The organism is Vibrio sp. D404a (genome assembly GCF_030248535.1).
Taxonomy (GTDB): Bacteria; Pseudomonadota; Gammaproteobacteria; order Enterobacterales; family Vibrionaceae; genus Vibrio.
The window spans coordinates 172,726-230,396 of record NZ_JAHGAJ010000025.1; the positions used below are offsets into that span (position 1 = coordinate 172,726).

A 57,671-nucleotide genomic window follows, 5' to 3' on the forward strand; every position below is an offset into this window, starting at 1 on the left:
AAGTGTAGCGACTGGCGGCGCTTTCCTTAGCCGCCAACATTGATGAGTCGGGTGTCAGAACGCTATTTTTTATGGGGGAGGCTATTACTTTATGTCTGGGCTATTGCTCTGTAAAAGTGACTGACACTGCTTGGCGATGAGTTTCGCCAATAGCTCCACACCCTTTCTCCAATCTTTGGTCTCTTCTAAATTTGCGACACTGAATCTCACGCAGTGTTTGTATCGGTCATGTGTACCAAACACGGTACCCGGCAAGACCCCTAATTTATGTTGGTTACAATCGAGATAGAGTTGATAGCTATCGAAGGTTTCCGGCAGTGTTAGCCACACAAGAAACGCCCCTTCACTTCGAGACAAGTGATAACGGCCTCTCAGCTCTGAATATTGGTTGAGCGATTCGGTCAGGGCGTTGTAAAACTGCTTTTGATTGGTTTGGTATAGGCGTTTCATTTTGGCGATGTGGCTACGGTATCGGCCCGTCGTGAGAAATTGCCCAACCGCCGATTGCATCAAATTCGAGCTGCCCATGTTGTCGCACAGTAAGAACTTTTCTATTTGCTGTTGGTACTGTCCAGACAGTAGCCATCCGACACGCAAACGTGAGTCGAGGGTCTTGGATAATGAGTTTACATAGATGACTCGACCTTGGTTATCAAGCTCTTTCAAGCTCGGTAAAGGAGCATCATAGGCAAGGCTACCAAACACATCATCCTCAATGATCGGCAGTGATCCGGTTGCCTCTAAGAGTGATTTTCTATTCGCCAAAGGCATGCGAGAACCAGTAGGGTTAGCAAAGTTTGGTGTCATCACTAACGCTTTAACGGGCCACTGATCCAAGGCCTCTTTTAAAGCTTCAATATCAATGCCCGATTGCACGCTACCCGGAATTTCAAGCACCTTTAATCCCAATGACTCAAGCAACAGCAGATTACCGAAATAGCAGGGAGACTCTACAACCACTATGTCTCCCGGTTGAGTGAGGGCTCTTAGGGCTAGGCTGATCGCTTGTTGGGCGCCATGAGTAACCGCGATTTCATTGGCGCTTGCAGGAACGCCGAGATCATGAGAGATTTTAAGGAGCTGTTTGACGAGTTGGTCGTTACCGGGTGGTAACTGATAGTAACCCGGTAATTGGGTTTGCAGACGGCTATGGCGACCTATCTCAGCATACAGACTGCGAACCGCCGCGTTGTTGATGCTGGGGTGTGCCGATCCTGTCAGGAGTTTGAGCTTTTCAGCAGGGCGAGACAGCACCGAGCGTGTCACAGAAAGCAGGTCAACGCTTTTGGGTTGGCTTCTGTTTTCTTTGGCTCCGGTCTCCGGCTGTTTTACACGATATCCCGACTTAGGGACTGAATAGATTAGCCCAGTCGCTTCTAACTCTTGATAGGCGCGTATCACGGTATTTTTGCTCATACTTAATTGAATACTGAGTTGTCGAATGGAGGGCAGGCGATCATCAACGTGCAAAATTCCGTGCTCGATCTGACTCTTGATATGTTGCTCTACCGCTAGGTATTTATTTACGCCCACTGCCTACCCCTCATCAATCGCTCATCTCGATCTAAATCTGTAACCATTCAAAACAATCTAACTGTATCTTTTAACTTAATCTGTACCCAATTAAGGTAACAGCATTGTTGAATAGTTGACCAGGGATTTGTCATGTTGATTAAATTTATTCCCTTTGTATTTGTGATTTTGTGGTCTTCGGGTTTTGTTGGAGCGAGGTTCGGTTTGCAATACGCGGAGTCTGCAACCTTACTATCGTTGCGCATGGTGGCCAATGTAGTCTTGTTTATACTGCTTATTGCGTTTTTAAAACGAAGAGTACCCAAAGGTGCTGCGTTTTTTCATAGCTGTGTGGTTGGCATTTTGATTCACGGCTTTTATCTCGGTGGGACGTACCTTGCGATTGATATGGGTATGCCTGCTGGGTTGAGTGCGTTATTGGTTGGATTACAACCGATTCTAACTGCTGTGATGATAGTGACCTTTACTGTGGAGCGATTTAACTGGTCTCAATGGCTTGGCTTAGTACTTGGGTTTAGCGGAATCAGCTTAGTCTTAATGGGTAATATAGAGTGGCAGTCTGATGCACATAAAACCGAAGCGGTGCTGCTGTGTTTTCTCGCTCTGATCGGTATTACGTTTGGAACCCTGTATCAGAAGCGTTTCTGTAAAGGCGTCGATATGGTGGGCAGTGCGATGGTTCAGTACTTCGCAGCGGCACTGTTGTTCCTTCCATACGCAATGAGCTTTGAGACGATGCAGGTCGATTGGACGTTAGAGTTCTCGTTAACCATGGTATGGCTGGTCGTCGTGTTGTCGTGTGTCGCGATCTTATTGCTGCTCTATATGGTGGAACATGGCGCAGCATCGAGCGTGGCGTCTGTCTTTTATCTTGTACCGCCAACGACTGCCATTCAGGCTTGGCTAATGTTTGGTGAGTCGTTTGATGTTTATGGTGCGTTGGGTTTTGCGCTGGCCGCGGTTGCTGTCTATTTAGTGATGAAGAAGCCTAAGTTGTCACAGGGTGTTAAGTGGAAGGCCCAAGTGAGATCCGAAGGGTGACACCATCGATTGATATTTCTTAATTCCAATAAAAAAGAGCCTATTTCGGGCTCTTTCATCTTTTAAGCGACCTTGCGATTACGCTTTGTTCATCAAGCACGCATAAGCGGTTGTGAATGGTGCTTCTTGGTACTGTTTTAGACCAGTCTCTTTGAACTTCATCATCAGTGGATTGTGTTTTAGGCTCTCTTTGATTGCCGCAGGTGTCACCACTTCAACATCAAGACCATCAATCAATTGGATCGCAGCTTCCAGTTTGAAGCCGTGGCCGCCGCCTGCGAATTTACCCTTGGTTTGACGCTGGCGAATCACTACTTTCTCGACTTGGTAGTCTTCCATTAGCTTAGCGAAAGAGAATTGGAAGTCCTTCATGTTTTGCGTGTCATTTGCGTCGCGGATTGCGACCTTAGAAACGCGGCAGTCAGGGATGTTGAATACGCCATCTGAAAGAGAAAGTAGACAAATGATCGCATCATTACCCTTGATTTCAACGCCACAAATTTTCATGTTTTTACCTATCGATTTAACAGCCGTACATTATGGTTCTATTTGCTCGCTATCGCCAGTCTATCGAGCAAAATCTATAAGATAAAATGGTTCTCAATTTTCTAGGTTGCTTAAATTTTCATCGAACAAATTTGCGGTAACGTTTGCTATGAGAGCGACCTCACAAATTCATAGCGTTGATTATTCCGCATACGATATATTATATGAATAACATTAAATATCGTACGGTTAAAGAGGACCAATGAGCATCAACAACCTTTCCATCCGCAGCAAGATAGCTATCCCATTATTGGTGATTGTGATTGTCTTCTCTACGGTGACTATCATGAACGTGATTAAGTCGAACCAACAGGCCGCGATCAATCACGAACTGAATAATGTCGTGCAACCTGTGCTAGAAAACCTAGAGGATGGCTATCGTGATATCTATCAAGTGATCGCGTCCGCTCAAGGCTTACTGCTTGCTGATGATCAGGCGGCAATCGAGTATCAGATTTTTGAATTCAAAGACAACGCATATAAAGCAGTACCTCGTTTTGAAAGCGTGCAGCAACTGTACGATGCAGGGGTACTTGATCGTTCGTCGCGTGGGGAGCTGACCAAGCTTGTTTCTGCAATGAGTCGTTGGGTGAAACTGCACGAACCGATGTTTGCTGATCCAGCCAATGCGCATGCTTACAACAATGAGTACACACCTGCACTAGATGCGGAATTCGATACAATTCGCAACCAACTTTGGTCTATTCGATCTCTAATTGAAGAAAAACAGAGCCAGTTACGTCAGCAGGCGGATGACTCTATTGAATCCAGCAAGATCGTGATTGAAGTGGGTATGGGGGTTGCGATCCTTGCGGCATGTTTCGCACTTTGGTTGTCGAATCGATTCATCGTTAAGCCTATCCAAGACGTTGAGAAAGCGATGAGCGAAATCGCATCAGGCGATGGTGACTTGTCACAACGTATGAAAGTACAAGGTAACGATGAGATTGCTCGCCTAAGTGAGGCGTTCAATGAGTTTGTTGGCAAGATCCATGTGACAGTCGAGCAAGTTATCTTTGCTTCGAATGCAGTGCGCTCGGAAATGGAGAATATCAAATCTCTGACGCAAAGCGTGGCAGAATTCTCAGCCAACCAGCAGCAAGAGAGTGAAGTCGTTGCTGCAGCGGTACATGAAATGCAAGCAACCAGTGCTGCGGTAAGTGGCAACGCGGTGGATGCGGCAACAGCAAGTAACACAGCGACACGCGAAGTTGAGTCAGCGAACAGCACATTGGCTCTAACGGTGGGTTCAATCGAACGCTTAGCAAGTGACATTGAAAACGCGAGCGGTGTGGTTCACAACCTAGATGCTGATGTGAAGAGCATCGCCTCTATTCTGGGTGTGATTAAAGGCATTGCTGAACAGACGAATCTGCTCGCACTAAACGCAGCGATTGAAGCGGCGCGTGCAGGTGAACAAGGTCGTGGATTTGCCGTAGTCGCTGATGAAGTCCGTGCCCTTGCGAGCAAAACTCAAGATAGCACAGGTGAAATCGAATCCATGATTGAGCGTTTAGAGCAGGGGGCGAAGCAAGCGGTCAATGTGATGAACGAGAGCAAAGATAGCGGCGAGAAAACCATTACTCAAGCAGAAACAGCGGCGACATCACTTGCAGAGATTCGCAGCTCAATCGGCATGATGAATGAGATGAATACGCAGATCGCAACGGCAGCATCTCAGCAGTCTCATGTGTCTGAAGAAGTGAACCAGAACGTTCAACGCATTGCAGAAAGCACCATGCAAATGGTTGAGATGGCAAGCAGCGCAGAAAATGCATGCATGGCGTTGGCTGAGCAGTGTGAATCACTCGATCGACTGGTGTCTCAGTTTGAAGTGTAGTGAGAGTTCTCTTACTTTAAGACCTGTTGAATAGACCCATTGGTTTTATTCATTGAAGAGATCGAAAAGCCCGCGCTTGATTCAAGTGCGGGCTTTCTATTGAAGGTTTGCATATGAGCTAGCTGGAGTGATCATTCAATCTGGCTCGCTTTATATATGAACGTGAATCAAGATGACTTAAATACGTTATTTCAATAGACTTAACGACAAGTATTAGTAAATGGGTAATCGTATGGCGAATTGGGAAGGGGTGAGTGAATTTGTTGCGGTAGCGGAGCGTGAGAGCTTCACTGGTGCGGCAGCTAAGCTATCAACCTCTGTTGCGCAGATAAGCCGCCGTGTCGCTAGTTTAGAAGAGAGACTGGCGGTTAAGTTGTTCAACCGAACCACTCGTAAAGTCTCACTGACTGAAGCTGGACAACTTTATTACCAACAATGTAAGCAGCTAGTGGAAGGGTTAGAGCTGGCAGAACTCGCGGTGACTCAGATGCAGTCAACACCAAAGGGTTTGCTCAAGGTGACCGCGCCAGTGACCTACGGAGAGCGCCAACTTGCCCCGTTGTTGCACCAGTTTTTGGCTCTCTATCCTCAGGTTGAACTCGAACTTATGCTCACCAACCAGAAGCTCGATCTGATTGATTCTGGTGTTGATGTTGCAATTCGTTTGGGCCGACTGGAGGATTCTAGTTTAGTGGCGAAGCGTTTGTCACAGCGCCAGCTTTATGTCTGTGCGAGCCCTGAATATATTGAACGTTACGGTGAGCCGCATACCTTGTCTGAACTCAGTAACCATCAATGTTTAGTTGGCGGCTTTGAGCATTGGCGATTCAAAGAAAATGGTCAGCCACGCTCTGTACGTGTGAATGGGCGTATCAAATGTAACAGTGGTTTAGCGCTGTTAGATGCCGCAAAGCAGAGCATTGGTTTAGTGCAGCTACCTGAATACTATGTCAGCGATGATCTAGAATCGGGAGAGTTAATGGAAGTGCTGTCAGATTTCCGAGATGACAAAGAGGGGATCTGGGCGCTCTATCCTCAAAACCGTAACCTCTCTTCTAAAGTTCGTCTGCTGGTGGACTTTCTCGCTGAGAATTTAGATTAATGAAAGCTAGCCAAGTGACGGAACAAGACTCTAGACTCATTCGAGATGTGTTTCGTGGTCTTGAAGAGCACTATGGTTGGTTTGATTGGTGGCCGACCAGCGATCCTTATCAGATCATGATGGGAGCGATTCTGGTACAAAACACCAATTGGAAGAATGCCGAAAAAGCGCTAGATAACTTAGGTAAAACCATCACGCCACAACAGGTTGCCAGCATGGATATCGACGAATTGGCACAAGCGATTCGCTCCAGTGGTTACTACAATCAAAAAGCTCTAAAACTGAAGGCTATGACGCAGTGGTTTGCTCAATATGACTATGAGATAGACGCAGTACGCTCTGAAGAGCTAGAAAAACTTAGGCGTGAGCTGCTTGCGGTGCGAGGGATTGGTGGTGAAACGGCCGATGCGATATTGGTTTATGCGATAGGCAAGCCATCGTTTGTAATTGATGCCTACGCAAGAAGGATCTTCGAGCGAGTAGGGCTAGACGTCCCTAAGTCCTATGAGACGTTTCATGATCTTATGCATAGAGTGCTAGAGCCGGACACACGGCGTTATGGCTATTATCACGGGGTATTGGTCGAGCATGGACAACAGTTTTGTCATCCACGTCCTAAATGTGAATCTTGCCCTTTGTTGAGTCGATGCCAAGAGGGACTATCTAAAACTCATGTCTAACAGTGGAACAATTGCTTCGCGTTGATTTTAGGTCTTAGGGTTATGGTTCAATTTCACCAATTGAGTATAAGACCAGCTCTTCGGGGTTATTCCCTTCGCCTAATGACTGAATATCTTCCCCTTCTTCTTTCAACTGCTGTATATACTTCATCGCTTTGCCTTGCTCGACGCCGATGATGGTCATCATCTCAGATGCAGAAACCCCATACTTGGTGGCAATCAAAAGCTCTTTTACCTTTTTCTTATCAGAATTGAACATAGATGATTCCTTACATGGTAAAACGCCCCTACTAAAGAGTAAGGGCGTTATTTAATGGATCTTGCTTAATAGTACGACTAAACAGTGAATCTATCGACTAAGTGGTACAACTCATTCGCGCGATCGTTCAAGTTCTGGCTGCCAGCACGGTTTTCATTGGCTAGCGTTGCTGATTGAGAGCTTGAGTCAGAGATAACCACCACGCGCTGAGAGATCTCTTGGCCAACAATGTTCTGCTCTTCGGTCGCAGTTGCGATCAGAGAGTTCATGTCCATGATGGTATCAATCGACTCTTGAATTCTAGCTAGTGCTTCCGCCGCAGCATTGGCTTCTTCTACCGTTTGCGCGCTGCGATTTTGGCTAGAATCCATCGCTTTCACTGCAGCATCCGAGGCCGCTTTCAATTGTTCGATCATGGTGTGGATTTCACCGGTACTCTCCTGAGTACGGCTTGCAAGCTTACGTACTTCATCAGCAACCACAGCAAAGCCTCGACCTTGTTCACCCGCTCGTGCAGCCTCAATCGCCGCGTTCAGCGCCAGTAGGTTGGTTTGTTCTGCAATATCTTGAATAACCACCAGTGAAGATGAGATGTTCTGTACGTCACCTTCAAGTTGAGACACGACTGTGTTTGCTTCTGATACCTCAGAGGCCAAGCCTGCTACCGATTCCGCTGCCGCATTCACAATCTCTTGTGCTTCACGAGCATTGGTTTCCGCTTGTTTTGCTGAGTTGGCTGCTTGGCTTGCGTTGCTTGATATCTCTTGTGCCGTGGTTGTCATTTCTGTCATGGCAGTTGCGACTTGTTCTGTCTCTTCACGTTGACCGTTTGCCAGTTCATCAACTTGAGCCGCGCGAGCGGACATACTATTGGTTTCATTAACAACTTGCTGACCAACATCGCTAACGCTGCGGATAATAGTTTGAAGGCTAGCAACAAAAGCGTTGAAGTTATCGCTGAGTCTCGCAAATTCAGGGGCCTTGAATGGTTCCATACGAGCTGTAAGGTCTGCTTCACCACTTGCAAACGAACTGATCGAGCTATCTAGCTGCTCGATAGGCTTCATGATGGTTCGGTTAATACCTACAGCGAAGACTGCAACGATCGCAGCGATCAGGCCACAGAACAAACTGATCGCTGTGATCGTGCCCTGAAGTGCTTGGTTAGAACTCGCTTCCATTTCTGCAATCACAGCATCAATGTCATCGGTGTAAAAACCTGTGCCAAGCATTAAGTCCCACTGAGGGATAAAGACGGAGTAGCTCAGCTTCGGTAGTGCTTCGGTCTCGCCCAACTTAGGGAAGTAATAAGTGGTAAATTGCCCGCTCTTGGAGTTTCTGATCAGGTCTTGAATTAGGTAATTACCTTTTTTGTCCTGCAGATTGAAGTAGTTTTTCCCAATACCATCAGTACTTTGTCCAACCACAACTCGCACACCTTTCGAGTCGTAACCAAAGATGTAACCTGACTCTCCGTACTCAAGCTGACGTAGAGTCGGTAGGGCTTCTTCTAGAGTCGCCCCTCGTTGTAAGAAGGGTGCGATCGATGATTCCGCCATTTGCAGATAAGACTTCAGCTCTTTCTGCTTCATTTCCATCATATTAGTGCGAGTAGAGTTGACCTGCTCAGCGGTGAGTTCGGTTGTCTTTAGATAGCTTACATAGAGCATCCCTAGCGTCATAAAGAGGAGAGGGATAAAAGACAAAATATAGAGGCGGTTTTTGATGGTTAGACTCATAAAGACTTCCTACTGCAGAGATATTGTTTTTTACTTGGTTCTAAGACCCTTTGGTGACTTTACTTTGCGAGTTATCGCTCAAAATAAATACACATCGGTTTACAGTATTTGTCTGTTCAAAAAATGTAAATGCGCCATTGGTCTAAACGTTAGGTTTACATAGTTTTGTTCTATAAATTTGACAGCGGTTAACTTTTTGCTGAATGTGTGAGCAACATATCGCAAGAAATTGTGGGAGGTGAGGGAAAAAATGAAGGCTGCTGGTGGAGCTTTTATGAGTGGATAAGCATATTTACATGCGTATACTTATAGCAATAGAGTTGATATGGATTCGGTGAAGGAGAAATTGAGGGAATTATATTGAATAAGGTAATTAAATGACCTTTTTCACTGTAGTTAAAATGATAGATAAAAATAATAAGAGCCAATAACTATTATCGACTCTTAATTTATCCAACTGACGTTGTCGTCTAATTATAGTAAGCCAGTTTTAGTTTCAGTGCTTTGTTCACTATAAGTGTAATCTGAAACTTTACCTTTCTTATCTAAGGTGATGTAAAGAACCTGAGTTTCTGAATCAACACCTGAGAATAGGAACCCTACAAACGGGATGAAAGATGCTGGGTTGCTAGATGCACTTGAATATGTGTAAGTCAACTGCTTAGAGCCATCTGAAGAGAAACCTGTAGATGTTGGTTCACCTAGCATCGTGATTAGCTGCTGTTCAGTCGTTTGACCTTTCTCAACCTTGCTGATGGTCTCGTTGTCCATCTTAGTACCTTGTGAAGCACACGCTGTTAGCATAACAGTTAGTAAAAGTGCAGAAGCTTTTTTAATCATAAATACCTCTCTGTGAATGTTTCGGGTACTGTCTTAAAAAACGAAAATTGCTTCAAGATACGAGAAATACCGAATAATCCACAAAATAATTCAATACAATATTTTTATTATTACTTTAGCTTTTCATTTTATTTTTGAGTTTTCATGCTTATGACTTGAATGGTCAATCTTTAATCATCTTTGGTTTAATAATTGCTCTTTATTAATTTATCTATTATTTATTGTATAAGATCTAAAAATGCTTGTTTTTAATCAAATAGATAGAGGGAATGATTTGGCTTATGTAATTAAATTTAATCAGTAAACTGTTTGTTGTTTATTTGACCATTTACCATCAATGCGACAAGGCTAAGAATGGCTTTTGATAGAGGTTGCGCTTTGCTAGAATGCGGCGCTCTGTGACAATCCAGTCACGCCGTTATTGATTTAAGTGAGTAGATTCATGAAGAAAAGCCAGGTGACGATTGGTTTAACGAATCCTAAAAGCCCAACCAATGTTGGCGCTGTGATGCGAGCTGCAGGCTGTTATCAAGTGGATGAAGTTAAATACACTGGTCAACGTTATGAAAAAGCAGCCAAATTTCATACTGATACCAAGAGTGCAACTCGCAATATTCCACTGATCGGGGTTGATTCATTTCTCGATGACCTTGACCCAGAGACAAAGATTGTGTGTGTTGAACTAGCAGAAGGCGCGACGCCACTACCAAGGTTCCAACACCCAGAAAACGCTATCTACATCTTTGGTCCAGAAGACGGTTCGATTTCTCAAGACGTTGCAGATCGCGCTGATCATGTTGTGTATGTACCGACGGTTGGTTGTATGAACTTAGCGGCAACGGTGAATGTACTTCTTTACGATAGATTGGCTAAGTCTGATGATATGGACGAAAGCAACGAACTTATTAAAAAGAGCCGAGATAACCGCAATCACCTTCTAGTGAAAGAAAAATAGCAACAACTCGAGCTGTTGTTGATTCATGTGTTATCTAAGTGATTTCTTAGCGGGTATGATGTGGTCAAACTCTTCTCCGATGAAAGGCTAGATAACACATGGAAGATGATCAACTTCTTACGGCTTTAAAAAAACAACCTGTCCTTGACCTCTATTCGCTCTATCAATCCCTCGAGCACAGAGGGACCTTATACTCATTGCTTGAAAAGCTTGCATCACTCAAAGACCAACACGCACTCGATACTCAGTTAAGCCCTTTGAAACCGCATATTGAAAAGGTTTTGGCGCAGTTTGACGACCAAACACCTGATGCTGTGATCTTGGAAGCCGTGATCAGACAATCTGAAATTCAACAGCGAGGACACAGCATGAGCCGCTATGTACTGACGTCGGATAACCACCGTCATTTTGCACCCCAAGCGGATTTGGTGGTATTTGGAGACTCGATTACTGAGTGGGCACCTTGGGCTGATATCTTCCGAGACATATCTATGGTGAATCGAGGTTTAGCCGGAGATACAACCGCTGGCATGCTAAGACGAATAGACACGACCTTGAACGTGAATCCCAAGCTGATCTGCTTTATGGCGGGTATCAACGACCTTGCTCAAGGCTACTCTGTCGATCAAGTTTTCACAAACTATGTCGAGATCGTAGACACATGGCTCAAGCAAGGGATTAAGGTCGTTGTTCAATCAACGCTTTTTGTTGGAGAAAGCCTTCAAGGTTTGAATACTCAAGTTGAAGAACTGAACAGTCTGCTGAAAAGCTATTGTCATGAGAATGGGGTTCAGTTCTTAGATGTGAATGAAGTTTTGGCGCTCAATGGTGTGCTATTGGATGATTTCAGCTGCGATGACCTGCACCTGAATGCCAAAGCTTATCAACAATGGTCGAGCCTACTCTTACCCGTTGTGCATCAATCATTATCCAGCGATTAAACAGAAACCTTATTTGTTAGCACATAAAAAATCGGCTAACTCATGATGGCGGGGAACCATATTTGAGTTAGCCGATTCGTTTAATCAGCGTTGCTAGCCAGTGATTAGCCAGCTAAATAGGCGCTAATACGTGTCGTCGATGCTGTTGTTGAGACTAGGGACACTTTGAAGCCATAACTTGCAGTGGCTTACCTGCATCGTCAAACTTCAAGCTCCAAACATACTTCCCGCCGTCACGGATGGTAACAGCGGTATCTTTACCATAACCGCCTTTGGTTAGCGCAGCCTCTTGACCGAGTTTGATGCTTAGCCCATCAGCCGTGTATTGCGGAGACCAAGACTTAGACGCATATTGCATGCGGTAGCTGCCCGGTTTCTCGTTAGTCACAACTTGATAGGTGTTGTCACCACGGTAGGTAAAGGCTCTGCCTTCTTTGTGTTTCCAGCCAGAGTCAGCGAAGTTGCCTACGACGTATAGCTTACTGTTTACTGGGCCCGCTTCAGATACGACAGGGTTATCACACTGAGCCATAAAGCCTTGGCCAGAGACTGGCGCGCTCGCCATCGCCGCAGCGACAGGTCCTGCAGCACTTGGTTTATCTACGCTCAAGAATCGACCTTCAAATGGTGCTAGCTCAATTTGGTAGCTGTCACCGAATGCGGCGATTTTGTCTTGAGTGAGCAGGTCGCTCAGTCCAGCGTCAGAGCCAGATTGTTTCTTAGTGAGCTCTAGCGTGTAAGCTTTGTCAGTGACGTTAATGGCGTAGATGATCGCTTCGTTGTCGCCGCCTTTGTGGTCGACGTAAACGGATTCGTTAGCAAGTAGGTGAGTTCGCTTACCTTGAGACAGTGCCGGGTGGTCTTGGCGAAGTGTCATCAGAGTTGTCACATACTGCTTGAGATCTTGCTCGCGAGCATTGAGCTCAGCGGTTACCCCTTCCACTTTACCGCTGGTACGCGCCACGTGGTCGTCACACAGCCCAGGAATGGCACAGTCGTCCCACACTTTGTCAGCAAATCCATCTAACTGGTCACCAATCTCATCACCATAGTAAGTGGTGATTGGGCCTGTGTAAGCGGCTTGGAATGAGAACGCCGCTTTGTAACGTTGCCAATATTCATCGTCTTCCGGTGAAGCAATATCACCACGTTGCAGCAAGTCTCCAAAACGCACCAGGTCGTGGTTACCAATCATAAGGTTTGGTTTTGCGTGGTCTGGGTAGAGTGAGTGCAATGACATGCCTTCCGCTAGCCACTCACCACCTTTACCGCCAACACCGGCTTCGTTTACAGCAAGGGTTTCCGTTAAGCGGTAACGCACAGGGAAGTCAAACGCAGAGCAGAGTGCCGGAGAGCTATTAGTACCATAGCCTGTTTCGATAATGCGGTTTTCTCCCGCCCAAATCTCAGCAACCATGTAGCCAAGCGGATTAACGGTTTCACCCTCTGAGTTTACGTATTCAACTTCTGCAGAAGCGACATCAACACTCTCACGAATTTCTGCCCATGCGTCTTTTGGTACTTGATACGCTTGGTCAAGACGCCAGCCATCAATCTTAAGTTCTTTGATCCAGTAAGTCGCGACCTCTTTGTAGAACTCTAAACTCTCTGGGTAAGCGACAGGGTTGTTCTCGCCTTGTGGTAGTTTACCAGTAGGTGAAGGCGCAACATTACCTTTGTGGTGACCGAATACGCCATCAAAGAATACGTATAAGCCGCGAGCGTGCGCCTCTTCTACTAGCTGTTTAGCTTGCTCTAACGTACCGAATCGTGGGTCGATACTGAAATAGTCAGTGGCGAAGTAGCCCGTTGCATCGAGTCTATCTGCCCAGTGGTCTTGTCCTGCAACAGGCTCAGAATTGAAGATAGGTGTTAGCCAAATACCATTCATTCCCAGCGATTGAATGTAATCGAGTGAGTCGATGATGCCCTGAATATCGCCTTTATGGTGGCTAGTGCCGTAACCGGTACCGTGACCGATAGAGTCATCGCCATTCACAAAGCTTTCGACCATTACTTGGTAGATACGCAGGTCGTTGATTTCTGCGCTGTGTGTGGTTTGACATTGGTAGGCATTGAGGTCGACCTGCTCAGAGGTCTCGGTTGTAGACTGGCATCCAGCTAAGAGTGCGAAAGAAACCGCTAAAGCCGTCGTAGTTAGGGTGCGTTTCACGTTCAAGTCCTTATTATTGTGTTTTGCTTCATTATTGACCAAGTGAAACAGAGGCAAATCATCCATAAATCAAAGGGCTGAGGATGAGAAAAAGGGCTGAGAGATCTCAGTCACAATAAATTTACATTTCACTGCCCGGAATATGATTTGGTGCAAAATTATTCACCGATAAAAGGTATGCAGTTGAGTAAAAATAGTTTGTTGGAACGCTTTTCCAATAACCCTCGGCCTAACACAATTTTGGTTCTGTCTACGAGGTCACTTTCTGTTATCGCAAAATGCACAGTCAGCACTTTATAAAAGAATTGTTATGGTGTTTTATGTGAAATGTTAATGGTTGTGGGCGATTTCATTGTTTCTCTAAAACAATACGCTTGGTTGGCGTGGCTTATTTAACATCCTAACTCTTTGAATCATTGACGCTTACTGTGAATTGTTCGATAAGAAAGAGTAAAGAATGTGAGTAGTGATTCTTCCCAATTTGTAGACGATGAATATCGCTTTGAGCCCACGTTGCGGGCGAAGTTTTCACGTCGAAGGTGGTTCAATTGGAAAGGCATTGAACTGCGTTTGGTGTTGGCTTTAGCGATGCTGTCGATGACGACGATCTTTCTTTCGGTCTTTTCTAGTTTCACTTTTGATATTCTCAATCAGCGCCTTGTTGAGCTGAAAGAGCAAGAGATCCCCGCGCTCGACAATGCGGCTCGCCTGAACGACAGAGTCAGAGAAGTCATCACAACCTCTTCCCAACTCAGTGGTGCTGAATCCAACCTAGAGCGCCAACAAGCGATGCTGCGAATTGAACAGGCCATTTCGGAGATGAAAGGCATCATGGTTCAATTTCCCGACTACCACTCTTACTTCAAGGATCTTATCTCACAAGTTCACAATAGCTTGAGCTTGCTCTATCAAAGTGAAATAGAGTCGCAGCAGCTCAACAAAGAGTTACGTAACCTGCTAGAAGGTTTCTATCCATTGCTCCAACAAGCCAGTGACGCACTCGATGATCTCCCTCAATCGAGTAAGCAGCAGATTGATTTTGCCCAACTAAAGGCACTGCTCTACTATCAACTGGGTTTGGTCGAGAAGCTCTACAACGATTCTAGCTTCAATGAACTCGATTACACTGGATACCGTCTAGAGCAGGTCGGTGAAGAGTGGTGGGGCATTTGGGCGAGTGGAGATTTAAGGAGTGAATTTCCTGAGTTAGATGAACAGTTGATGGTGATCTATAGCCTGGCGTCTAGTACAAGCACTCTGTACGAGTTAAAAAATAAGGCGCTCGATCACCGTTATCAAGAGATGTACTTTCTACAAAATAGCCGAGAGCACCTCAACCAGCTCACGGTTCAAATTGAAAGCCACACCAGCAAGGTGAATGGCAATATCGATCAATCCATTCAGCAAGCCCAGCAGTCTCTGCTTTCAAATCAGCGACTGTCTCTGTTTCTCTCCCTGTTTAGCGTATTAGCCGCAGCGGCGATATCTTGGTTCTATGTACGAAAGAGTGTTTTAGAGCGCCTCTTGCAGCTAAAAGACAATATGTTCGCTATCTCTACTGGGCATCTGGATACCGAAGTCGCGATTCGTGGTCGCGATGAAGTGACGCAAATGGCTAAGTATTTAAGGGTATTCCAAACTACCGCTAAGGTCGTGAAACAGACCAATCGTAAGCTCGAAGCTGAGGTTATCGAGCGCACTATTGCTGAAGAGAAATTGCGCGTGACCCAAGATGAGCTGATTCAAGCAGGTAAGCTTGCGGCTTTGGGGCAGTTGAGTGTCGGCATTACACATGAAATTAACCAGCCTCTTACCGCGGTGAATAGCCATGTTCGCAGTGCACAGTTGTGGTTGGAAAAAGAACGTCCGGATAAGGCGGCGAACAACCTGCAGAAGATCGAGATATTACTAGAGAAAGTCGCAGCGATTACCCGTCACCTGAAAGCATTTTCGCGTAAGAGCGATGGCAAGCTAACCAGTGTTGTATTGAACGATGTGATTAGCGATGCGATTGACTTGTTTGAAACTCGCCAAAGCGGAGTCAACATTGAGTATTTACCGAATCGGGCACTGTTGGTTCGAGCCAATAGCATCCGCTTAGAACAAGTATTGGTGAATCTAATTAGCAATGCGTTAGATGCTATCGAGCACAAAGAACAACCTAAGTTAATCATTTCTACCTCTGAGCACTCAGAGACCATCGAAGTATCAGTCAAAGACAACGGTTTAGGTATTCCTCAAGAGGATCTCCCGCACTTGTTTGACCCATTTTATTCACGAAAAAGCTCTGGAAAAGGGCTCGGACTTGGTTTGTCCATTGCTTACAACATCATAAAAGACTTTGGTGGTTCGATTCATGTGGAATCTCAAGAACACCAAGGCACAACTTTCATCGTCACTCTACCAAAAGGCACACACTCATGACCCAAGACAACCACATTATTTTGATTGATGACGAACTGGACGTTGTCGAAGCGGTGAGTGAAATGCTTGAGCTCGAGGGATTCAACGTCACCAGTTACACCGACCCTAATTTGGCACTCAAGTCGTTGAAGGGAAGCAGCCAGTCTGTGGTGTTGAGTGATGTTCGAATGCCGAAAATCGATGGGTTGAGTTTGGTTAGCGCGATTCAACACCGAGCACCGAACGTACAAGTGTTATTGATGAGTGGTCACGGTGACATACCTATGGCGATTGAAGCGATGAAGCTGGGTGCGTTTGATTTCTTAGAAAAACCATTGGATACCGGTGAGTTGGTAGAGAAGCTCAATCTCGCACTAGCGCAATGTCAGAGCAGCAGCTCTCAAACCTCTGGTGAGAGTGAAGAGAGTGACCTACCAATCGAGTCTGTCGTTATCGGTCAATCAAAGGGCATGGAGAGTATTCGCAAACAGGTTCTCGCTTTAGCACACACAGGTGTGGATACCATAATTAATGGTGAAACGGGTACTGGTAAAGAGGTGATAGCAAGGGCGCTTCATCAATTTAGCCGACGAAAAGCCAAACCGTTTGTAGCGATTAACTGTGGCGGTATGACAGAGAGCATCATTGAGAGTGAACTGTTTGGCCACGAGGCAGGGTCGTTCACCAGTGCCAATAAAAAACGCATTGGCAAAATAGAGCAGGCGAGTGGTGGAACCCTATTCCTTGATGAAATCGAAAGTATGCCTATCGCGGTGCAAATCAAATTACTGCGAGTGATTCAGGAGCGAACCATTGAGCGTGTTGGCGGGAATGAACTGATCCCTGTTGATATTGTTGTGGTTGCGGCAAGCAAAGCCGATCTCGCTAGCCTGAGTGAGTCGGGTGAGTTTAGAGCCGATCTTTTCTATCGCTTGAATATCGCTAGTCTGAATCTGCCGGCTCTACGCCATCGTAAAGAGGACATTCAACTGTTGTTTCGACACTTTGTTGTTCAAGCTAGCCACAAATACAAGACTCGTCCATCGACAATTTACCCTGAGCAGATCCAGCAGTTGTGTCGACATGAGTGGCCGGGCAACGTGCGTGAGCTCCGTAATGTCGCAGACCGTTTTGTGTTGGGTATTGTGGGTGATGGTTTCGATCTGCAATCGCCAAGCTGTGAGTCGACCAGTGGTGAATTTGCATTTGAGAAACAGATGGAGCAGTACGAGCGTAACGTGTTAACAGAAGCTTTGATAGAGAGCGCTGGCAACATCAACGATGTGTCTAACAAGCTTAACTTACCCCGTAAAACCTTGTACCGAAAAATGAAAAAGCATCAGCTTGATAAAGAGAGTTTCAAAATATAGTCGTTCAAAACATAGTTCGTTCCAAACATAGTCAGGGTGAAAAGGATAAAACTGATAAGACAGTAATGACCCATTTAATTAATCAATAAATTAATATCCACTTCAAGTGTTTGTAATATAAGGTTTTTAATATTTGGCACAATGCCTGCACTTCACTATTGCGGCTTAAAGCCATTGCTGCGTATAAGCATTGTGGTTTAAGCCGCAGGCAGGCTATCAGTCTCCGTATTGCATCCGTATCTTTTATTGATGAGCGGAAGCGTTAAGGTGGAGACTGAATGGCCAAATTAAGGAAAGTAAAAATAATTGCTTGTTGCAAGGAGATACAAACATGAAGCAAATTCTGAAAGGTTCAATTGCTTTAATACTCGGCGTGAGTTCGATGACAGCATGGGCAGCACAAGAGTCTGCCAACCTTGGACCTCGTCCCCTCTTTTTAATCAACAATATGGACGAAGGACCGCTGAAAACTAAGCTATTGAGTTGTAGTGAAGGGCCTTTCCAGCGCAGTGACTTCTCGATTGGTCACCGTGGTGCGCCAATGCAGTTCCCGGAACATACTAAAGAGTCTTATCTCGCTGCGATTCAAATGGGTGCTGGCATCTTGGAATGTGATGTGACCTTTACCAAAGACAAAGAGCTTGTCTGCCGTCACTCACAAAACGATCTGCACACCACGACGGACGTGTTGGCTCATCCAGAGCTTGCGAAGAAATGTACGGTTCCATTTAAACCAGCTAACCCTGCAACGGGTGAAGACGCTCAGGTGGAGTGTCGCACTACAGACTTTACCTTGGCGGAGTTTAAGACTCTTAAAGGGAAAATGGACGGTGCGAACCCTAAAGCCACCACGGTTGAAGAGTACATGAATGGCACGCCTGGCTGGAGAACTGATCTTTATAGCCAAAGCGGTACCTTGATGACCCATGCTGAGAGTGCAGCGCTGTTCAAGCAACATGGCGTGAAGGTGACACCGGAGCTGAAATCAGCAGCGGTAGAGATGCCATTCAATGGCTTTAGCCAAGAGATGTATGCTCAAAAGCTGGTGGATGAAGTCAAGGCTGCTGGTTTTGATGCGTCTGAAGCCTACCTACAGTCATTCAACCTGGATGACGTTAAATACTGGATCAAAGAGAACCCTAAGTTTGGTGAACAAGCGGTGTATCTGGACGATCGTGTGTATGAACAAGCGGACTTCGTCGCTTCGATTGAGAACATGAAAGAGCTACAAAAAGCAGGTGTAAACATCATCGCACCGCCGTTGTTTGCTCTAGTTGAGCTTGATAAAGATAACCAAATCGTTGCGTCTGACTACGCTAAACTGGCGAAGCAAGCTGACTTAGACATCATTGCTTGGACACTTGAGCGTTCAGGTCCACTGGCACAAGGTGGTGGTTGGTATTACCAAAGCGTCAAGCAAGGCATCAACAACGATGGCGATATGATGAAGATGCTAGACGTACTCGCGCAAGACGTTGAAGTGTTGGGTGTATTCAGTGACTGGCCTGCAACGACGACTTATTACGCTAACTGCATGGCACCAAAAGCCTAAGTGAGCTGGTGAGATGGGCGGTATGAAGTGAGCTGCCTGTCTCTATGATTGGACAATCTCAATCTATTTTTTAAGAGCCTTCGGGCTCTTTTTTTGGCTTGATAAGTGTGGGACAAAAGTGACCCAAATTCATATTAATAGCTTGGACAAAAATGACTCAAATCTAATCACCTAAAATGAGATTTGTTTTAAGTGGTTGAAAATAAATAAAATAATAGTTGGCACAAAGGGTGCAATAAGAGGTTCGACCCTCAACAAAAAGTAAAAGTAAGGTTTGAATATGAAAATCAGTGTTAAAGGACTGTTAATCGCTAGCTCCCTACTACTTCCTTCAATGGCTATGGCAAACGACTGCTCTAGCCGTGGTGTGTTAGACGATCGATACTGTGATGAAAACCAAGATTTAGTGGCAGACTCGCCTAAAAATCCAGATGAGTGGAATGACCCGAGTACGCTCGTGTTTACCTACACTCCTGTAGAAGACCCAGCCTTGTATAAAGATGCATTTGCGGATTTCCAAGCGCACCTAAGTAAGATCACAGGTAAGCGCGTGATTTACTACACAGTGCACTCAAACTCTGCACAAGTGGAAGCGATGCGTTCTGGTCGTCTGCACGTTGCAGGTTTCTCGACAGGTCCAACGGGCTATGCGGTTAACCTAGCGGGTTATGTACCAATCGCGGTGAAAGGTGATGAGTCAGGCTTCCAAGGTTACAACCTAATCACTATCGTGCGTAAAGACAGCGGCATCAAGACGATGGCTGATCTGAAAGGTAAAAAGGTTGCGCATACTTCTGCGTCATCAAACTCTGGCAACCTTGCACCACGTGCACTTTTCCCTGCAAAAGGCTTAGTACCAGACCAAGACTACAAGGTGCTTTACTCGGGTAAGCATGATCAATCTATTTTGGGTGTATACAACGGAGACTACGATGCAGCACCTGTCGCCTCTGATGTTTACGACCGCATGGTTGCAGCAGGACGCGTAGATGCATCTGAGCTTAAAATCATCTACCGCAGCCCACGTTTCCCAACATCAGCATTTGGCTACGCTTACAACCTTAAACCAGAGCTTGTTGATAAGATCAACGAAGCCTTCTTTAGCTACCGCTTTACACCAGAAATGAGCGCAGCATTCAAAGGCGCTGACCGTTTCTCTCCTATCTCTTACAAAGAAGAGTGGGGCGTGATTCGTGATATCGCTCATGCAACCGGTACTGCTTACACCAAAGCGGGTCTGAAAAAGCTTGCGGAAAAAGATGCGGCGAAACGCGCGAAGAAAAAAGCAGCTGAGCTCGCGAAACAAGCAAACAGTCAGTAACTCCTCTCTAATACCATTTTCACTTATTCACTGAATAAGTTGTTTTAAGTCGATGCCCTCACGGGTAGGGCATCGCTCATTCTAAATTTGCACAAGGAAACGCAGTATGGCCGTAGCTAGCTATGACGGAATTAAGATCAACGACCTGTATCACGAATACGTAGCAGGAAAGCCGATCCTTAAAGGAATTAATATTGATATCGATGAACCAGGGATCATCGCCATCATTGGCCCATCAGGTACGGGTAAAAGTACACTGCTTCGTTGCATCAACCGTCTAAATGATCCAAGTAAGGGTGAGATTATCTTTGATGGTTCTGACCTGACAAAACTGCAGGGACAAGCGCTGCGTAAACAGCGTCGTCACATTGGTATGGTTTTTCAAGAGTACAACCTAGTAGAGCGATTGACTGTTATTGAGAACGTGCTGAGTGGCCGCTTAGGCTACATGACGGCTTGGAATGCGTGGCGTCGTAACTACTCTTCACAAGACCTTGCAAAAGCCTTCGAACTACTAGAATTTGTTGGCCTTCAAGACTTCGCTAATCAGCGTGCAGACAGCTTATCTGGCGGTCAAAGACAGCGTGTGGGTATTGCTCGTGCTGTTATGCAAGACCCATACATCTTATTGGCTGATGAACCAACGTCATCTCTTGACCCTAAAACAGCGGTAGAAATCATGGAGTTGATGGAAACCTTCGCACAGCAGAAAAATATCCCGGTACTAGTCAACATTCACGATGTGAGCCTAGCGAAGCGTTATGCGAAACGCATCATAGGTATGTGTAACGGTAAGGTGCATTACGATGGCAGCCCTGAAGGTATCTCAGAAGATGACCTTAAGATCATCTACGGAGGTGAGTCATGGCTGGATTAACCACAAACTCATCGACATCGCAGACTCAATATCAGAATCCGTTTAAGGCATCGTGGACAAACCGTGCGATTGTGGTGGCGATCGTCGCTTACCTTTTCTATAGCTTTTCGACCTTGGGTTTGACCTTTGACCGACTAATTATCGGTTTTGGCGAAAGTGAGCGTTTACTATCGCGCATGTTTCCGCCCGATTTTTCACGCACAAACTTACTGTTAAGTGGTTTGGCGGAGAGCTTGCAGATCGCGATTATTTCGAGCTTCTTCGGCATCGTTATCTCTCTGTTCTTGGGCTTATTAGCAGCAAGAAACATGATGCCATCGATTGTATCAACGCCAATTCGAGGCTTTATCGCGCTATGTCGCTCTTTTCACCCAGTAATCATTGCGATTCTATTCGTAAAAGCCGTGGGCTTCGGCGCATTGGCGGGGATCCTGACTCTCGTGTTCGCTTCAATTGGCTTCATTGCCAAGTTGTTTGCAGAAGCGATTGAAGAGATCTCTTTCAAACCAGTCGAAGCTATTAAAGCGACTGGGGCAAGCTTTGTGAGTGTGATTCTGTATGCGGTAATGCCGCAAGTGTTCACTCGCTTTATTGGCTTTGCTAGCTACCAACTCGACTCGAACCTACGTAACTCGACCATGGTTGGTATCGTTGGTGCGGGTGGTCTGGGTGGGACACTGTTCTCGGCATTCCAGCGCTTCGATTACGATTTTGTAGCGGCGATTTTGATCACCATTATCGCTTTGATTCTTGTAGGTGAGTTTCTTTCCAACATCGTTAGGAGAATTTTCTGATGACAACAGCATCTATTGATAGAGAGTGGCAGCGATTTACTCCTAATGAACGCATCGCTCGATTCGCCATTTATCTGAGTTTGGTGAGCGCGATTGTGTGGTCTTGGCAAACAGTGGAAGTGATTCCTGAGTTTCTGTATGACGCGCCTGCGCAGTTCGCGGATATGTTTCAACGCATGCTACCGATGGATTATGGGTTTTATCCAACGACCATTCATGATGCGATGATCGAGACGCTGCACATCGCAACGCTCGGCACACTGTTTACTCTTATTTTTGCGATACCTTTAGCGCTGTTGAATGCGCCAAATATTACGCCAAACAAAAGCTTGAATTGGATTGCTCAGTTCTTTCTAGTGTCTTCACGCTCAGTGAACTCATTAGTTTGGGCCCTGCTATTCATCGCCCTGTTTGGCCCCGGTGTTCTTGCAGGCATTATGGCAATTGCCGTCCGCAGTGTAGGCTTTGTAGGGAAGCTGTTAGCGGAAGCCATTGCCGAAGTGAACATGGGGCCAATTGAAGCCTTACGTGCAACTGGCGCGTCTTGGATGAGTGTTCTACTAAAAGGTTATTGGCCACAAGTCATGCCCGCTTTCTACTCGATTGTTCTGTTCCGTTGGGATATTAACGTTCGTGAATCCGCCGTGCTTGGCTTAGTAGGTGCAGGTGGTATAGGTGTGGTACTGAATGATGCTCAAAACTTGTTTGAGTGGCAGAAGGTATCAATGGTACTGGTGAGTATTTTTGCGGTCGTGATCATCGCGGAAGCCGTCGTGATTCATATTCGTAACAAACTGATCTAATTACGTATTCCCTAACGTAAAACTGTGTGATTGAGAGCTTTTATCTAGCATTTTAAGCTCAAACGACCCTAGGAGTCTCGGTCTTCTTAGGGTCGTTTTTTTAGATTGATTCTCAGCAGTTCAGCTCTGAAAGCTATAATCGAGCCGATAAGCTTTACTGTAAGCAGTCAGCTTGAGGTATCGGATTAGAATACGCAGTGCTTAGCAAAATCACCGGCTTCATTGGCTGTCCAATCGCCTTTAGGTTTCTCTTTCATATCCGTACACCAAGCTTCACTGCCGACTTCAGTACAGGCCATGAGTTGGCTTGCCAAGAAAAGTACAAGTGCGATCTTTTTCATAATAAACATCCTTTTTTTGCATTGTTCCATAACGATAGTGGATTCCATACTACTTGCTATGTGTGATATCGACAACACTTTGTATGGTTTAATCGACGGAGCACGTTTTATTGCAAGATCAAAAAAGCCAGCACGTTGGCTGGCTCTTAATATTCTGTTTTCCTTATCCATTCACCTTATAAGATGAAAGAGTGCCGAGTTAAACTAGCTTCATCTCTTGAATGATGTCAGACGCGATTTCTGGCTTAGTGCTGGTCGGTTTAGCGTGAAGATCGGCTTTCAATTGCCCTTTTCTGTTACTCAGACCTGCTTCAAGTTTCTTGATTGCTGCGGTTACGGCAGGATACATAATATCGTCTGTCGCTTTGGCTGTTACACGCACACCTTCGTAATTTGTGAATACCTCAACTTGATGTTGGTTGTGCTCTTTAGTGATGATGATGTCGCAGCTGATCAGTGATGGAAAGTGGTTAGCAATCTTATCGAACTTGCCTTCGATGTCTTTGCGTGAGTCGTCGTTAATTGATACGTGATGTGTTTGAACGTTTACTTTCATAAATCATACCTTTCCAATGACTGTGTCATTTAAACGTAGCAAACATCCGTTAGATTAACCAACAGCGGAAACACACATGTGTGATTGAGTTCAGTGTTATCAAATAATCTGTTGTTTGGCTCTTGAAACTCACCAAAACCGTGCGCATATTATGTCTCGTGATTTTGATACATGTTTAATTTTGCATCATGCCTGATGAATTACTCTAATTTGTTTCTCTGCCGCAGTAATTTATCCCTTCAAGCTAATTACTCTCAATATTAGTCACTTTTTATACAACTGCTTACTTTCCTCTTATTTCGAGCTCGAAAACCTTTAATCAATATCACAGCTCTTGATATTTCCCTCAGCAATCTGTTGACTCGTACTTTATGCGGTTTATCGTAGGCGCACTGTTCATTAAGGATCTTCTGACTATGTCTATGCCGTTAAAACTTGCTGCACTTGCAGCTTCTATGTCCGTGTCATTTAATCTGTTTGCTGCCCCAGTAGAATTTCAAGCAATCCCTGAAATCATGCAAAAGTTTGATACTGCTGAGTTGTACGTGAAAAAATCAGTCACCCTAGGTCGCTTACCTGCGGAGTCCGAAATCGGCGCGGATTTCCCGACCTATGTTTCAGACGGTAAGGGCGGTTATAGCTTAGAAACCAATAACGTAATGACAGACAATGTGGTAATTGCAAGCATGCCTAAGCCGATTGTGGACGACGTTTATAATCAATGGTTAGTGCCAAAAGAGACTTGGGTAAGCAGTTATGGTGAACTGCCAACGTCAACCACAGAGTTCAAACCGTTTAAGCGTATTAAAACCATCAAAGCGATTAAAATTGATGCCGAGATGCTAAAGCTAATGGGAAGCGAAGATGGCGAAACAGCGATCATTAAAGTGAGCTGGGATGATAAAGGAATGAAAGTTTACAAAGATGGATTCTTAGCGGATTACGAGTACGGTATCGCACCACATGAGATGGCCGAGAACTACGAGCTTGCGCCGAAATAACAGAGCTACTCCAATTCGACTTAGGCCCCGTATTCGCGGGGCTTTTTAACATCTGTTCGCGGGGCTTTTTAACATCAGTTCGCAAGGCTTTTAAACACCCGGAGATAAAGTTAGATCAAAATCACACTTTTCGCCCTATTTACCGCTCGTTGTGCTATTATGCGCCGCTTGTCTTTGTAATTGATAAAATACGCATTACCTACGCGGTTAATTCCGCCTTTAAAGGTAATGTCCTCACTCAGTTTAGCTATCAGGTTGAACATCTGCATTCTGCTCGGACGCAAGAAAGTAGCTCAGACTACTTCATTCATGTGCATTGAGAGCGCCATCTATCAAAGACCTTTATTAAACATCCCGCATTAGCGCTAACTTTGTTGGCGTGAAGGGCTTTGTTTTTCCCAAAATCATCCTTGCTGCTAGGCGTTGCTAGTAGCTGACAAGTAAGGAGCTTATATGACAACTACGGTATCTTCATCCATACCTGAATCTGCGAATGAAAAAGAGGTAAACCACCCGTTTCTCTCTTTGGTGATCATGGTAATTGTTGCGGCTTTCGCAACCTACTTTATCCCCGCAGGTGAATTTGAAAGGGTAGTGATGAATGGTCGCACCGTTATCGACCCAGACAGCTATACATTGCTCGCGAGCAACCCAACAACATTAGCCTCATTTTTTGAATCATTTTTTAAGGGCTTTAAATCAGCCTCAGGCGTGATGGGCGTTGTGGTTTTTGTGGGTGGTGCATTTGGTATCATCAAACACATGGGGCTATTGGATGCATCGGTTGTTGCGTTAACCAGCAAACTGAAAAAGCAGGGACTGTACGTGATTGCGCCAGTGATCATGACGGCGATCTTTTTCAACGTAACCTTTACCGGGATGCGTGAGTTGGACGTTATCTTCATCTCTTTGATGATCCCTATCTGCATCAAGCTAGGCTACGACGCGATTACGGCACTGGGTGTGGTTCTTTTGGCGAGCTGTGCAGGTTTTGCTGCGGCTTTGGCTAACCCATTCTTTACCGGTATTGCTCATACGATTGCAGAGCTGCCAATGTACTCAGGCATGTGGTACCGCTTTATCGTTGGTATGTTTATGCTCTTAACAGGCGCTTGGTATGTTCTGAACTACGCGCGTAAAATCAAGCAAGATCCAACCAAAGGTTTGCTACATGGTACGGGTTACCACTACGAGTCGAACGTTGAAGCTAAGGCGCTCACCTCTCGTGAAAAGCTGGCGGGTATTGCGTTCCTAGGTGTGTTTGCCTACATGATTTACGGCACACTGACCATGGGCTTCGGTTTTACTGAAATCGCGGGTGCATTCGTAGCAATGGCGATCATTCCGGGTCTCGTGGCAGGACTGTCTCCAAACAAGATTTGTGAATACTGGACAAAGGGCGTGAGCGATGTTCTGGTCGCAGTGTTGATCATCTTCTTTGCTCGCTCGGTATTAACGATCATGGAAGACGCTAAAATTGTCGATTCTATTATCTACTACCTAGCGCAAATCATCTCTGGTAGCTCAAAGTTGGTGGCAGCTGCAGGTATCTACTTCTCGCAAGCCATCATCAACCTGTTTATCCCGTCGGGCAGTGGCCAAGCGGTGATTACGATGCCAATCATCATTCCACTGGCGGATATCGGTGAGGTTACGCGTCAGGTAGCGGCACTTGCGTCTCAATTGGGTGATGGTATCTCAAACTACATTTATCCAACCAACGGTGGTTTGCTGGCGGTGTTGGCAATTGCAAAAGTGCCTTACTCGAAATGGGTTCGCTTCTTCCTACCGCTATTTCTGTTCTGGTCGGCAGGTGCGCTTATCTCTGTGGTTATCGCTCAGATGATAGAACTGGGTCCTTTCTAAGCCATATGAATAGAAACATTAAAGGCAGCGAGTTACGCTGCCTTTTTTGTGTCCAAATGAATTCGGCTAATCAAATCGATATGAAGAAGGCACCACAATCACTCCTTCTTTTGATATGTGGAATCGCTTGGCGTCTTCTTTACTGTCAACACCAATCATAGTCCCTGCTGGTACTTTAACGTGCTTATCTATGATGCAGTTTTGAATGTGGCAGTTTTTACCAATCTCTACATTCTCAAAAAGGATGCTGTCGATAACAATTGCCGCATTCTCGACTTTTACTTTAGGGAAGAAGATGGAGTTTTGCGCTGAGCCGCCCTCAATCACCACGCCATTGGCGATCATCGAATTAATGAAAATCCCTTGGTTGCCTTCGACCGATGCGATGGTGCGAGCTGGTGGGAGCTGCTGATCGTAGGTACGAATCGCCCAGTCCGGTTGATAAAGGTCGATAGGGGAGACCGGTTTAAGCAAGTCCATGTTGGATTGATAGTAAGAGTCGATGGTACCGACATCTCTCCAGTAAGCGTCTTGCGTCACTCGTCCCTCTTCACTGCCAAATTTATACGCATACACACTTTGATTGTTCACCAGTTTAGGGATGACATCTTTGCCGAAGTCGTGGCTAGAGTTTGGATCTTCCGCATCGTCTAATAGGGCGCGGGTCAGTACTTCTTTGTCGAAAATGTAGATACCCATCGAGGCCATGCTTCTCGTTGGTCTACCCGGAACACACGCGGGGTAGCGTGGTTTCTCGGTGAAGTTTTGAATTTGGTGAGACTCGTCAATTTCCATCACACCAAACTCTTTGGCTTCATCAATCGACACTTCCATACACGCGACCGTGAGATCGGCCTCTGTCTGTTTGTGCTGCTTGAGCATCGGCGCGTAGTCCATGCGGTAGATGTGATCACCAGACAGCACCACGACGTGCTTTGCTTCACTGCGAGAGAGTAGGTACAAGTTCTGATAGATGGCATCAGCCGTGCCGCTGTACCAGCTGTCTCCGGTACGCATTTGAGGGGGAACATTGGTGATGAACTCGCCAAGCTCTGGGTTGAGTACCGACCAGCCATCACGCAGGTGTTTCTGTAAAGAGTGGGATTTGTACTGAGTCAACACCAGTATTTGTCGCAAACCAGAATGTAAACAGTTTGCTAACGTGAAGTCGATGATTCGATATTTGCCACCAAATGGGACGGCGGGCTTGGCGCGGTTGTCTGTAAGTGGGGAAAGCCGAGAACCTACGCCACCTGCGAGTACGATGGTTAGAGTGTCTTGCATGTCAGAACCTCAATGTATTTATGATTATGCCAAGACTACTGCAAGCTTTAAGCCATATGTAAGTTGTTGAATTATAGTGTTGAAAAGATGATAACAGGTACAGGTGCACCAAAATAGCACACGGGGTAAGTGTAAAGGAAATAATTGCACCGAACTGGTGCGCTGGGTGTGTTCAGTGTTTTGTTTAACAAAATGATGCACGGGAAAGTTGCATTACAAAAGTGTCAATAAATTGGGTGGATAGAGTGATCGAGGTTAAATAAATTTATATAAATACTCATAAGTTTTCACAAATTGATTTCCATCAATAATGTGGGGTTATTGTGTGCTACCTTGCACGCAAAATAAGAAATGATTACTGACTCATCAATAAGTAAGCCCTACAAAAGGAAATAATAATGAAAAAAACAGTATGTGGTATTGCGGTTCTTTCAGCCCTTATGTCTGCTAACGTTCTTGCTCACAGCGAAGGCGATTTCATCGTTCGTGTCGGTGCAGCAACGGTATCTCCAAATGACAGCAGTGGTGATGTTCTTGACACTGCTGGTGCTGAGTTCTCAGTAGATTCAAACACGCAGCTAGGTCTGACACTTGGCTACATGTTTACTGACAACATCAGCTTCGAAGTACTGGCCGCGACTCCATTTTCTCACAGCATTTCTACTAACTTTGGTGGCCTAGGAGAAATTGCTGATACCAAGCACCTTCCACCAACGTTTATGGTTCAATACTACTTCGGTGACTCGCAAAGTGATTTCCGCCCATACGTGGGTGCGGGTATCAACTACACCGTGTTCTTCGACGAGTCTCTGAATAGCAAAGCCAAAGCAGCAGGTCTAAGTGATTTATCGCTAGATGACTCTTGGGGCTTGGCAGCAAACGTTGGTATGGACTACATGATCAATGATGATTGGTTCTTAAACGCATCGGTTTGGTATGCAGATATCGGTACAACAGCAAAGTATAAGCACACAGCTGGTGTTACAACCACTCAATACTCAACTGACGTAGACATCGACCCATGGGTATTCATGATCGGCGGTGGTTACAACTTCTAAATAGATGATTATTCCCATCGTTCTAATTAATCAACTGCTTTAACTTTAAGCGCTCAAGCACCAGCCAGCTTGGGCGTTTTTTTGTATCTGGGCTTTTTATGCTTGTGCGTTTTTATGTTGATGTGTTTTCGGTAGACATAACAGTATCGTGATATATACAACACTGCTTTTATAAATATAATTCAAATCGATGGATGTAACTTTTTATTAACCAATTTGTAGGCGAGGTGTCATAGAACAGCTCTAGGATTGCGACTTTCGATCATGGAGGATATATGAAAAAGCACTCGCTAAAACTCAATGGATTTAACCTAAGCAAGACTCAACTTTTCACTTCAATTTCTGTCTCAATCGCTCTGATGGGTTGTTCACAATCGAGCACCAATCAAGAAAGCGAACTTGTGGCTGCTTTTTCTGCGCCGACTTTTTATGGTTATGAATGTCAAGCGCCAACACAACCAATGTCCTCTTCTAAAGAAGTCACGGGCATTCGCTTGGTTGGCACCTCGGTCGCTGACGCACCTTTTGATACGTCAGCTGCAGAGATCGTCAGCTACGATGTTTGCACCGATAAACTCTACGTTGTGAATGCTCAAGCAAAAAAAGTGGATGTGTTGTCGCTGGATGCTGATGGCAAGCCAAGTGCAGAAGGTTCAATCGATTTGCAGTCGGCAGCGAGTGCGTCTGGGATCAATATTGGTGCAGCTAACAGTGTTTCTACCCACAATGGGTTGGTGGCGGTCGCTATCGAGAATGCAGACAAACAGTCTAACGGTTTGATTGCGCTGTATCGTTCGGACACGCTAGAGCTGATTACCACTTTTAACGCAGGTGCACTGCCAGACATGGTGAGCTTTTCGAAAGACGGACGTTATATCGCTGCCGCTAACGAAGGTGAGCCGAACGCGGATTACACTATTGACCCAGAAGGCAGCGTGACCTTAATCGATTTATTACAAGGACCACAAGATGCTGTCGTTAAGCAAATCGACTTTAAGGCCTTTAATGCTGAGCAATCACGCCATAGCGAACTCAGCGACAAGGTTCGTATCTCTGCACCAAATGCAACTGTAGCTCAAGATCTAGAACCTGAGTACCTAACTTTCTCGGACAACGGTAAGCTTTATGTGGCCCTGCAAGAGAACAATGCCCTAGCAGCGATTGATGTCAAAACGGCTACGGTTGATGCGATCTTCGGTCTGGGCGGAAAGTCATGGGCTAACGCAGAGCTAGACGCGTCGAATAAAGACAAAAAACTGGGTAACTTCCAAAGCTATGACATGCTTGAAGGGCTTTATATGCCAGACAGCATCGCGAGCTATAGCGTCAATGGAGCTACCTACATCGTAACGGCCAATGAAGGTGATGGCCGAGAGTATGGTATTGACACTACTCAGAAAGCTTGTGATGAACTTGGTTACAAGTGGGATGGTGATGATTTCCAAGGCACGGCACAATACTCAACAGTAGAAGATTTCTGCATAGCGTATGTAGACGAAGTGCGCGGTAAAAAGTTGGATGTCGCGGACGATCACCCATTAGCAGAAGCCTTAAAAGACAACAAGCAGCTAGCTCGTCTAAAGGTGATTAAGCCTCAACAGACGTTGCAAGCGGATCAAAAAGTTCAAGCATTTGGTTCTCGATCGTTCTCTATTTGGGATGAATCAGGTGAGTTGGTCTTCGATAGTGGTGATGACTTCGCCAAGATTGTTTATCAACAGCAGCCAGAGCATTTCAATAGCACCAATGACAACAACATGAGTGGCGATGATCGCAGCGATGATAAAGGTGTTGAGCCAGAAGCTATTGAAGTGGCGATGATCAATGGTAAGCATTACGCGTTCATTGGCTTAGAGCGTCATGGTGGCATCATGGTTTATGACGTGACGGATCCAAAAGAGAGTCGTTTTATCAGTTACTTAAATAACCGCGACTTCTCACAACCAGTTTGCACAAAAGTGGATGAAGACGGCGATTGTGACAACGATACCTACAACCCGAAAGCGGGTGATTTAGGGCCTGAATCGATTAAATACTTTAGCCGTTCTGGTGAGCACTTTATTGCCGTTGGCAGTGAAGTGAGTGGCACGACATCGGTGTTTCGTATCGAATTCTAATACGGTTATGGAATATTGATTGAAACCATAAGGGTGAGCTTAGGCTTGCCCTTTTTTATTGATAAGTGATCAATTTAACACTTGTTTCACATTTGCATAGTATTTAATTGCACAATGTTCGGTCGCAGAGTAATGTTTTAAACGGTTCAAAAAACGATCAGTTAATGAAATCTGTAGCTAGGTTTACATCTAATTACGGTTTAATAATCAAGGAGATGATTGTGCTTAAACGTAATTTATTAGTGGCGTTATTCGCGATTCTACCAGCCATGGCAAGTGCTGAAAACTATTCAATTGGTACCGGTGGTCAGAGCGGTATTTACTATCCATTTGGTGGTGCTTTGGCAAAAGTCTGGTCTGAAAATGTGCCAGATGTGAATGCAAAAGCGGAAGTGACAGCAGCCTCAGTTGAGAACACGATTAAGGTCGTCCGCGGTGATATGATCGCAGGTATCGCAATGGGTAACGTTGTGTTGGATGCTTATAATGGCGAAGGCAAGTTCCCTAAAAAAATGCCAGTGAAGACGCTGTTTGCTCTCTATCCAAATCTGGTTCATACCCTAACTCTTAAAGATTCAGGTATCGATTCGCTAGCACAGCTTAAAGGCAAGCGTGTTTCTCTTGGTGCACCTGCAAGTGGTACAGCGGTAACATCGGCAGCGCTGCTAGAGTCGATGGGTATTGATGTGAAAAACGACATCGATGCGGTTTACCTAAACTACTCAGAAACAACAAATGCACTGGCGAATGGTCAAATCGATGCAGGTTTCATCGTGGGTGGTCAAGGTGTTGGTGCGGTAACGCAAATCGCCCTAACTCATGACATTAAAGTGCTCTCTATTTCAGAAGAAGAGAGTGCCAACTTCATGAAACAGTATCCAGCTTACAGTGCATACGATATTCCAGCAGGCGTTTATAACAAGGTTGAGCCAGTATCGACATTAAGCGTGTGGAACGTGCTAGTGGTTAATGCCAATATGAGTGATGACATGGCATTTAACCTAACAAAAGCGGCATTTGAGAACATTGGTGATATTCGTAAGGTCGTAAAAATGGCTGAGATGACGACACCAGAAAATGCATCTCGATTGCAAGGCGTACCGCTTCATGCGGGTGCTCAGAAGTATCTAGACTCGGTAAGCAAATAACATCTCTACCTCAGGGTAAGTGGCTCTCACTTACCCTTTTTATCAATTCGTTCTTATCCAGCAGGCATTAATATGGATATTACCCCTGATAATCAAAACGCGTCACCTCAGCATTTACCCTATGAAAAACTCGTTAAAACAATGGGCTACCTGACTTTAGTTGTCGCGGTAGCTTTGTCGGTTTTTCAAATATGGCAAGGTGTGAGTTCAACGATCTCAGCAACTTATTTTAGACCTATCCACCTGTGCTGGGTCTTGGTCTTGATCTTCCTTCACTATCCATTGATCGCCAATCGAGAAAATAAGCTTTTTGTGGTGGGCAAGCTGATCGATGTGATCTTGTGTGGCGTGGTGGTATTCGCAGGCTATCGTCTGTGGATCTTCGATTACAACGACATCAACCATCTATTTTACGGGCTGCAGTTTGCGGATATGTTCGCTGGCAGTGCTTTGTTGGTGCTGCTCTTGGAAGGGTGTCGACGTACCGTGGGCTGGGTGATGGTGTTCATTGCAGCGCTGTTCCTCGCTTATAGTGCGTTCGGTGACATGTTGCCAAGTGGCTTTGCAATCAAGGCTTATACATTACAAGAGTTGATTCAGTTCCAGATCTATTCAGCTAATGGTGTGTTTGGCTCTGCCTTGGGGATAGCGGCGACAACCGTGTTTATCTTTGTATTGTTTGGTGCATTCCTTGAGGTGACGGGGGCAGGTAAGTTCTTTATCGATCTCGCCTTCTCAATCGCAGGTAAATACCGTGGCGGACCAGCCAAAGCAGCGGTATTAGCTTCGGCCGGATTAGGTTCGATATCTGGTTCTGCGATTGCCAATACAGTGACGACGGGCTCGATCACTATCCCGATGATGAAAAAGCTTGGTTATAAGCCAGAGCAAGCCGCGGGTATTGAAGCCGCTGCCTCAACAGGTGGACAGATTATGCCACCGATCATGGGCGCAGGTGCGTTCGTGATGGCCCAGTTTACTGGCGTGCCTTATAGCGAAATCATGATCGCCTCGATTGCGCCGGCCATTCTCTACTTCTTCTGTACTCTGCTTTATGTCCACCTGATGGCGTGCAAGCTTAACCTTAAAGCGGTGAGCAAAACCGAAGCTGTGATTGCGGTGATGAAAGACGGTGCCCACCACTTGATTCCGTTGATTCTGATCACGGTACTCTTGATGATGGCTTACTCACCACTGTTAGTGGGTGTTGCGGGATGTACCGCGATTCTACTAACAGCGGCGCTGCGTAAACATAGCCGAATCGGGCTGACGAAGTTCATTGAAGGAATGAAAAACGGTGCGCTAATGGCACTGCCTATATCGGCCGCGTGTGGTGCTGCTGGTATCATTGTTGGTGTGGTTGGCCAAACAGGCATTGGCTTGCAGTTTACTCAGTTTGTGATGGATTTTTCTGGCGGGTGCATGCTTATCGCATTGGGCTTGATCAGCTTAGTGGCCTTGGTATTGGGTATGGGATTGCCAGTAACGGCTGCATATATCGTACTTGCGGTTATGGCGGTGCCAATGCTTAGTGATTTTGGCCTGCCACTGCTAACGGCTCACCTTATCGTATTCTGGTTGTCACAGACTTCTAACGTCACCCCTCCGATTGCACTAGCCGCCTTCGCTGGCGCAGGGGTTGCGAACGCCAATCCAATGAAGTCTTCGGTTGAAGCGTTCAAGTTAGCGGGCGGTCTGTTCATCATCCCAATCATGATGGCGTACACCAGTATTGTGAATCCGAATGATGGCATGCCAGCACTGCTGTTCTCTATCGTTCAGACACTCACAATCATCGTTGCGATAGCTATCGCGATTGAAGGTTATCTGATTCGCTCACTGAACATGGTTGAACGTTTGGTGGCATTGCTCGCTATCCCATTGTTGCTCCTTAATCCATTCGGCTTAGGTCCTCTGGGTATCGCGATCATTGTTGGTCTAATAGTCATCCAATGGCGCAGCCGTGAGGTTGCTCAACAAGCGTAACCTGTTTTGAAGTTATATAAATACGAGAAAGGGATCTGAATGTTCAGACCCCTTTTTGTTAACTAGATATTATACTTGCGATCTTTTCTTGTTTTGATGTTATCCGTGAAAATTTAATTAATTGTTTTATCGCTCGGGGCTACAGTACTGCTTCCATCACCGCTTTCTTAGCGCCTTTTTGTTCAATATTGATGTACGCCTGAGTAATAGCATCAATAACAGATTTCTGTTGAACAATGGATTGGTCGAAGATCGTTTCTTCACTCAAAAGAGCGTTAATTAGTGGCTCAATTGAGTCGTGTTTTTTACTGATTGACAATAAATGATCAGAGAGAGGGTCTACTACCTCAATCGGTTGATTGTTTTCATCAATACCTCTGATGTAGCGCATCCATGCCGCAGTACCTAATGCTAAAGCGGTAAAATCACGCTCGCCTTTGGCTAGAATGCCCATCGATTCAATAATACGTTGCGGTAGCTTTTGGCTGCCGTCCATAGCGATCTGATGCGTCTTATGCTTTAAATGTGGATTTGAAAATCGATTTAAGAGCAGCTCGGAATACTCGATGAGATTGATATTATCGAGCTCTTGTAGGGTTGGTTTTTGCTCATTGAGCATAAGACGACGAGTCATTTCTTTGAAGCTAGGGTTTTCCATCGTATCCGAAATATATTCATATCCGGATAAGTACCCTGTGTAAGCGAGAAAAGAGTGGCTACCATTGAGCATTCTAAGCTTCATTTCTTCATAAGGCTGCACATCTTTTACGAGTGATACACCATCAATTAGCTGCCATTCAGGGCGGCCAGAAACAAAGTTATCTTCAATAACCCATTGCAAAAAGGGTTCTGTGATCAGTCCACAAGGATCAAACTTGCCAGTTAATGATTCGATAGTTTTCAATGATTCGTCGGTCATTGCGGGAACAATTCTATCAACCATTGTGCTAGGGAAGCTGGTATGGATTGAAATCCATTCAGATAAACCCGGGTCTATGATGTTGGCATAAGCAATAATGGCGGCTTTCGTTACTTCCCCGTTATGGGGCATGTTGTCACAGGACATGACACTGAAGGCAGGTAGGTTTCGTTCTTTTCTCAAACTTAACGCAGCAACAATCACACCTAAGGCGGATTTTGGTGCTTTAGGATTAGCGATGTCTTGAGTAATCAACGGGTGTCCAGCATGAAATTGGCGAGTGTTCGGGTCTACACAATAGCCTTTTTCAGTAATCGTTAATGAAACGATCGATACTTGGGGCTCTGCCATTCTTTCTATAATCGAGTCAATTCCGTCTAGGATAGGGTGCATACTATCTATCACTGATTCGATAGTGTGAACATTGGTGGTGGTATGATCTTGTTCAACGACAGTGTAGCGATGGTCTTGCTCTCTCAACTCTTGAATAAAGGGCTTTCCACTAAACAAGCTTACGGTCGTATAGCCCCAATCACTAGGCGTTATTTGGTTGAGTTTTTCTAATACCAAAGCCTGGTGAGCACGGAAAAATGCACCACAACCAATATGAACGATTCGGTTTTTAAGTGACGAGCGATCATAGTTTGAATGTGATAATTGATCATATTCAGTTCGACTAGAAGCCATATAAATATCCTCAGATGTAAGCGAATTTGGGAGAGCGAATGAGCTATCGAAGTCTCCAAATGAGTATTGGAGACTTAATAAGTTGAACAAAACGTATATGGATTATTGCCAATACGAGCTGTTAGTGCATTTTTATCAATGCTTTACGTACTTTTTGTGGGTCGTTCTCTATAAGTGCAATAGCATCAGGAGCGGTATCGAGGGTGAACTCGTGACTGATTAAAAACTCGGTGTCGAGTTTTCCTTGAGCCATCCAGTCAATCACTTTCGGGAACATCTTGTTATTTAGACGAGAGCCTACAATGGTCAGCTCTTTCTTGATCACTTCTACTTGTTGAAGCGGACTATCTTCACTAGAGAAACCGAGCAAACAAACAGTTCCCGCAGGAGCTGCCAACCTCATAATTTCAGGAATAAGAGCAGGAATACATGCTGCGTCTGCGATCAGTGGTACACCTTGCCCATCTGTCAGCTCCATGACTCGCTGCTCAGTGTTTTCTTGTTTAGGGTTAATGGTATGAGTCGCCCCTAATTGCTTGGCGGTCTCTAACTTTTCATCAAGAAGATCGACAATTATAGATGGAATACCTAAAACATTAGCAATTTGTACAATGGTTAACCCAATAACGCCCGCACCGTAGATCAATATTGTGTCATCCGAAGAAGCGTCTAATCGGTTAAACACGTTAGCTGCGATACTGTAAGGTTCTATTAAGGTTGCATCTCTTAAGTTGATGCTGTCCGGTAGGGCAATAATATTGGCTGCAGGCACGGTTTGAAATTGTGTGAATCCGCCATCGGTGTGAACACCAATCACTTGAAGTTCAGTACACACATTCGATCGACCGATTTTGCATGGTCGGCATTGGCCACAGCTGATCACAGGATTCACGACCACTTTTGCTCCAACTTCCAGCCCAGTTACGCTGCTTCCGATTTTTTCGATAGTTCCTACAAACTCATGCCCAGTGATTCTAGGGTAAGTAGCAAATGGGTTTTGGCCGTGAATAATGTGCAGGTCAGAGCCACAAATCCCGGCGTACTCTACACGCACTAATACTTGGTCATCAGAGAAAGAAGGTACGTCTTGTTCGACGACTTGGTAGTCATTAATCCCATTAACAATAAATGATTTCATTTTTAGTTACTCAACTTATCTATCACGTTATCGATGTGCATGATCATTGCCGATTTAGCTTGTTCAGGATCTCCGGCTTTGATCGCATTGAAGATCGCTTGATGATCGTCAATCCAAATTCCTTTTGCAGTCGGTTCGTTAGCAATGACTTCCATGCGATCCCACATTTTGCCTTTCATATGTAGCGACATCAGATCTTGGTGGAAAATGGTTAATAGTGGGTTCTGGCAAGTGCTAGCGATTGCAAAGTGAAACTGTTGGTCAGCATCATGAGATGTTTGATGTCTCAACTCGATACTTGAGAAAAATTGAGAGGCAGTCATCATGTCAAGGCATTGTTGAAGTTCGTTTATTAGTTCAGGCGTATTGTTCAACGCTGCTTGTTCAGCAAACTCACCCTCAATAATTTTTCTAGCCGACAAAATATCATTTGGCGTAAATTCACTTAGTGCCGGGGAAGGCAGTTGAGGCTGACTTTGTAAGACGAAAACCCCTGCCCCTTTCTTGATTTCAGCAATGCCAGATAGTTCCAAATAAACCATAGCTTCACGTATGACGGTACGGCTCACATTGAGCTCTTCTGACAGCTTCCGTTCTGGTGGGATTTTGTCCCCTACGAGGTATTGCTTTGCGTTAATTCGGTTAATGATCTGATTGGCGACGGTTATGTACAGCCGGTCAGTTTTTATTGTCATGCTTCTACCTTGTTCATAATCGATTCTTTATGCCGCTAATGATTGGTTGTGCGCCCTTCTCTTTGCTCAGTCTATTTAATGGGATTAACCGTGAAAATAGCTTTGAGGAGATGTTGGCTCACTCTGCAGCATTGTTATGTACCAATTAAACCATCATTTATCTAAAAGTTATGTGACCAAGGGCATGTTAAAGTGAAAATATTGTACAGACCAATTTTGTTGTGTTGGTTTTTTGTGTGGCTAAATATATTTCTACATTGCGTTATATAGCTTCAACAATAGAGTTAATAAGTAGAGCTAAGTGGTGTGGTGTTCTTTTTATAGATTAGGAGGCGGTAAAACAGGAACTTGGTCAATGATTTACAGATTTTTAGTTAAAATCATACTTTATTGTTTTTGGAATATTGTGCTCCCAGTTTGGTTTAAATCGTATTTTGATGAGAGATAAAACAAAGATAAGTGGCCGATTCGCTTTTTGTTATGTTGGGTTTTGGTTTTAAGTTGTTGTTTTTAATCTATTTAATTTACCACCTGTTGAGTCGTGCAAATATAGCCAAGTTAAATATTCTTAAAGTGATGCGGAGTTTTCATCGTGGATTCAGCCCAAAACGAGGAAGGTAAAGCAAGTGGGACAAATAGAGTAATTCCCATAAAAATGACTATTCATTGATCGAGATATGGTTTTTTCTGGTTGCGAAAGCTGAGACTTTGCGCATAAAAATGCCATGCTAAGTAGGGTCTTTCTGTCACATTTATCACACTTAACGTTTTTAATAATTGTGAAATGTTAATCCGATGTTAGATTAAATTGGTCTGTACAATAAAGATAAAAATGGAGAACACGATGAAGCAAAAACTATTGAGCGTCGCTATATTAGCGTCTTCTCTTTTCACTGGAATTGCATCTGCTGCCGACTACACTTTGAAATTTGGCCATCTGGCAAACGATGACAATGTTTGGAACAAAGCTGCCCTACATTTCCAAAAAACGGTGGAAGAAAAATCTGAAGGACGAATTGAAGTTTTGGTGTATCCGAACTCTGAATTAGGGTCTGAGATGGATATCATTAACGGCATCCAACTAGGCACGGTTGACCTAACAATCTCGGGTGAGTCATTGCAAAACTGGGCACCGAAAGCAGCACTGCTTGCAATCCCATATGCAATCCGTGATAGCGAGCACTTAGCAGCAGTTGCCGATGGTGAGGTTGGTAAAGAAATTGAAGAACAAATCACTCAACGTTCAGGCCTAGTGCCACTAACTTGGTTCGAACGTGGTGCGCGCAACCTAACTTCGAATAAACCAATTACAACGCCAGAAGATCTTAACGGTACTATTCTACGTGTTCCAAACGTTCCAATTTTTGTAAAGGTGTGGGAGCAACTTGGTGCTAAACCGACTCCGATGGCATTCTCGGAAGTTTTTACTTCTTTACAACAAGGCACGATCAATTCCCAAGAAAACCCGCTATCACTGATCAACAGCGCATCGTTCTTTGAAGTTCAAGGTTATGTGAACAAAACAGAACACGTACGCAGCTGGATTTACGTTGTTATGGGTAAGCGTCAATTAGAAAAACTACCTAAAGACTTGCAAGTTGTGGTTAAAGAAGCCGCTGCCGAAACGCAGGCCTACGAACGAGATCTATTCCTAGAAGATGAAAGAAAGCTTGCAGAGTTATTGCAAGAAAGAGGGATGAAATTCGTCGATGTCGATCAAGAGGCATTCCGTGAAGCTGCGCTTCCGGCTGTTCGTAAAAGTTTGAATAAAGAGCAGTTACCGCTGTTTGAAGATATCCAAAAACTATAAGTAACCCTTGGGGAGGTGGAAGCCTCCCTATTTTCTCATGAGGGAAATTATGACGACAATCGTAAATGTGGCTGAAGAATCAAAAGAGTCACTCGTTTCGAGAGCCGTAAATCACATTGATCGACTTGCCACTCGCTTTTTTAGCTTTTTTACAATTTGTAGCTTGGTCGCTTTATGTGGCGTGGTTTTACTACAAGTATTTGCAAGAATGTTTTTAGAAAGTACCCCTGCTTGGACAGAAGAACTTTCTCGCTACTTCTTTATCTATACCGTTGCTTTTGGTTCTGGATTAGCTTTTAAGTCAAAAGAACTAGTGAGTGTCGATATTATAGTTTCTAGACTAAGCGAAAAATGGCAAAGTATATATCAACTAATTGTTAATATCGTTATTTCTGTTTTTATCTTTATTGCTTTACCAAATGCATTTCAATTTATGAGTATCGGTGAATGGCAAACATCACCAGTACTTGCAGTTCAAATGGACTACATCTTTTTTGCAAGTGTTCTTATCTTTGCAAACTTACAATTATTTATAGCACTAGACTCTATAAAAATAATTATTAAACATACAAGTCGGAGAGGATGATATGGAAGTCTATATATTATTTTCGGTTTTCTTTATTTTATTAATATTAGGCTTTCCTATTGCAATTACGCTTGGAATAGCATCAATGGCTTACTTATTGATAGCTGATATTTCATTAACTGTAATTCCACAAAAAATGTTTGCGGGCATTGATTCGTTTGTACTCCTTTGTATTGGCGGCTTCATACTCGCTGGAAATTTAATGAATCGGGGGAATATCACCGAACAGATTATTGGGCTAAGTAACGTGATGCTGGGGCATATTCGTGGTGGACTTGGGTTAGCGAATGTTAGTGGTTCAATGTTGTTTGGTGGCGTTTCAGGTACTGCGGTTGCAGATACAGCATCGATTGGTTCGGTCATGATCCCTGGTATGGCAAAAAGTGGTTACGACAAACCATTTGCAGCCGCGGTGACTGCTGCCTCTTCAACCATCGGGCCAATTATTCCTCCTAGCGTACCCATGATCATTGTCGGCACATTGACCAGTATCTCGGTTGGAAAACTGTTTCTAGCTGGTGCTGTACCGGGCTTGTTACTGGGTGTAGGGATGATGGCAACGACTTATTTCCTATCGGTAAAACGAGGCTACCCGAAAGAAAAGCGCGCGACGTTATCTGAAATTATCCTTCACTTACGTACAAGTTGTTGGGCGATTTCCCTGACATTTTTGATACTGATTGGCATTGTAGGTGGTTTCTTTACGCCGACCGAAGCCTCTGTAGTCGCGGCGCTTTATGCAATGATTATCGGTGTGTTCGTTTATAAGGGACTTTCGTTTAGAGATCTTCCGAAAATACTACTTTCGACTGCAGTAACCACTGCATCGTTAATGTTACTTGTTGGTTTAGCAAATGTGTTTGGGTGGATACTAACATCAGAAAAAATCCCACAGATGATAGCGTCTGCGATACTAACGATCAGTGAAAATCCAATCATTGTATTGCTAATCATCAACTTATTGTTGCTGTTGGTTGGCTCGTTCATGGAGACCATTGCGGCACTAATCATACTGTTTCCTACACTGTTAGGCGTAGCGACTGCTGTCGGTGTTGACCCAGTGCACTTTGGCATTATCGCCGTGCTTAACTTGATGATTGGTCTAACTACACCACCTGTTGGAGTTTGTTTGTTCGTTGCTGCGGGCATTGGTGGAATTCCGATGGAGAAAGTCGTGAAAGCAATCGTGCCTTTCCTATTGTGCAATTTAGCCGTGTTATTGATGGTCACATATATACCAGCGTTATCACTTTGGCTACCAAGCGTGTTCTTATAAACAATTAGAGTTGATGTAATGTTAGATGGTCGATACCCAGATTATTCTCGAATGAGAAAAAAAACAGAAAAGAATATTCCAAAGTTTATCTATGAATATTTGGAAGGAGGATGTTTTGATGATATTGGATTGGAGACAAACCGTTTAGCATTGCAGAGTTCTAAGTTAGCACCAAGGTATTTAGCGCCGTATTCAAAATGCGACTTAAAAACAACAATCCTTGGGAAAGAATATAGCGCTCCATTCGGCATTGCACCAATCGGTTTACAAGGTCTGATTTGGCCTAATTCTCCGGTAATTTTGGCGAAGGCAGCAAAGAAATACAATATTCCATATATCCTAAGCACCGTTTCATCTGAGTCGATAGAAGTAATCGCAGAGTTAGCTGAAGACAATGCATGGTTTCAACTCTACAACCCTGTGGATGAAACAATACAAGACTCAATATTGGGACGGTTGAAGAGTTGCGGCTATAAAAACTTGGTGGTCACGGTCGACATTCCGACGTTTGGGTTTAGGCCCAATGATATCGTGAATGGATTAACTATGCCCCCTAAGTACTCTGTTAAGAACTTCATTGATGTATGCAAAACGCCGCATTGGGCAACTCAAACCCTCAAATATGGGATTCCGAAGTTTAAGAATTTGGAACCGTACATGAGAGAGCATCGTCTCGATTTACCAGAAATGATGCGCTCGATGGCGATGGGGAAAGTGGATACGGAAGGCTTGAAAAGAATAAGAGACAAGTGGGAGGGGAATTTAATCGTAAAAGGCGTTTGTTCTAGTAGCGATCTCAAGTTACTTGAAGAAGTGAGTGCCGACGGGGTTATTTTATCTAACCATGGAGCTCGGCAGCTAGACGCCTGTGAATCCCCAATAGATCTTCTAAGAAAAATTGATCGAGATTCAGTGCCCTCAGGAACGACGATGATGATGGATAGCGGTATCCGATCGGGAGTGGATATTGCCACTTCCTTAGCATCCGGTGCCCAATTTACATTTTTGGGTCGCTTTTTCATGTACGCCGTGTCGTCATTGGGTAAGGAAGGTGGAGAGCATGCAATCGAAGTGTTAATGCACCAACTGACTCAAGTAATGGAACAAATTAGGTGTGAGAAACCCTCTGATTTGTCAGGGTTCCTCGCAAACTAGATATAAGTACAAGCTCATTTAATTTTGGTAAATAGTTGTTCGTTATACGTATCCGTAATAAAAATATTTATTGGGCGGGTATATAGATTATGCATATAGGGTTGAGTTGATATTATCTCAATTAATATTATATTAAGGCTCTAAACTTTTATTTGTCCGATTTGCTAAATAATTAAAAACTTTTTTGGAGATAAATATGAAAATGTCATTTCGTTGGTATGGCGAAGGAAATGATGAGGTAAGTTTACCTTTTATTAAACAGATTCCTGGTGTAGAAGGCATTGTTTGGTCATTACACGATATGCCCGCTGGAGAAGTTTGGAGCGAAGAACGTATTCTCGCTGAAAAAGAAATAATAGAGAAATCAGGTTTTCATATTGATGTCGTCGAAAGTGTGAATGTTCATGAAGACATTAAACTCGGTTTGCCATCAAGAGATAAGTATATTGATAACTATATTGAAACCTTAAAAAGACTAGCTAATGTCGGGGTAAAAGTAGTCTGCTATAACTTTATGCCAGTATTCGATTGGACCAGAACCGAGCTGTATAAAGAAATGGAAGACGGTTCTAACGCTCTGTTTTTCGAAAAGAGTAAAATCAGTGATATTGAGCCTATTGAGCTTATCGAAAAATTATCAAAGAACGTATCTGTAACAATGCCAGGGTGGGAACCAGAACGACTATCTCAGTTAAAAGAAACGTTTGAGAAGTACAAAGGTTTTACAGCGGAAGACCTTTGGGGAAACCTCCAGTATTTCTTAGAAAAAGTTATCCCCGTTTGTGAAGAATACGATATTAAAATGGGGATTCACCCAGATGACCCTGCATTCCCTATCTTTGGTCTACCTCGAATTATTATTAACAAAGAAAATATTCTAAGGTTTTTAAACTTGGTTGATAGCCCATATAACGGCTTAAGTTTATGTACCGGATCACTTGGTTCGAGCAATAACGATATTCCAGACATTATCGACGAAGTTCATGAGCGAATTCATTTTATACATATACGTAATGTAAAAAGGTTTGAGAACGGTGACTTTATCGAGTCCTCTCATCGAGCGTGTGATGGCTCCGTCGATACTATTAAAGTCATACAAACACTTCATAAGCACGATTATCAAGGTTATGTACGACCAGACCATGGTCGCCATATTTGGGGTGAAGAGAAATGGGCTCGTCCTGGTTACGGTTTATATGACCGAGCTCTTGGGATTATGTACATCCTCGGTGCATGGGACAACTTGCAAGCGCAGCAAGCTAGCAAATAAATCGTGAGTTAGTTAGACCAATAGTCGCGTGCTAATAGTAGGGTTCAACCTGGTTAAGTGATATTCAGGTTGCTCTACAACCAGCACACAATTATTGACGAGCATTTAATTTCCCAGCGCTGCTGAGGTTAAAGATGAAAAAAACTAAAATAGCCATTATTGGCGAATGTATGGTTGAGCTACAGCATAAAAATGGGGCGCTGCAGCAGTCATTCGGCGGAGACACGCTAAATACAGCGCTTTATCTCTCTCGCTTATGCAAAGCTCAGGATATCGAAATCTCCTATGTGACGGCTTTGGGTAAAGACCCTTATAGTCAAGCAATGCTAGACGCTTGGGAAGAGGAGGGGATTGATACATCTTTAATTCATCAAATTCCAGGCAAGCAACCAGGAGTTTATCACATTGAAACCGATTCAACTGGTGAGCGTAGCTTTTATTATTGGCGTAGTGAAGCTTCTGCAAAGTTTATGTTTGACCAAGATAATGCGCATGAATTACTAGCTAAATTGAAGCAATTTGATGTGGTTTACCTTAGTGGTATTACGCTCGCAATTTTGACCGAGAACAGCCGAGAAATGCTATTTGAGCTTCTGGATAGTTTTTCTGGTCAAGTTTTCTTCGATAACAATTATCGCCCTAAGTTATGGAAAGAGCGTAATGAAGCTGAGAGAGTGTATTTAAAGATGCTGTCATACACCGACACCGCCTTACTGACCTTCGACGATGAAGAAGCGTTATACGGTGATGAAGACGTTGAGCAATGTATCGCACGAACAAGAGACGCTGGTGTTTCTGAAATTATTGTTAAACGAGGCAGTAAAGATTGCTTTGTTTATAAAAATGGATCTTGTTCCTCAGTCGCTGCGAGTAAAGTCAAAAACGTGGTGGATACTACAGCAGCCGGTGATTCATTTAGTGCCGGTTTTCTCGCTAAACGCCTTAGTGGTGGTAGCGGGACACAATCAGCGGAAGCTGGGCACATTCTAGCCAGCACCGTTATTCAACATAAAGGCGCGATCATTCCAAGAGATGAAATGCCAGATTTGTATTTATAACCCGTTCAATGAAGAGAGAGTCCTAATGACTACGTTAAATGAACATTTAGCAAACCTTAAAGTTATTCCTGTTATTGCAATAAATAAAGTTGAAGATGCAATTCCACTAGGCCGTGCACTGGTTGAAAATGGTATGCCTTGTGCAGAAATCACTCTTCGTACCGAGTGCGCGATTGAAGCGATTCGTTTAATGCGTAAAGAGTTCCCTGATATGTTAATTGGTTCGGGAACGGTGCTAACTAATGAGCAGGTAGATGCCTCTATCGACGCGGGCGTAGATTTTATCGTTAGCCCTGGTTTCAACCCTCGCACCGTACAATATTGTATTGATAAAGGTGTCGCAATTGTTCCTGGTGTCAACAACCCAAGCCTAGTGGAGCAAGCGATGGACATGGGACTACGTACATTAAAATTCTTCCCTGCAGAAGCCTCTGGAGGCGTTGGTATGCTTAAGGCTTTAACAGCTGTTTATCCGGTTAACTTTATGCCAACTGGCGGAGTTAGCTTGAAGAATGTGGATGAGTACTTATCTTTACCGTCAGTATTAGCATGTGGTGGCACTTGGATGGTTCCGACAAAGCTTATGGACGAAGGAAAATGGAACGAACTAGGCGCTTTAGTTCGTAGTGCGGTAAGCCATGTTAATTCGCAGTAATGACCTTTCCACTACTGCTCCTCAACCCATTCGGCTTAGGGCCACTGGGTATTGCAATAATCGTTGGCTTGAGCGTGATCCATTGGCGTGGCCGTGAGGTCGCACAGCAAGCGTAATTCTGTCAGCTCAGAAAATAAAAAGGGACCTGTAAGCTATTTCTAGTTACAGGTCCCTTTCTTTATTCGACGTCAATGATGACGCTATGTTTGTTATCGCGTGAGGCTTATGGCTCTTGCTTAGTTGGTGCTAGAGCGATTTCACGGATACATACGTTTTGTGGTTGCTGGTAAGCGAATGATACTGCGCGAGCAATATCGTCAGCTGCTAGTACGCCACCCATTTGCTCTTTCCACTCACCGTAACCATCTTTGATCTCTTGAGATGTTGTGTGAGAAAGAAGCTCAGTTTCTACCGCACCTGGTGCAATTGTTGTTACACGAACGTTTGCTGCAGCCACTTCTTCACGTACGTTTTCAGAGATAGCGTGTACAGCGAACTTAGTACCACAGTAAGCTGCGTGGTTCGGGAATGTTTTCTTACCCGCAATTGAGCTGATGTTGATGATTGTGCCGCTGTTACGCTCTTTCATTGGCGCAAGAACCGCTTGCATTCCGTTAAGAAGGCCAAGCACGTTCACATCGAACATACGTTTCCACTCAGATGCGTCTTGAGTATCGATTTGGCCTAGAAGCATTGCGCCAGCGTTGTTGATTAGTGCGTCAACAGGGCCGAACTTCTCTTCACCTTGTGCAATCGCAGCTTCGAATGATGCTTGGTCAGTCACGTCTACTTTTACTGCTAGAGAGTTTGGTAGGTTTAGTGCTTCAAGACGGTCAATACGACGAGCCAAAAGCAGCAGAGGGTGACCTTCATCGCTTAGACGACGAGCGATTGCTTCACCAATACCTGAACTAGCACCTGTGATTACGATTAGTTTTTTCATGTTTATTTCCTCTGTACCTTTATGTCGTCGTGTGACGACGTATTGTCTAAGTGCATTTGAAACAAGGCGTTATTGACGTGTTTCGTTGCGATGGGGGTATATTAAGGAAAACAGCATTGTTGATATATAGCGCTTTACTTGAAACACTGTTGTCATACTGCAACAATAAAAGCATCTTTGTTCTGACTGAATCGCGACTATGCTCAATCAAATTAACCTGTCTGATATTCGTTCATTTGTTCTCATTGCACGCTTGGGCAATTTCACTAAAGCGGCAGAAGAGTTAGATGTCTCTCGTTCCCATGTCTCTCGTCAAGTAAGTAGCTTAGAAAAGCAGATGGGCGTGACACTGTTTATCCGCACCACACGCATGTTACGACTCACCCATGCAGGTCAAGATCTCTATGAACGATGCGAACAGGCGCTAGACAATATTGACCAAGCTTTGATTGCGGCTGTTGATGATGTTGAAGAAGTGAGGGGAGACATTAAGGTTAACTGTGTTGGCGGTTATCTTGGTGAAGTGATTATTGCTGATTTGGTCAACGAATTTATGCAGCTTTATCCAGATATCAGCATCAGCTTAGATTTCAGTAGCCACCGTGTGGATCTGATTGAAGACGCCTTTGATATCGCTTTTCGTATGGGGAGCTTGGAAGATGCAGGCTTTATCGCCCGTAAGCTACTCGATATCGAAATGGGTACTCTTGCCAGCCCTGCTTACTTTGAACGTAAAGGCAAACCGGCTCACCCAAAAGAGCTAACGCAGCATGACTGTTTAACGGGGTCGGTTCGTAGATGGAGTTTTCAAGCTCTGGAAGACAGTAAGAAACTCGTCGATGTTCATGTGAATGGGCGTTTGCAGTGCAAGAATGGTCGAGTGTTAGTTCAAGGGGCGATGGCGGGCAATGGTATTATTCGTGTACCTACCATCTACTGTTTGGAAGAGCTGAACAACCAGCAGCTAGTTCAAGTGTTTGATGAGTGGGTTGTACCGAGCGTGGACTTTTCTGCAATCTATCATCGTGACCGCTACCAGCCGAGCCGAATCCGCACCTTTATAGACTTTGTTAAGAATCGTTTTGAAGAGATGTCTGTGAGCTAGAGTTAGTACAAAGATTGTTTTTGCTGCTGGTGGATAGTTAGAACGCACCAGCAGTATTGAGACCAGATCTACATTTCATCTATTTCATTTTGCAGCTGTTCTAATTGTTCCAGAATCACTAAGAACTTCTCACCAAATGGTGTGACGTGGTACTCCACTCTTGGTGGCAATTCGTTGAACATCTGTTTGTCCAAAATACCGAACTCAACATTCCTCTTTAAACACTCGTTCAACACTTTAGTCGATAACCCTTCCACCGAACGTACCATTTCACCCGGTCGGTTGATGCCATTCGCCAGCAACTGATAAACCGTGAGTGACCATTTGCAGCCATAGATGGTTTCCACCATACGTGCCGAGCGTTCTGGTGCTGATTTTCTAGAAAAAAAGTTTTCCTGATTTTTCATAAAGATGTACCAAAAAGTACCTACCTAACCGATTTGTACTTACTATTCAGAGTGTTAGTTCAAGCCCTAAGATTACCACGTTCACATGACTTAGGAGATAACAAAATGAACTTCACTAAAAAAGGTATTGCTGTCGTTATTGGTGGAACAAGTGGGATGGGCCTTGAAACAGCAAAGCAGCTTGTCGCTCAAAATATCCATGTATTGGTGGTCGGCAACAACGCAACTAAGCTAGATAGCGCGGTGTCAGAGTTGCAAACTATCGGTCACGCTTCAGGCTGGCAAGCCAATCTCTATGACGATGAAAGCACCGCTCGCCTTATCGAGCATTTAGCTTCGATAGAAGAAGGTATTGGCTATCTAGTCAATGCAGCGGGTTACTTTAATCCTAAAGCGTTTGTTGATCACCAAACGTCAGATTATGACCAATATATGCAGCTCAACAAAGCGACTTTCTTCATTACGCAAGCGGTCACTAAGAAGATGATTCGGTCGGGTGGTGGCAATATTGTAAATGTCGGCTCTATGTGGGCGAAACAAGCGATCAAAGCGACGCCATCTTCAGCTTACTCAATGGCGAAAGCGGGTCTTCACTCACTGACGCAACACATGGCGATGGAGCTCGCTGAGCATAATATTCGAGTTAATGCAGTATCACCTGCTGTGGTTAAAACACCTATCTACGAATCATTTATTAATCCAGAAGAGGTGGATGAGGCACTTGAAGGTTTTAATGATTTCCACCCAATTGGTCGCGTCGGTTTACCACAAGACATCGCCAACAGTATCTCTTTCTTGTTGTCCGACAGTGCAGACTGGGTAACCGGTGCGATTTGGGATATTGATGGCGGTGTGATTGCGGGTCGTAACTGATAGGCGGAATTTTTTGAGGTGGCACTATGCTGAACAAAATCGGAAATGGTCACCTCTTTGATTATTCGCGTACAATGAAAGCAATTAAACTAGTCACGATAGAACAATAATAACGAGAGCAAGAGTAAGGTCACCATCATGTTTAATATGGATTTTTCAAAAAGGTTAGTGATTGAAACTGACCCTATGGAGTGGGTAGCCAGCCCTGCAAAAGGTGTGTGGAGAAAGCCACTAGAGCGCGAAGCCAAAGAGTCCGGCCACACGACCAGCGTGGTTAAGTACGATCCTGAGTCTTCTTTCTCAGAGCACCCTCACCCAAAAGGGGAAGAGATTTTTGTGTTAGAAGGCGTATTTTCAGATGAGACAGGTGACTTTCCTGCGGGCACCTATATTCGTAACCCTCCAGGCAGCGCTCACTCTCCATCAAGTAAAAATGGCTGTACGATTTTGGTTAAATTGAATCAGTTTGATGATAGAGATTTGGCTCAGGTAAGAGTCGATACCAACCAAGCCGAGTGGTTACCGGGTATTGGCGGCTTGCAGGTAATGCCCCTGCACGAATTTGAGCATGAACATGTCGCTTTGGTGAAATGGCCTGTAGGTGAACGCTTTCAGCCGCATCGTCATTTTGGTGGCGAAGAGATCTTCGTGCTTTCTGGCACCTTTCGAGATGAACACGGTGTCTATCCAAAACATACTTGGATGCGCAGCCCACATATGAGCGAACATTTCCCATTTGTGGAAGAAGAGACAGTCATTCTGGTGAAAACGGGTCATCTTCCTTTCTAAACATCTGTGAAAAAGTCCGCTCGTTAATAGAGCGGACTCAGGCAAGGATAAGGCTTGAAGCTATTAGTAAGCCACACCGATTCGTTGGTTAATGTGTTCATCACCTTCCAATACATCAATCATTGCGATAGCGTAATCTGATACAGAGATTTTGCTGTTACCCTCAGCATCCGTTAATAGCTGATCACCACCAATGCGATATTGAGATGTCGTTTCACCTGGGAAGATCTCTGCAGCTGGGCTAACAAATGTCCACTGCACATCGCTGTTTGATTGTTTGAATACTTCAAGAGCCTCACCCTGAGCAAGCGCTTCGGCTTTGTACTCTTCTGGGAAATCAGGGACAGTAACCAATTCCACGTTAGGCGCTACTTCCAAAGAGCCAGCTCCACCAACCCACATTAAGCGACGACCGCTTGGCAATTCAGAGAGTAGTTTCTCCGCACTCTGTTTAACCAGTTCATGATTGCCCAGTGCACGTCCACCAATTGAGGCAATCACCACATCGATATCAGATGTCACATCGTTGATCTTCGCTTGTGGATCGAGCAAATCGAAAGTACGAGCTTCTAAACTTTCTTGCTCAATTTTGCTTGAGTCTCTCACAATCGCGACAACTTCATGACCACGTGATGCTGCTTCTTTAGCAATGTGGCTACCAATCCAACCTGATGCACCTAATACTGCAATTTTCATAATGATTCTCCGTTAATTAATTCTGTGTTTCGACAACCATTGCAGTCTAATAGCATGCTTATGTGTGATAAATATCGATTAATGATGTAGATTGTATCGATATAAGTTACCAATAGACTTGAGCTGGATATTGATTCAAGCTAAACGGTAGAGAAAGTAAGGAGTCACCATTGGATAGATTGAACGCGATGCGAAGTTTTGTAGAAGTCGCGACTTGTTCCAGCTTCACTCAAGCGGCAGAACAGTTAGGGATGAGTCGGCTTCAGGTTTCAAGGCATGTTCAAGAGGTTGAAAGCTGGTTAAAGCAGCGCTTGCTGCATCGCACTACGCGAAAGGTAAGTTTAACGACTGCAGGTGAAGCGGCGCTGATTCGTTGTGAGCGAATTTTACATGAGGCCGCTGAATTAGAAGTCAGTGCACTTAACATGACAGAGCAACTGTCGGGTGTTGTTCGGATATCCGCCCCAATCGGTTTGACTCAGAATCTACTGTTGGATGTGGTCGAAGCCTTCACAGAGCTTCATCCGCAGGTAACCATCGAGCTGTTCGCTTCAGATCGCTTCACCCAATTGGTGGATGAACGAATTGATATCGCCCTTCGTCATACCGATCAGCCAGACGAGAACTTGATAGCGCGTAAATTGATGAAGATTGACTCGGTGATATGTGCCTCGCCTGATTACTTAGAGCGACACGATCCAATAAAACACATTACCGATCTAAGAGATCACAACTGCTTTAGACACCTAGGGCTCTCTCATTGGCAATTTGTTAAAGATAACCAGCAGCACTCGGTAGAAGTGTCAGGCTCTATTACGGCCAATGATGTTGGCGTTCTGGTTAGAGCGGCTTGCCGCGGGAAAGGGATTGTAAGATTGCCGTGTGATATTGCTAATCCCATTATTGCTAACGGTGAACTCGTGCCGATTCTCACTGACTTCGTTGTGCCAAGTAGCACGCTATGGGCTGTGTATCTATCAAGGAGCTATCAGCTTCCTGTGGTTCGTCAGTTTATTGATTTCGTTGCACAGACATGGTCACAAGATATTTTACGGCCTCAATAGCTTGATGAGTGCTTTTCCTGAAGATCTGAGAGTGGGAAATTATGGCGCTATAAATACAAAAATCCGATACCAAAAGTGATATCGGATACGAACTCAATGTGGGGAGTTCTATAGGACGACGACTTTGAATGTGCTGCCTTTACACGGAACCGTGTACACCTTGATGGTCGTCTGCCAGCCTTAACGAAATCTCTGGAAGCGGTAGATAAAGCGTCTCTGTCATTCGAGACAATATTTGGTCATATACCTGCGCAATGATGGTCGAAATATCACTGGTTAATTCATACATCGCGGTTGCTGTGATAATACGTTGCTCATTGTCATGAATATCCGTCAGTGTTTGTAGCGCACGTGAACCGGTTGGAGAGCCTAAGCTCAATGGGCAGATCAACGACAAGCGGTTGAGGTGCCTATGAATTTGGTCAGCGTAGAACTTGGCGCGTAAGAACTCATCTTGCTTGTCCATGTCTGGAATACACATTCTAAGCTTGGTTAGCGTCTCCATGCAGTCTAGAACCTGCAGCCATTCAGCATGGTAATCATCCACTAGATCAGCTTGCTCAGATTCTGTTAGCCAAGTGATCATCAATTCATCCATTAACAACATATTGTGACGAATGGTTTTGCCATGAATGAACTGGTTTCGTACTAAGCTTCGAGTTTGCCAATCGTTGTGCATCGCCTTGAGTTTCAGCTGATAAATGCGATACATCGGGCGACCATCGAAAGGGCCTCTTTGAATCAGGGTGTTTGATGTTGTCATCATTGACTGATACAGAGTATTGACGCGTTGCACCGATTCCGTTGAAAGCTTGCAGGTTAATGCATAGTGGGTTGCTGCGCGGTGCTTACGAGAAAGTTGTAATAGCTCTCTAAGCAACACTAACGTATCAAATTTTCGGTCATTTGATTTTTGGCGCTTCTGTGAAAAGTGAAACAGAGCGTAGACCATAGCCAAAGACACAATTGTTGAAATAAGCATAAACATAACTGACTCCTTGTATGTGAATACCTCCTTAGTGGTATGCGTCAAGCGTGCCAGAATAAAAAAACTATATTATTCAGTGTCTTATGTTTATGTGCGTATGTGAGGTTGTCTAACTTGGTGCAATTTAGCCCTAAAATAGGGAGAGTTTGATGAGATATATCTGGATATCAATGATATAGGTAGTTGTGATTTAGAGGGGAAGTAGTGGACTTGATCCGTTGTGATGTACTAGGTGGTCGTTATACACGAAAAAGCCCCGCTCACAGAGTAGGGCTTGAAATGGTCTTTAAACGTGTTGTTTCGTTTATGCTAGCTTTAGGTCGAATTGATTACGGTAAGCAACCATGTCTTCGATAGTCAATACAGGCATGTTGTGCAGCTTACCAAAAGCAACGATCTCTGGCGTTTTCGCCATTGTGCCGTCTGGGTTAGTCACTTCACATAGTACACCAGCAGAAGGTAAACCTGCCATTTGCATAAGATCAACCGTACCCTCAGTGTGACCACGACGAGCTAAAACGCCGCCCTTACGAGCGCGCAGCGGGAATACGTGTCCCGGGCGTGCAAGATCGCTTGGTTTCGCACTTGGGTTTGCAGCCGTTTTGATGGTGGTTACACGGTCAGCTGCTGAAACGCCGGTTGTTACGCCAACTTTTGCTTCGATAGTCACAGTGAAAGCCGTTTGGTTAGCGCTATTGTTGTCAACAACCATAGGCGGAAGATCAAGCTGGTTTGCTTGTTCGTCAGTTAGGCACAAGCAAACAATGCCGCTACATTCACGGATCATCAGCGCCATCTGCTCATTGGTTAGGTGCTCTACAGAGTAGATAATATCACCTTCGTTCTCGCGATCTTCATCGTCAAGTAGAAGTACGCCACGACCTTCGCGCAGTGCTTGTAGTGCGTTTTCAACGCGTTCGATTGGTTCGCCGAATTCGGCTAAAATTGAAGACTGATTCATGGTTAAACTCCTAAACATCACCAGAATCAGGGCTTGCATGAGGGATGACAACCAAGTGACGTCGCGACCTATCACTAAGACAGATCGTCGTTCGCATGGCTTTATCCAAAACGAAATGCACCAACTCAACTATGCGAGTGGTGTGTTTCCATTCTCTCTCATCCGGACTATAACCGTCGGCTCTGGCTTCTCACCAGATCTGCTGACCTCGACGAATCGAGCGCTCGCGGGCTGACCACGGAGTAAGTCAAAGAAACTACTTGAGTGGTATACCGCCGGTGGGGAATTTCGCCCCGCCCTGAGAATAAAAAATAAATTTGATTGGCTTTCGAGATTGATTTCAAAAGCACGGGAATGGTAATCCTTTCATCGGCATATGAAAAGGACAGCTCGCAAACTTTACGCAATTAGCGAACACTTTGCTGATTATTTACCCGCTTTCGATACATAAGTGCGCTTTGCTGAAAAATACCATGTAGAGTTAAAGCACGCAGAGCATGGTTAATAAAGGCTGTGTTCACGGGCTGCAAAGACTTTGCTTACAGGCAACAAAAGACTAGGATTGTGGGAACAAAGACAAAGGTTAAAAGAGTGTATTCAACGGCGTCCCTTGTGAATGTGAGTGAACGTAAGAATACAATCAAGACATTGATTTTATGTCATTTATAGAAATATGACAGCTTAATGATCTTTCTGACAAAAAATTGATATTGGTGGTGTTAAGGTGAGCTAGCATTCGACTTTTTCAACGTTAAGCCATCACAATGAACGTCTTATTCTCTAATAAATCCAAAGGTTTATTGCTCCTTGCTCTCAGCCTGTATTCCTTGTTGCCATTTTCTCTATTTGGCTCCGACTTTAATTTCGCTAGTGACGTTGATAGCTTGGTCGGCGCGTTGATCTCTTACGTGACTTATTCTGCGGGCAGTCAGGGATTCATCATCACACTGTTAGTGCTCGGTTTCATGCTGCTTAGCCTGCGTTTACCCGCTGCTAAGTTAGTGAGTGTTGGTGTTCAAGTCTTGATTCTGCTTGGTTTAAGCTTTGCTGCTAAGACTTACCTTAAACACGTCACAGAGAGCCCAAGGCCATATGCGGTTTACTTGGCAGAACAACAAGTGGTTGAGTTGCCGGAAGCCTTTTACGAGTTACCCTTACTCGCCAAAAACGACGCTATTGTTCAGGTGTCTAGTCAGGTCAGCGATTGGCGAACCCTTCACTGGCTGGGCGAGACAGATTACTCATTCCCATCGGGGCATATGATTTTTGTCGGTATTTGTGTCGCGTTCTTTGGTGGCCTGTTTTGGCAGGCACGCAAGTTTGTATGGGTAGGGGCGTTGTTAGTCTGGGCTGGTGCGGTGGCATATAGCCGAGTTTGGTTGGGAATGCATCGTCCCATCGATTTAGCCGCGTCGGTAGCATTTGCGGCATTGTTGTATGCCATAGTGCCTGTGATACCGACCTATAAGATAGAGCCTTATCTACCCAGCTGGTTTAAGTCACTTAGGGCATTTGGTTAGCTGAAAGCGGTGAGAGTTCAGTGATGACGTCAGCTGTGATTCATCACTGATTCAATCCCAGTTCAGCCTGCTTTTTCTTCGTTAATCCAAGAGAAACGATCTTATGAGATTGGACGAGGTAGTACTTAAGCTCCTCAACGTCGAGCTGAGTATCGGTACATTGAATCCATTTCATCCCGCGGGAGGCAAAGTAGGGCGCAGGTCGATAACCTGGAGCGTCTTTTAAGAAGTCATAATTTTGGTTGGAAGCTTTAAAAATACAAGCAGGCTCATCATCAGGGCCCCATCCACCAATCGCAAATACCTTTCCACCCACTTTCCACACATGAGAGTTGTTCCACTGCATCACATACGTGGTCGCGGGCAACGCCTTGCAGAATTCATTAAATTGTTCGTAATCCATTGAGTCATCCCTTCCTAAGTACCGCTTTTATTATTGTCAGCGACGCTTTGCCGTTCGACAAGTTAACCCGCTAACCCTTGCCATATTGCTGTGACACCACTAATTGAGCACAGCAAAAGTGCCCCGATACGAATTTGTTCTTTAGGCAGAGTTTGCGTGGTCATCAATGCCAGTTTATAGCCAAGCCAAGCCGCAGGAAGCAGTGGCAAGGTAATAACTAAATGATGCAAGGTAAAGAAGCCAATCGGGATCTGCACAATCAATGAAATGATAGAGCTGAACACAAAAAATGCTGACAAGTTACCACGCAGTTGGTTGGCATCTTGATGTTGCAGTAGTAGCGCCATTGGCGGACCACCAATGCCTGAACTGGTGCCAAAGAATCCAGAGAAAAAGCCTGCGATACCCATTTTGGTCGGTGTCGGTTCCAATCGGAAAGGCAGCAAGCTCACTATCACCGCAAACACCACCAATAAACCCAGCCACAATGACAACACGCTGGTGGATACCATCACCAGCAGCGCCCCACCTGCCAATGAGCCCGGGATACGACCCAGTAGTGCAACCTTTAGACCGCCAATTGAGATATTACTGCGGTGCTTCATGGCATTGAAGATAGAGATAAACAGACCGACTAAACAGATCGGGGCAGGGACGTAATCCGGTGAAACCAGAAACAGCAATGGAGCAGCAACAATGGCTAAGCCAAAACCAATCGCGGTTTGAACAAAAGAGCCAGCAAAAATGAGCGCCATTGCGATAATGACGGTCTGATCGAACAGTTCCATGTGGTATCAATCTGTGAATTGGGAGAGAAGACAAATACTATAAATTAAAATGGCGTTGTCTGTCCCATATGTCGGCAAAATTTCTGTAAAAAGAGTAGCTTGTCGAGACGAATAGAAAAACGGCTACTCATACAGAGCAGCCGTTTGTTTTCATTAAGCCATTGCCATCTTAAGACGCTCAATTGGCTTATCATTAATTGGTAAATGGATAAGTGCAGCAGCAAAAGCCAGCACGACTGTCGACCACCAAATTGGTTCGTAAGATCCGTAGTAATCGTAAATTCGACCTCCGACCCAAGCCCCTAAGAAGCTACCTACTTGGTGAGTAAAGAACACCAAGCCATACAGAGTAGATAGGTAACGCGCACCGAAGATCTGACGAACTAAGCCTGATGTCAGTGGTACTGTGCCTAACCAGCAAAAGCCAATCGCCGCACCGAAAATAGCCGCTGTCGATTCGGTTACTGGTAGCGTTACAAATGCGCCAATCACTGCTGTTCTAACCAAGTACAGTGCAGACATCACATGACGTTTGCTGAACTTGTCGCCCATCACACCCCAAAAGTAGGAGCCGAAGATATTGAAGATACCAACATAAGCCAATGCCATTGCGGCACTGCTCGCTGGTAGGTTCTTGTCAGCCAAGTAACTTGGTAAGTGAGTGGCAATAAACATTACGTGGAACCCACACACAAAGAAGCCAGCATGGATAAGCCAGTACCCTTTATGTGCAAAGGCTTCAGACAACGCTTGTTTTAGAGTTTGTGAGTCCTCTGCGCTGGCTGTTCGTGCTTCATCAGTACTCTTTGGTTTAGGCGTACGCATAAACAGTGCAAACGAAATCATTAAGCAGCACAGTAGTGCGAACACTTGCATCGCAGACTGCCAATCAAATTCATTGAGCATGTATTGTGCGCCCGGGATCACAGCGAACATACCAAACGAGCCCGCCGCCGTGGTTAAACCAAAGGCTTTTGCTGCGTGTTCCGCTGGGACGACTTTTGCAACTGCGCCAAGTACGATTACGTAACTTGTGGCACTCAAACCTAAACCGATTAACGCGCCAAGTGAAACATACAGCATGCTCGATTCGGTAGAGATGGAAGTAAGAAGTAGACCCAATCCATAAGCGCATGCGCCCGCAATGATGATGCGTCTAGCACCCCATTTGTCTGCCGCTATACCAACAAACGGCTGAAACACACCGAAGAGCAAGTTCTGTAATGCAATAGCAAAGCTGAAAAACTCACGGCCGGTGCCGAAGTGTTCGGAAATTGGCATCATGAAAATGCCGAATGATTGTCTGATCCCTAGACTGATGATCAAAGTGCCGATCCCAAGCCATACCAGTAAAGGAAAACGGAAAATACTCATTCTAATACTCTTAAATTAATGATGATGTGAGTGATGTGCAGACATGTCATGTTCACCCATGTCGTGATGATGTTCGTGCCCAGAATGGTCATGTGCAGACTGTTGGTGGCATCCACTACTTACGGCATGTTGCGCCAAAAGATCGATCAGTGGTTGGCTATGGTGAACCACCACTAAACTGATGACCAAAAACAGAGTCATTCTGGTTAATTGGGCAAAAAGAGATTGTGAAAACATAAGGGTTTTACATACGCTCAATGTGGTAAGAAGTCGCGCATCTTAATGAGAGTGTTGGTATGAGACAAATGACCATTTGTGATGCAGTCTATGCGTTTCATGCATAGATTGAAGAACAAACAACGCGTGGTGTGCGCCTTGGGAGTTA

At 44.7% G+C, this 57,671-nt stretch carries 53 protein-coding genes and 1 riboswitch (1 of these 54 running past the window's edge); of the genes, 32 read left to right on the plus strand and 21 right to left on the minus strand.

What is annotated here, in order from left to right; genetic code table 11:
• Nucleotides 1–8 carry the final stretch of a hypothetical protein gene (locus tag KI655_RS16315; protein WP_285407160.1) on the plus strand. It extends 475 nt beyond the left edge of the window, so 8 of the gene's 483 nt are visible here — the last part of the coding sequence; its start codon lies beyond the left edge, outside the window; the stop codon is at nucleotides 6–8.
• A 76-nt stretch (nucleotides 9–84) separates the two neighbouring features.
• Here KI655_RS16315 and KI655_RS16320 read toward each other — a convergent pair whose 3' ends face one another.
• Nucleotides 85–1,533: a PLP-dependent aminotransferase family protein gene (locus KI655_RS16320; RefSeq protein ID WP_285407162.1), complete on the minus strand. Its 1,449-nt coding sequence runs from the start codon at nucleotides 1,531–1,533 to the stop codon at nucleotides 85–87.
• Between the two features lie 132 nt (nucleotides 1,534–1,665).
• Here KI655_RS16320 and KI655_RS16325 point away from each other — a divergent pair, with 132 nt between their 5' ends.
• Entirely contained in the window at nucleotides 1,666–2,574 is a 909-nt protein-coding gene (locus tag KI655_RS16325) for a DMT family transporter (protein WP_285407163.1), read from the plus strand.
• Nucleotides 2,575–2,652: 78 nt separating this feature from the next.
• On the opposite strand, the gene KI655_RS16330 is transcribed toward KI655_RS16325, so the two are convergent.
• Entirely contained in the window at nucleotides 2,653–3,081 is a 429-nt protein-coding gene (locus KI655_RS16330; RefSeq protein ID WP_285407165.1) for a DUF3010 family protein, read from the minus strand.
• 241 nt (nucleotides 3,082–3,322) lie between these two features.
• On the opposite strand from KI655_RS16330, the gene KI655_RS16335 reads away from it, so the two are divergent.
• The 3 genes from KI655_RS16335 (at nucleotide 3,323) to KI655_RS16345 (ending at nucleotide 6,742) form a co-directional block, all read left to right on the plus strand.
• On the plus strand, nucleotides 3,323–4,960 hold the full coding sequence (locus tag KI655_RS16335) for a methyl-accepting chemotaxis protein (RefSeq protein WP_285407166.1): 1,638 nt from the start codon (nucleotides 3,323–3,325) through the stop codon (nucleotides 4,958–4,960).
• A 232-nt stretch (nucleotides 4,961–5,192) separates the two neighbouring features.
• Nucleotides 5,193–6,062, plus strand: coding sequence for a LysR substrate-binding domain-containing protein (locus KI655_RS16340; RefSeq protein WP_285407167.1), 870 nt, complete (start codon nucleotides 5,193–5,195; stop codon nucleotides 6,060–6,062).
• The gene (locus tag KI655_RS16345) at nucleotides 6,062–6,742 is read left to right on the plus strand and encodes an endonuclease III domain-containing protein (protein ID WP_285407168.1); all 681 of its coding nucleotides are present in this window, start codon (nucleotides 6,062–6,064) and stop codon (nucleotides 6,740–6,742) included. Before KI655_RS16340 ends, KI655_RS16345 begins: the two co-directional genes overlap by 1 nt.
• Before the next feature lie 40 nt (nucleotides 6,743–6,782).
• Here the strand turns inward: KI655_RS16345 and KI655_RS16350 are convergent, their stop codons facing one another.
• The 3 genes from KI655_RS16350 to bamE form a co-directional block, all read right to left on the minus strand.
• The gene (locus KI655_RS16350) at nucleotides 6,783–7,001 is read right to left on the minus strand and encodes a hypothetical protein (RefSeq protein ID WP_285407169.1); all 219 of its coding nucleotides are present in this window, start codon (nucleotides 6,999–7,001) and stop codon (nucleotides 6,783–6,785) included.
• Nucleotides 7,002–7,078: 77 nt separating this feature from the next.
• Nucleotides 7,079–8,740 carry a methyl-accepting chemotaxis protein gene (locus tag KI655_RS16355; protein ID WP_285407170.1) on the minus strand — a complete coding sequence of 554 codons (1,662 nt, stop codon included), beginning with the start codon at nucleotides 8,738–8,740 and terminating at the stop codon, nucleotides 7,079–7,081.
• A gap of 474 nt (nucleotides 8,741–9,214) precedes the next feature.
• Nucleotides 9,215–9,580 (minus strand): outer membrane protein assembly factor BamE, encoded by a 366-nt coding sequence (bamE, locus tag KI655_RS16360; RefSeq protein ID WP_285407171.1) that lies wholly within the window; start codon nucleotides 9,578–9,580, stop codon nucleotides 9,215–9,217.
• Nucleotides 9,581–10,022: 442 nt separating this feature from the next.
• On the opposite strand from bamE, the gene KI655_RS16365 reads away from it, so the two are divergent.
• Nucleotides 10,023–10,535, plus strand: a complete 513-nt coding sequence (locus KI655_RS16365) for an RNA methyltransferase (protein WP_285407172.1) — start codon at nucleotides 10,023–10,025, stop codon at nucleotides 10,533–10,535.
• A gap of 98 nt (nucleotides 10,536–10,633) precedes the next feature.
• Nucleotides 10,634–11,476 carry an SGNH/GDSL hydrolase family protein gene (locus KI655_RS16370; RefSeq protein WP_285407173.1) on the plus strand — a complete coding sequence of 281 codons (843 nt, stop codon included), beginning with the start codon at nucleotides 10,634–10,636 and terminating at the stop codon, nucleotides 11,474–11,476.
• A 154-nt stretch (nucleotides 11,477–11,630) separates the two neighbouring features.
• Here KI655_RS16370 and KI655_RS16375 read toward each other — a convergent pair whose 3' ends face one another.
• Complete coding sequence (locus tag KI655_RS16375) at nucleotides 11,631–13,691, minus strand: alpha-amylase family glycosyl hydrolase (protein ID WP_285407237.1); 2,061 nt, start codon at nucleotides 13,689–13,691, stop codon at nucleotides 11,631–11,633.
• A gap of 471 nt (nucleotides 13,692–14,162) precedes the next feature.
• Between KI655_RS16375 and KI655_RS16380 the strand changes: the two genes are divergently transcribed.
• The 7 genes from KI655_RS16380 to phnE (KI655_RS16410) all read left to right on the plus strand — a co-directional run bounded on the left by KI655_RS16380 (nucleotide 14,163) and on the right by phnE (KI655_RS16410) (nucleotide 22,769).
• Nucleotides 14,163–16,073, plus strand: a complete 1,911-nt coding sequence (locus tag KI655_RS16380) for an ATP-binding protein (protein ID WP_306416365.1) — start codon at nucleotides 14,163–14,165, stop codon at nucleotides 16,071–16,073.
• Complete coding sequence (locus tag KI655_RS16385) at nucleotides 16,070–17,422, plus strand: sigma-54 dependent transcriptional regulator (RefSeq protein WP_285407175.1); 1,353 nt, start codon at nucleotides 16,070–16,072, stop codon at nucleotides 17,420–17,422. The genes KI655_RS16380 and KI655_RS16385 overlap by 4 nt, the downstream gene beginning before the upstream one ends.
• A gap of 331 nt (nucleotides 17,423–17,753) precedes the next feature.
• Nucleotides 17,754–18,974 carry a glycerophosphodiester phosphodiesterase family protein gene (locus KI655_RS16390; RefSeq protein ID WP_285407177.1) on the plus strand — a complete coding sequence of 407 codons (1,221 nt, stop codon included), beginning with the start codon at nucleotides 17,754–17,756 and terminating at the stop codon, nucleotides 18,972–18,974.
• Nucleotides 18,975–19,254: 280 nt separating this feature from the next.
• On the plus strand, nucleotides 19,255–20,295 hold the full coding sequence (gene phnD / locus KI655_RS16395; protein WP_032553435.1) for a phosphate/phosphite/phosphonate ABC transporter substrate-binding protein: 1,041 nt from the start codon (nucleotides 19,255–19,257) through the stop codon (nucleotides 20,293–20,295).
• A gap of 106 nt (nucleotides 20,296–20,401) precedes the next feature.
• Nucleotides 20,402–21,172, plus strand: coding sequence for a phosphonate ABC transporter ATP-binding protein (gene phnC, locus KI655_RS16400; RefSeq protein ID WP_152470206.1), 771 nt, complete (start codon nucleotides 20,402–20,404; stop codon nucleotides 21,170–21,172).
• The gene (gene phnE / locus KI655_RS16405; protein WP_152470207.1) at nucleotides 21,160–21,966 is read left to right on the plus strand and encodes a phosphonate ABC transporter, permease protein PhnE; all 807 of its coding nucleotides are present in this window, start codon (nucleotides 21,160–21,162) and stop codon (nucleotides 21,964–21,966) included. Before phnC ends, phnE (KI655_RS16405) begins: the two co-directional genes overlap by 13 nt.
• Nucleotides 21,966–22,769: a phosphonate ABC transporter, permease protein PhnE gene (phnE, locus tag KI655_RS16410; protein ID WP_032553432.1), complete on the plus strand. Its 804-nt coding sequence runs from the start codon at nucleotides 21,966–21,968 to the stop codon at nucleotides 22,767–22,769. The genes phnE (KI655_RS16405) and phnE (KI655_RS16410) overlap by 1 nt, the downstream gene beginning before the upstream one ends.
• A 185-nt stretch (nucleotides 22,770–22,954) precedes the next feature.
• On the opposite strand, the gene KI655_RS16415 is transcribed toward phnE (KI655_RS16410), so the two are convergent.
• Both KI655_RS16415 and hpf read right to left on the minus strand, forming a co-directional pair.
• A complete protein-coding gene (locus tag KI655_RS16415) occupies nucleotides 22,955–23,110 on the minus strand; it encodes a DUF3012 domain-containing protein (protein WP_150868545.1) in 156 nt (51 codons plus the stop codon).
• A gap of 199 nt (nucleotides 23,111–23,309) precedes the next feature.
• Nucleotides 23,310–23,666 (minus strand): ribosome hibernation-promoting factor, HPF/YfiA family, encoded by a 357-nt coding sequence (hpf, locus tag KI655_RS16420; protein WP_152470208.1) that lies wholly within the window; start codon nucleotides 23,664–23,666, stop codon nucleotides 23,310–23,312.
• Between the two features lie 416 nt (nucleotides 23,667–24,082).
• Between hpf and KI655_RS16425 the strand changes: the two genes are divergently transcribed.
• Nucleotides 24,083–24,667 (plus strand): hypothetical protein, encoded by a 585-nt coding sequence (locus tag KI655_RS16425; protein ID WP_285407182.1) that lies wholly within the window; start codon nucleotides 24,083–24,085, stop codon nucleotides 24,665–24,667.
• Nucleotides 24,668–25,120: 453 nt separating this feature from the next.
• Complete coding sequence (locus tag KI655_RS16430) at nucleotides 25,121–26,533, plus strand: YfcC family protein (RefSeq protein WP_285407184.1); 1,413 nt, start codon at nucleotides 25,121–25,123, stop codon at nucleotides 26,531–26,533.
• 66 nt (nucleotides 26,534–26,599) lie between these two features.
• Here KI655_RS16430 and glgC read toward each other — a convergent pair whose 3' ends face one another.
• Nucleotides 26,600–27,817, minus strand: coding sequence for a glucose-1-phosphate adenylyltransferase (glgC, locus tag KI655_RS16435; RefSeq protein WP_285407186.1), 1,218 nt, complete (start codon nucleotides 27,815–27,817; stop codon nucleotides 26,600–26,602).
• A gap of 398 nt (nucleotides 27,818–28,215) precedes the next feature.
• Between glgC and ompW the strand changes: the two genes are divergently transcribed.
• From ompW to KI655_RS16455, 4 genes are all read left to right on the plus strand, one after another.
• Nucleotides 28,216–28,875: an outer membrane protein OmpW gene (gene ompW / locus KI655_RS16440; RefSeq protein WP_285407187.1), complete on the plus strand. Its 660-nt coding sequence runs from the start codon at nucleotides 28,216–28,218 to the stop codon at nucleotides 28,873–28,875.
• A 275-nt stretch (nucleotides 28,876–29,150) separates the two neighbouring features.
• Nucleotides 29,151–30,992 carry a choice-of-anchor I family protein gene (locus tag KI655_RS16445; protein WP_373417296.1) on the plus strand — a complete coding sequence of 614 codons (1,842 nt, stop codon included), beginning with the start codon at nucleotides 29,151–29,153 and terminating at the stop codon, nucleotides 30,990–30,992.
• 215 nt (nucleotides 30,993–31,207) lie between these two features.
• Complete coding sequence (locus tag KI655_RS16450; protein ID WP_285407188.1) at nucleotides 31,208–32,140, plus strand: TAXI family TRAP transporter solute-binding subunit; 933 nt, start codon at nucleotides 31,208–31,210, stop codon at nucleotides 32,138–32,140.
• 72 nt (nucleotides 32,141–32,212) lie between these two features.
• Nucleotides 32,213–34,126, plus strand: a complete 1,914-nt coding sequence (locus tag KI655_RS16455; protein ID WP_285407189.1) for a TRAP transporter fused permease subunit — start codon at nucleotides 32,213–32,215, stop codon at nucleotides 34,124–34,126.
• 139 nt (nucleotides 34,127–34,265) lie between these two features.
• On the opposite strand, the gene KI655_RS16460 is transcribed toward KI655_RS16455, so the two are convergent.
• The 3 genes from KI655_RS16460 to KI655_RS16470 form a co-directional block, all read right to left on the minus strand.
• Nucleotides 34,266–35,732 carry a mannitol dehydrogenase family protein gene (locus tag KI655_RS16460; RefSeq protein WP_285407190.1) on the minus strand — a complete coding sequence of 489 codons (1,467 nt, stop codon included), beginning with the start codon at nucleotides 35,730–35,732 and terminating at the stop codon, nucleotides 34,266–34,268.
• Nucleotides 35,733–35,853: 121 nt separating this feature from the next.
• On the minus strand, nucleotides 35,854–36,870 hold the full coding sequence (locus KI655_RS16465) for a Zn-dependent oxidoreductase (protein ID WP_285407191.1): 1,017 nt from the start codon (nucleotides 36,868–36,870) through the stop codon (nucleotides 35,854–35,856).
• A gap of 2 nt (nucleotides 36,871–36,872) precedes the next feature.
• Nucleotides 36,873–37,565 carry a FadR/GntR family transcriptional regulator gene (locus KI655_RS16470; protein WP_285407192.1) on the minus strand — a complete coding sequence of 231 codons (693 nt, stop codon included), beginning with the start codon at nucleotides 37,563–37,565 and terminating at the stop codon, nucleotides 36,873–36,875.
• 844 nt (nucleotides 37,566–38,409) lie between these two features.
• Here KI655_RS16470 and KI655_RS16475 point away from each other — a divergent pair.
• The 7 genes from KI655_RS16475 (at nucleotide 38,410) to KI655_RS16505 (ending at nucleotide 45,375) form a co-directional block, all read left to right on the plus strand.
• A complete protein-coding gene (locus KI655_RS16475) occupies nucleotides 38,410–39,375 on the plus strand; it encodes a TRAP transporter substrate-binding protein (protein ID WP_285407193.1) in 966 nt (321 codons plus the stop codon).
• A 49-nt stretch (nucleotides 39,376–39,424) separates the two neighbouring features.
• Nucleotides 39,425–39,961 carry a TRAP transporter small permease gene (locus KI655_RS16480; RefSeq protein ID WP_285407194.1) on the plus strand — a complete coding sequence of 179 codons (537 nt, stop codon included), beginning with the start codon at nucleotides 39,425–39,427 and terminating at the stop codon, nucleotides 39,959–39,961.
• A gap of 1 nt (nucleotide 39,962) precedes the next feature.
• A complete protein-coding gene (locus KI655_RS16485) occupies nucleotides 39,963–41,237 on the plus strand; it encodes a TRAP transporter large permease (protein WP_285407195.1) in 1,275 nt (424 codons plus the stop codon).
• A gap of 18 nt (nucleotides 41,238–41,255) precedes the next feature.
• The gene (locus tag KI655_RS16490) at nucleotides 41,256–42,392 is read left to right on the plus strand and encodes an alpha-hydroxy acid oxidase (RefSeq protein ID WP_285407196.1); all 1,137 of its coding nucleotides are present in this window, start codon (nucleotides 41,256–41,258) and stop codon (nucleotides 42,390–42,392) included.
• A 196-nt stretch (nucleotides 42,393–42,588) separates the two neighbouring features.
• A complete protein-coding gene (uxuA, locus tag KI655_RS16495) occupies nucleotides 42,589–43,662 on the plus strand; it encodes a mannonate dehydratase (RefSeq protein WP_285407197.1) in 1,074 nt (357 codons plus the stop codon).
• Nucleotides 43,663–43,796: 134 nt separating this feature from the next.
• A complete protein-coding gene (locus KI655_RS16500) occupies nucleotides 43,797–44,720 on the plus strand; it encodes a sugar kinase (RefSeq protein ID WP_285407198.1) in 924 nt (307 codons plus the stop codon).
• Nucleotides 44,721–44,745: 25 nt separating this feature from the next.
• Entirely contained in the window at nucleotides 44,746–45,375 is a 630-nt protein-coding gene (locus tag KI655_RS16505) for a bifunctional 4-hydroxy-2-oxoglutarate aldolase/2-dehydro-3-deoxy-phosphogluconate aldolase (RefSeq protein ID WP_285407199.1), read from the plus strand.
• Between the two features lie 223 nt (nucleotides 45,376–45,598).
• Here the strand turns inward: KI655_RS16505 and KI655_RS16510 are convergent, their stop codons facing one another.
• The gene (locus KI655_RS16510) at nucleotides 45,599–46,318 is read right to left on the minus strand and encodes an SDR family oxidoreductase (protein ID WP_032553424.1); all 720 of its coding nucleotides are present in this window, start codon (nucleotides 46,316–46,318) and stop codon (nucleotides 45,599–45,601) included.
• A 199-nt stretch (nucleotides 46,319–46,517) separates the two neighbouring features.
• On the opposite strand from KI655_RS16510, the gene KI655_RS16515 reads away from it, so the two are divergent.
• Entirely contained in the window at nucleotides 46,518–47,423 is a 906-nt protein-coding gene (locus tag KI655_RS16515; protein WP_285407200.1) for a LysR family transcriptional regulator, read from the plus strand.
• Nucleotides 47,424–47,491: 68 nt separating this feature from the next.
• Here the strand turns inward: KI655_RS16515 and KI655_RS16520 are convergent, their stop codons facing one another.
• A complete protein-coding gene (locus KI655_RS16520) occupies nucleotides 47,492–47,830 on the minus strand; it encodes a helix-turn-helix domain-containing protein (protein WP_285407201.1) in 339 nt (112 codons plus the stop codon).
• Nucleotides 47,831–47,935: 105 nt separating this feature from the next.
• Here KI655_RS16520 and KI655_RS16525 point away from each other — a divergent pair, with 105 nt between their 5' ends.
• Together KI655_RS16525 and KI655_RS16530 are read left to right on the plus strand one after the other, a co-directional pair.
• Complete coding sequence (locus KI655_RS16525; RefSeq protein ID WP_285407202.1) at nucleotides 47,936–48,703, plus strand: SDR family NAD(P)-dependent oxidoreductase; 768 nt, start codon at nucleotides 47,936–47,938, stop codon at nucleotides 48,701–48,703.
• A gap of 138 nt (nucleotides 48,704–48,841) precedes the next feature.
• Complete coding sequence (locus tag KI655_RS16530) at nucleotides 48,842–49,492, plus strand: cupin domain-containing protein (protein ID WP_285407203.1); 651 nt, start codon at nucleotides 48,842–48,844, stop codon at nucleotides 49,490–49,492.
• A 63-nt stretch (nucleotides 49,493–49,555) separates the two neighbouring features.
• Here KI655_RS16530 and KI655_RS16535 read toward each other — a convergent pair whose 3' ends face one another.
• On the minus strand, nucleotides 49,556–50,188 hold the full coding sequence (locus KI655_RS16535; RefSeq protein ID WP_285407204.1) for an NAD(P)-dependent oxidoreductase: 633 nt from the start codon (nucleotides 50,186–50,188) through the stop codon (nucleotides 49,556–49,558).
• 170 nt (nucleotides 50,189–50,358) lie between these two features.
• On the opposite strand from KI655_RS16535, the gene KI655_RS16540 reads away from it, so the two are divergent.
• A complete protein-coding gene (locus tag KI655_RS16540) occupies nucleotides 50,359–51,252 on the plus strand; it encodes a LysR family transcriptional regulator (protein WP_285407205.1) in 894 nt (297 codons plus the stop codon).
• Nucleotides 51,253–51,391: 139 nt separating this feature from the next.
• Here the strand turns inward: KI655_RS16540 and KI655_RS16545 are convergent, their stop codons facing one another.
• A complete protein-coding gene (locus KI655_RS16545) occupies nucleotides 51,392–52,240 on the minus strand; it encodes a hypothetical protein (RefSeq protein WP_285407207.1) in 849 nt (282 codons plus the stop codon).
• A 304-nt stretch (nucleotides 52,241–52,544) separates the two neighbouring features.
• Nucleotides 52,545–53,201, minus strand: a complete 657-nt coding sequence (gene ribB / locus KI655_RS16550; RefSeq protein WP_150868561.1) for a 3,4-dihydroxy-2-butanone-4-phosphate synthase — start codon at nucleotides 53,199–53,201, stop codon at nucleotides 52,545–52,547.
• A gap of 146 nt (nucleotides 53,202–53,347) precedes the next feature.
• Nucleotides 53,348–53,511: riboswitch (FMN riboswitch) on the minus strand.
• A gap of 454 nt (nucleotides 53,512–53,965) precedes the next feature.
• Between ribB and KI655_RS16555 the strand changes: the two genes are divergently transcribed.
• Nucleotides 53,966–54,721: a phosphatase PAP2 family protein gene (locus tag KI655_RS16555; protein ID WP_285407209.1), complete on the plus strand. Its 756-nt coding sequence runs from the start codon at nucleotides 53,966–53,968 to the stop codon at nucleotides 54,719–54,721.
• 43 nt (nucleotides 54,722–54,764) lie between these two features.
• Here KI655_RS16555 and KI655_RS16560 read toward each other — a convergent pair whose 3' ends face one another.
• From KI655_RS16560 to KI655_RS16575, 4 genes are all read right to left on the minus strand, one after another.
• The gene (locus KI655_RS16560; protein WP_285407210.1) at nucleotides 54,765–55,124 is read right to left on the minus strand and encodes an MmcQ/YjbR family DNA-binding protein; all 360 of its coding nucleotides are present in this window, start codon (nucleotides 55,122–55,124) and stop codon (nucleotides 54,765–54,767) included.
• Between the two features lie 62 nt (nucleotides 55,125–55,186).
• Nucleotides 55,187–55,912, minus strand: a complete 726-nt coding sequence (locus tag KI655_RS16565; protein WP_285407211.1) for a sulfite exporter TauE/SafE family protein — start codon at nucleotides 55,910–55,912, stop codon at nucleotides 55,187–55,189.
• Between the two features lie 153 nt (nucleotides 55,913–56,065).
• Nucleotides 56,066–57,286: an MFS transporter gene (locus tag KI655_RS16570; RefSeq protein WP_285407213.1), complete on the minus strand. Its 1,221-nt coding sequence runs from the start codon at nucleotides 57,284–57,286 to the stop codon at nucleotides 56,066–56,068.
• A gap of 15 nt (nucleotides 57,287–57,301) precedes the next feature.
• The gene (locus tag KI655_RS16575) at nucleotides 57,302–57,523 is read right to left on the minus strand and encodes a hypothetical protein (protein WP_285407215.1); all 222 of its coding nucleotides are present in this window, start codon (nucleotides 57,521–57,523) and stop codon (nucleotides 57,302–57,304) included.
• Nucleotides 57,524–57,671: the final 148 nt, after the last annotated feature.

Excerpts from the sequence above, each read along its gene's own strand:
- KI655_RS16325 (WP_285407163.1), top strand. The coding sequence starts at position 1,666 with ATGTTGATTAAATTTATTCCCTTTGTATTTGTGATTTTGTGGTCTTCG.
- KI655_RS16330 (WP_285407165.1), bottom strand. The coding sequence starts at position 3,081 with ATGAAAATTTGTGGCGTTGAAATCAAGGGTAATGATGCGATCATTTGT.
- KI655_RS16335 (WP_285407166.1), top strand. The coding sequence starts at position 3,323 with ATGAGCATCAACAACCTTTCCATCCGCAGCAAGATAGCTATCCCATTA.
- KI655_RS16340 (WP_285407167.1), top strand. The coding sequence starts at position 5,193 with ATGGCGAATTGGGAAGGGGTGAGTGAATTTGTTGCGGTAGCGGAGCGT.
- KI655_RS16345 (WP_285407168.1), top strand. The coding sequence starts at position 6,062 with ATGAAAGCTAGCCAAGTGACGGAACAAGACTCTAGACTCATTCGAGAT.
- KI655_RS16350 (WP_285407169.1), bottom strand. The coding sequence starts at position 7,001 with ATGTTCAATTCTGATAAGAAAAAGGTAAAAGAGCTTTTGATTGCCACC.
- KI655_RS16355 (WP_285407170.1), bottom strand. The coding sequence starts at position 8,740 with ATGAGTCTAACCATCAAAAACCGCCTCTATATTTTGTCTTTTATCCCT.
- bamE (WP_285407171.1), bottom strand. The coding sequence starts at position 9,580 with ATGATTAAAAAAGCTTCTGCACTTTTACTAACTGTTATGCTAACAGCG.
- KI655_RS16365 (WP_285407172.1), top strand. The coding sequence starts at position 10,023 with ATGAAGAAAAGCCAGGTGACGATTGGTTTAACGAATCCTAAAAGCCCA.
- KI655_RS16370 (WP_285407173.1), top strand. The coding sequence starts at position 10,634 with ATGGAAGATGATCAACTTCTTACGGCTTTAAAAAAACAACCTGTCCTT.
- KI655_RS16385 (WP_285407175.1), top strand. The coding sequence starts at position 16,070 with ATGACCCAAGACAACCACATTATTTTGATTGATGACGAACTGGACGTT.
- KI655_RS16390 (WP_285407177.1), top strand. The coding sequence starts at position 17,754 with ATGAAGCAAATTCTGAAAGGTTCAATTGCTTTAATACTCGGCGTGAGT.
- phnD (WP_032553435.1), top strand. The coding sequence starts at position 19,255 with ATGAAAATCAGTGTTAAAGGACTGTTAATCGCTAGCTCCCTACTACTT.
- phnC (WP_152470206.1), top strand. The coding sequence starts at position 20,402 with ATGGCCGTAGCTAGCTATGACGGAATTAAGATCAACGACCTGTATCAC.
- phnE (WP_152470207.1), top strand. The coding sequence starts at position 21,160 with ATGGCTGGATTAACCACAAACTCATCGACATCGCAGACTCAATATCAG.
- phnE (WP_032553432.1), top strand. The coding sequence starts at position 21,966 with ATGACAACAGCATCTATTGATAGAGAGTGGCAGCGATTTACTCCTAAT.
- KI655_RS16415 (WP_150868545.1), bottom strand. The coding sequence starts at position 23,110 with ATGAAAAAGATCGCACTTGTACTTTTCTTGGCAAGCCAACTCATGGCC.
- hpf (WP_152470208.1), bottom strand. The coding sequence starts at position 23,666 with ATGAAAGTAAACGTTCAAACACATCACGTATCAATTAACGACGACTCA.
- KI655_RS16425 (WP_285407182.1), top strand. The coding sequence starts at position 24,083 with ATGTCTATGCCGTTAAAACTTGCTGCACTTGCAGCTTCTATGTCCGTG.
- KI655_RS16430 (WP_285407184.1), top strand. The coding sequence starts at position 25,121 with ATGACAACTACGGTATCTTCATCCATACCTGAATCTGCGAATGAAAAA.
- glgC (WP_285407186.1), bottom strand. The coding sequence starts at position 27,817 with ATGCAAGACACTCTAACCATCGTACTCGCAGGTGGCGTAGGTTCTCGG.
- ompW (WP_285407187.1), top strand. The coding sequence starts at position 28,216 with ATGAAAAAAACAGTATGTGGTATTGCGGTTCTTTCAGCCCTTATGTCT.
- KI655_RS16445 (WP_373417296.1), top strand. The coding sequence starts at position 29,151 with ATGAAAAAGCACTCGCTAAAACTCAATGGATTTAACCTAAGCAAGACT.
- KI655_RS16450 (WP_285407188.1), top strand. The coding sequence starts at position 31,208 with ATGATTGTGCTTAAACGTAATTTATTAGTGGCGTTATTCGCGATTCTA.
- KI655_RS16455 (WP_285407189.1), top strand. The coding sequence starts at position 32,213 with ATGGATATTACCCCTGATAATCAAAACGCGTCACCTCAGCATTTACCC.
- KI655_RS16460 (WP_285407190.1), bottom strand. The coding sequence starts at position 35,732 with ATGGCTTCTAGTCGAACTGAATATGATCAATTATCACATTCAAACTAT.
- KI655_RS16465 (WP_285407191.1), bottom strand. The coding sequence starts at position 36,870 with ATGAAATCATTTATTGTTAATGGGATTAATGACTACCAAGTCGTCGAA.
- KI655_RS16470 (WP_285407192.1), bottom strand. The coding sequence starts at position 37,565 with ATGACAATAAAAACTGACCGGCTGTACATAACCGTCGCCAATCAGATC.
- KI655_RS16475 (WP_285407193.1), top strand. The coding sequence starts at position 38,410 with ATGAAGCAAAAACTATTGAGCGTCGCTATATTAGCGTCTTCTCTTTTC.
- KI655_RS16480 (WP_285407194.1), top strand. The coding sequence starts at position 39,425 with ATGACGACAATCGTAAATGTGGCTGAAGAATCAAAAGAGTCACTCGTT.
- KI655_RS16485 (WP_285407195.1), top strand. The coding sequence starts at position 39,963 with ATGGAAGTCTATATATTATTTTCGGTTTTCTTTATTTTATTAATATTA.
- KI655_RS16490 (WP_285407196.1), top strand. The coding sequence starts at position 41,256 with ATGTTAGATGGTCGATACCCAGATTATTCTCGAATGAGAAAAAAAACA.
- uxuA (WP_285407197.1), top strand. The coding sequence starts at position 42,589 with ATGAAAATGTCATTTCGTTGGTATGGCGAAGGAAATGATGAGGTAAGT.
- KI655_RS16500 (WP_285407198.1), top strand. The coding sequence starts at position 43,797 with ATGAAAAAAACTAAAATAGCCATTATTGGCGAATGTATGGTTGAGCTA.
- KI655_RS16505 (WP_285407199.1), top strand. The coding sequence starts at position 44,746 with ATGACTACGTTAAATGAACATTTAGCAAACCTTAAAGTTATTCCTGTT.
- KI655_RS16510 (WP_032553424.1), bottom strand. The coding sequence starts at position 46,318 with ATGAAAAAACTAATCGTAATCACAGGTGCTAGTTCAGGTATTGGTGAA.
- KI655_RS16515 (WP_285407200.1), top strand. The coding sequence starts at position 46,518 with ATGCTCAATCAAATTAACCTGTCTGATATTCGTTCATTTGTTCTCATT.
- KI655_RS16520 (WP_285407201.1), bottom strand. The coding sequence starts at position 47,830 with ATGAAAAATCAGGAAAACTTTTTTTCTAGAAAATCAGCACCAGAACGC.
- KI655_RS16525 (WP_285407202.1), top strand. The coding sequence starts at position 47,936 with ATGAACTTCACTAAAAAAGGTATTGCTGTCGTTATTGGTGGAACAAGT.
- KI655_RS16530 (WP_285407203.1), top strand. The coding sequence starts at position 48,842 with ATGTTTAATATGGATTTTTCAAAAAGGTTAGTGATTGAAACTGACCCT.
- KI655_RS16535 (WP_285407204.1), bottom strand. The coding sequence starts at position 50,188 with ATGAAAATTGCAGTATTAGGTGCATCAGGTTGGATTGGTAGCCACATT.
- KI655_RS16545 (WP_285407207.1), bottom strand. The coding sequence starts at position 52,240 with ATGTTTATGCTTATTTCAACAATTGTGTCTTTGGCTATGGTCTACGCT.
- ribB (WP_150868561.1), bottom strand. The coding sequence starts at position 53,201 with ATGAATCAGTCTTCAATTTTAGCCGAATTCGGCGAACCAATCGAACGC.
- KI655_RS16555 (WP_285407209.1), top strand. The coding sequence starts at position 53,966 with ATGAACGTCTTATTCTCTAATAAATCCAAAGGTTTATTGCTCCTTGCT.
- KI655_RS16560 (WP_285407210.1), bottom strand. The coding sequence starts at position 55,124 with ATGGATTACGAACAATTTAATGAATTCTGCAAGGCGTTGCCCGCGACC.
- KI655_RS16565 (WP_285407211.1), bottom strand. The coding sequence starts at position 55,912 with ATGGAACTGTTCGATCAGACCGTCATTATCGCAATGGCGCTCATTTTT.
- KI655_RS16570 (WP_285407213.1), bottom strand. The coding sequence starts at position 57,286 with ATGAGTATTTTCCGTTTTCCTTTACTGGTATGGCTTGGGATCGGCACT.
- KI655_RS16575 (WP_285407215.1), bottom strand. The coding sequence starts at position 57,523 with ATGTTTTCACAATCTCTTTTTGCCCAATTAACCAGAATGACTCTGTTT.